Origin of the sequence: Streptomyces sp. sk2.1, assembly GCF_008120935.1 — a bacterium.
Classification (GTDB): domain Bacteria; phylum Actinomycetota; class Actinomycetes; order Streptomycetales; family Streptomycetaceae; genus Streptomyces.
Window position 1 is genome coordinate 166158 of sequence record NZ_RDBO01000020.1, and the last position, 55982, is coordinate 222139.

The 55982-nt window shown below is 71.0% G+C and carries 51 protein-coding genes and 5 tRNA genes (1 of these 56 only partly in view); 14 read left to right on the forward strand and 42 right to left on the reverse strand.

Annotated features, from left to right (window positions below):
- Window positions 1–156, forward strand: partial view of a DsbA family protein gene (locus EAO76_RS04135; RefSeq protein ID WP_148833435.1) — the end only. The gene continues 360 nt to the left of window position 1, outside the view; the window shows 156 of its 516 coding nt (coding positions 361–516); its start codon lies off the left edge, out of view; its stop codon occupies window positions 154–156.
- 23 nt (window positions 157–179) lie between these two features.
- Here EAO76_RS04135 and EAO76_RS04140 read toward each other — a convergent pair whose 3' ends face one another.
- From EAO76_RS04140 to EAO76_RS04150, 3 genes are all read right to left on the reverse strand, one after another.
- Window positions 180–1016, reverse strand: a complete 837-nt coding sequence (locus EAO76_RS04140) for a GNAT family N-acetyltransferase (RefSeq protein WP_148833436.1) — start codon at window positions 1014–1016, stop codon at window positions 180–182.
- Window positions 1017–1080: 64 nt separating this feature from the next.
- Window positions 1081–1902 carry an aminotransferase class IV gene (locus tag EAO76_RS04145; protein ID WP_148833438.1) on the reverse strand — a complete coding sequence of 274 codons (822 nt, stop codon included), beginning with the start codon at window positions 1900–1902 and terminating at the stop codon, window positions 1081–1083.
- Entirely contained in the window at window positions 1902–2936 is a 1035-nt protein-coding gene (locus EAO76_RS04150; protein WP_148835562.1) for a chorismate-binding protein, read from the reverse strand. The genes EAO76_RS04145 and EAO76_RS04150 overlap by 1 nt, the downstream gene beginning before the upstream one ends.
- A 326-nt stretch (window positions 2937–3262) precedes the next feature.
- Here EAO76_RS04150 and EAO76_RS04155 point away from each other — a divergent pair.
- The 5 genes from EAO76_RS04155 (at window position 3263) to EAO76_RS04175 (ending at window position 3709) form a co-directional block, all read left to right on the forward strand.
- Window positions 3263–3335, forward strand: a tRNA-Gly gene (locus EAO76_RS04155).
- Window positions 3336–3373: 38 nt separating this feature from the next.
- Window positions 3374–3447, forward strand: a tRNA-Cys gene (locus EAO76_RS04160).
- 1 nt (window position 3448) lies between these two features.
- Window positions 3449–3520, forward strand: a tRNA-Val gene (locus EAO76_RS04165).
- Between the two features lie 19 nt (window positions 3521–3539).
- Window positions 3540–3611: transfer RNA gene (locus EAO76_RS04170), tRNA-Val, on the forward strand.
- A 23-nt stretch (window positions 3612–3634) separates the two neighbouring features.
- Window positions 3635–3709: transfer RNA gene (locus tag EAO76_RS04175), tRNA-Val, on the forward strand.
- A 126-nt stretch (window positions 3710–3835) separates the two neighbouring features.
- Here EAO76_RS04175 and EAO76_RS04180 read toward each other — a convergent pair.
- From EAO76_RS04180 to EAO76_RS04190, 3 genes are all read right to left on the reverse strand, one after another.
- On the reverse strand, window positions 3836–4108 hold the full coding sequence (locus EAO76_RS04180) for a zf-TFIIB domain-containing protein (protein ID WP_148833440.1): 273 nt from the start codon (window positions 4106–4108) through the stop codon (window positions 3836–3838).
- Between the two features lie 69 nt (window positions 4109–4177).
- Window positions 4178–4873: an aminoglycoside phosphotransferase family protein gene (locus EAO76_RS04185; protein ID WP_148833442.1), complete on the reverse strand. Its 696-nt coding sequence runs from the start codon at window positions 4871–4873 to the stop codon at window positions 4178–4180.
- A gap of 253 nt (window positions 4874–5126) precedes the next feature.
- Window positions 5127–5336: a hypothetical protein gene (locus EAO76_RS04190; RefSeq protein WP_148833444.1), complete on the reverse strand. Its 210-nt coding sequence runs from the start codon at window positions 5334–5336 to the stop codon at window positions 5127–5129.
- Between the two features lie 801 nt (window positions 5337–6137).
- Here EAO76_RS04190 and EAO76_RS04195 point away from each other — a divergent pair.
- Window positions 6138–7505: a serine/threonine protein kinase gene (locus EAO76_RS04195; RefSeq protein WP_148833447.1), complete on the forward strand. Its 1368-nt coding sequence runs from the start codon at window positions 6138–6140 to the stop codon at window positions 7503–7505.
- 210 nt (window positions 7506–7715) lie between these two features.
- Here EAO76_RS04195 and EAO76_RS04200 read toward each other — a convergent pair whose 3' ends face one another.
- The 11 genes from EAO76_RS04200 to EAO76_RS04250 form a co-directional block, all read right to left on the reverse strand.
- Complete coding sequence (locus tag EAO76_RS04200) at window positions 7716–9167, reverse strand: cytosine permease (RefSeq protein WP_148833449.1); 1452 nt, start codon at window positions 9165–9167, stop codon at window positions 7716–7718.
- Window positions 9168–9457: 290 nt separating this feature from the next.
- Complete coding sequence (locus EAO76_RS04205; RefSeq protein ID WP_148835563.1) at window positions 9458–10054, reverse strand: ankyrin repeat domain-containing protein; 597 nt, start codon at window positions 10052–10054, stop codon at window positions 9458–9460.
- A 237-nt stretch (window positions 10055–10291) separates the two neighbouring features.
- Window positions 10292–10849 carry a heme-binding protein gene (locus EAO76_RS04210; protein WP_148833452.1) on the reverse strand — a complete coding sequence of 186 codons (558 nt, stop codon included), beginning with the start codon at window positions 10847–10849 and terminating at the stop codon, window positions 10292–10294.
- Window positions 10850–11209: 360 nt separating this feature from the next.
- On the reverse strand, window positions 11210–12109 hold the full coding sequence (locus tag EAO76_RS04215) for an RNA methyltransferase (RefSeq protein WP_148833455.1): 900 nt from the start codon (window positions 12107–12109) through the stop codon (window positions 11210–11212).
- A gap of 99 nt (window positions 12110–12208) precedes the next feature.
- Complete coding sequence (cobA, locus tag EAO76_RS04220; protein ID WP_148833457.1) at window positions 12209–13471, reverse strand: uroporphyrinogen-III C-methyltransferase; 1263 nt, start codon at window positions 13469–13471, stop codon at window positions 12209–12211.
- 171 nt (window positions 13472–13642) lie between these two features.
- Complete coding sequence (cobT, locus tag EAO76_RS04225) at window positions 13643–17401, reverse strand: nicotinate-nucleotide--dimethylbenzimidazole phosphoribosyltransferase (RefSeq protein WP_148833458.1); 3759 nt, start codon at window positions 17399–17401, stop codon at window positions 13643–13645.
- 332 nt (window positions 17402–17733) lie between these two features.
- Window positions 17734–18972, reverse strand: coding sequence for a precorrin-6y C5,15-methyltransferase (decarboxylating) subunit CbiE (gene cbiE, locus EAO76_RS04230; protein ID WP_148833460.1), 1239 nt, complete (start codon window positions 18970–18972; stop codon window positions 17734–17736).
- A gap of 104 nt (window positions 18973–19076) precedes the next feature.
- Entirely contained in the window at window positions 19077–19763 is a 687-nt protein-coding gene (locus tag EAO76_RS04235; RefSeq protein WP_148833462.1) for a GNAT family N-acetyltransferase, read from the reverse strand.
- A 102-nt stretch (window positions 19764–19865) separates the two neighbouring features.
- Complete coding sequence (locus EAO76_RS04240; protein ID WP_148833464.1) at window positions 19866–20732, reverse strand: MetQ/NlpA family ABC transporter substrate-binding protein; 867 nt, start codon at window positions 20730–20732, stop codon at window positions 19866–19868.
- Between the two features lie 73 nt (window positions 20733–20805).
- A complete protein-coding gene (locus tag EAO76_RS04245; RefSeq protein WP_148833466.1) occupies window positions 20806–21477 on the reverse strand; it encodes a methionine ABC transporter permease in 672 nt (223 codons plus the stop codon).
- Window positions 21474–22535, reverse strand: a complete 1062-nt coding sequence (locus tag EAO76_RS04250) for a methionine ABC transporter ATP-binding protein (RefSeq protein WP_148833468.1) — start codon at window positions 22533–22535, stop codon at window positions 21474–21476. Before EAO76_RS04250 ends, EAO76_RS04245 begins: the two co-directional genes overlap by 4 nt.
- A 613-nt stretch (window positions 22536–23148) precedes the next feature.
- Between EAO76_RS04250 and EAO76_RS04255 the strand changes: the two genes are divergently transcribed.
- Together EAO76_RS04255 and EAO76_RS04260 are read left to right on the forward strand one after the other, a co-directional pair.
- Window positions 23149–23508 (forward strand): hypothetical protein, encoded by a 360-nt coding sequence (locus EAO76_RS04255; RefSeq protein ID WP_148833470.1) that lies wholly within the window; start codon window positions 23149–23151, stop codon window positions 23506–23508.
- A gap of 2 nt (window positions 23509–23510) precedes the next feature.
- Window positions 23511–23948 carry a hypothetical protein gene (locus EAO76_RS04260; protein ID WP_148833472.1) on the forward strand — a complete coding sequence of 146 codons (438 nt, stop codon included), beginning with the start codon at window positions 23511–23513 and terminating at the stop codon, window positions 23946–23948.
- A gap of 196 nt (window positions 23949–24144) precedes the next feature.
- On the opposite strand, the gene EAO76_RS04265 is transcribed toward EAO76_RS04260, so the two are convergent.
- From EAO76_RS04265 to EAO76_RS04275, 3 genes are all read right to left on the reverse strand, one after another.
- Window positions 24145–24648: a GNAT family N-acetyltransferase gene (locus EAO76_RS04265; protein WP_148833474.1), complete on the reverse strand. Its 504-nt coding sequence runs from the start codon at window positions 24646–24648 to the stop codon at window positions 24145–24147.
- 36 nt (window positions 24649–24684) lie between these two features.
- Window positions 24685–25251, reverse strand: a complete 567-nt coding sequence (locus tag EAO76_RS04270) for a sigma-70 family RNA polymerase sigma factor (RefSeq protein ID WP_148833476.1) — start codon at window positions 25249–25251, stop codon at window positions 24685–24687.
- Between the two features lie 115 nt (window positions 25252–25366).
- The gene (locus tag EAO76_RS04275; protein ID WP_148833478.1) at window positions 25367–26545 is read right to left on the reverse strand and encodes a glycerophosphodiester phosphodiesterase; all 1179 of its coding nucleotides are present in this window, start codon (window positions 26543–26545) and stop codon (window positions 25367–25369) included.
- A gap of 234 nt (window positions 26546–26779) precedes the next feature.
- Between EAO76_RS04275 and EAO76_RS04280 the strand changes: the two genes are divergently transcribed.
- Window positions 26780–27451: a 1-acyl-sn-glycerol-3-phosphate acyltransferase gene (locus tag EAO76_RS04280; protein WP_148833480.1), complete on the forward strand. Its 672-nt coding sequence runs from the start codon at window positions 26780–26782 to the stop codon at window positions 27449–27451.
- A gap of 99 nt (window positions 27452–27550) precedes the next feature.
- Here the strand turns inward: EAO76_RS04280 and EAO76_RS04285 are convergent, their stop codons facing one another.
- Together EAO76_RS04285 and EAO76_RS04290 are read right to left on the reverse strand one after the other, a co-directional pair.
- The gene (locus EAO76_RS04285) at window positions 27551–29095 is read right to left on the reverse strand and encodes an MFS transporter (RefSeq protein WP_148833482.1); all 1545 of its coding nucleotides are present in this window, start codon (window positions 29093–29095) and stop codon (window positions 27551–27553) included.
- Window positions 29092–29643 (reverse strand): TetR/AcrR family transcriptional regulator, encoded by a 552-nt coding sequence (locus EAO76_RS04290; protein WP_148833484.1) that lies wholly within the window; start codon window positions 29641–29643, stop codon window positions 29092–29094. Before EAO76_RS04290 ends, EAO76_RS04285 begins: the two co-directional genes overlap by 4 nt.
- A 100-nt stretch (window positions 29644–29743) precedes the next feature.
- Here EAO76_RS04290 and EAO76_RS04295 point away from each other — a divergent pair, with 100 nt between their 5' ends.
- Window positions 29744–30268, forward strand: a complete 525-nt coding sequence (locus tag EAO76_RS04295) for a hypothetical protein (RefSeq protein ID WP_148835564.1) — start codon at window positions 29744–29746, stop codon at window positions 30266–30268.
- A gap of 51 nt (window positions 30269–30319) precedes the next feature.
- Here the strand turns inward: EAO76_RS04295 and EAO76_RS04300 are convergent, their stop codons facing one another.
- The 4 genes from EAO76_RS04300 to EAO76_RS04315 form a co-directional block, all read right to left on the reverse strand.
- Complete coding sequence (locus tag EAO76_RS04300; protein WP_148833485.1) at window positions 30320–31192, reverse strand: sigma-70 family RNA polymerase sigma factor; 873 nt, start codon at window positions 31190–31192, stop codon at window positions 30320–30322.
- Between the two features lie 172 nt (window positions 31193–31364).
- On the reverse strand, window positions 31365–32336 hold the full coding sequence (locus tag EAO76_RS04305; RefSeq protein ID WP_148833487.1) for an aldo/keto reductase: 972 nt from the start codon (window positions 32334–32336) through the stop codon (window positions 31365–31367).
- A gap of 116 nt (window positions 32337–32452) precedes the next feature.
- Window positions 32453–33886 (reverse strand): argininosuccinate lyase, encoded by a 1434-nt coding sequence (gene argH, locus EAO76_RS04310; protein WP_148833489.1) that lies wholly within the window; start codon window positions 33884–33886, stop codon window positions 32453–32455.
- Window positions 33887–33974: 88 nt separating this feature from the next.
- The gene (locus EAO76_RS04315; RefSeq protein ID WP_148833491.1) at window positions 33975–35168 is read right to left on the reverse strand and encodes an argininosuccinate synthase; all 1194 of its coding nucleotides are present in this window, start codon (window positions 35166–35168) and stop codon (window positions 33975–33977) included.
- Window positions 35169–35353: 185 nt separating this feature from the next.
- On the opposite strand from EAO76_RS04315, the gene EAO76_RS04320 reads away from it, so the two are divergent.
- Window positions 35354–35953: a pyridoxamine 5'-phosphate oxidase family protein gene (locus EAO76_RS04320; protein WP_148833493.1), complete on the forward strand. Its 600-nt coding sequence runs from the start codon at window positions 35354–35356 to the stop codon at window positions 35951–35953.
- A 56-nt stretch (window positions 35954–36009) separates the two neighbouring features.
- The gene (locus tag EAO76_RS04325) at window positions 36010–36711 is read left to right on the forward strand and encodes a L,D-transpeptidase (RefSeq protein ID WP_148833495.1); all 702 of its coding nucleotides are present in this window, start codon (window positions 36010–36012) and stop codon (window positions 36709–36711) included.
- 41 nt (window positions 36712–36752) lie between these two features.
- On the opposite strand, the gene EAO76_RS04330 is transcribed toward EAO76_RS04325, so the two are convergent.
- From EAO76_RS04330 to EAO76_RS04375, 10 genes are all read right to left on the reverse strand, one after another.
- Window positions 36753–37289, reverse strand: a complete 537-nt coding sequence (locus EAO76_RS04330) for an arginine repressor (RefSeq protein WP_148833497.1) — start codon at window positions 37287–37289, stop codon at window positions 36753–36755.
- Window positions 37290–37299: 10 nt separating this feature from the next.
- Complete coding sequence (locus tag EAO76_RS04335; RefSeq protein ID WP_148833498.1) at window positions 37300–38496, reverse strand: acetylornithine transaminase; 1197 nt, start codon at window positions 38494–38496, stop codon at window positions 37300–37302.
- On the reverse strand, window positions 38493–39404 hold the full coding sequence (gene argB, locus EAO76_RS04340) for an acetylglutamate kinase (RefSeq protein ID WP_148833500.1): 912 nt from the start codon (window positions 39402–39404) through the stop codon (window positions 38493–38495). Before argB ends, EAO76_RS04335 begins: the two co-directional genes overlap by 4 nt.
- A complete protein-coding gene (gene argJ / locus EAO76_RS04345) occupies window positions 39401–40555 on the reverse strand; it encodes a bifunctional glutamate N-acetyltransferase/amino-acid acetyltransferase ArgJ (protein ID WP_148833502.1) in 1155 nt (384 codons plus the stop codon). Before argJ ends, argB begins: the two co-directional genes overlap by 4 nt.
- Window positions 40552–41580: an N-acetyl-gamma-glutamyl-phosphate reductase gene (gene argC / locus EAO76_RS04350; RefSeq protein WP_148833504.1), complete on the reverse strand. Its 1029-nt coding sequence runs from the start codon at window positions 41578–41580 to the stop codon at window positions 40552–40554. Before argC ends, argJ begins: the two co-directional genes overlap by 4 nt.
- Before the next feature lie 289 nt (window positions 41581–41869).
- A complete protein-coding gene (locus EAO76_RS04355) occupies window positions 41870–42838 on the reverse strand; it encodes an S-4TM family putative pore-forming effector (protein ID WP_148833506.1) in 969 nt (322 codons plus the stop codon).
- Window positions 42835–43701, reverse strand: coding sequence for a CBASS oligonucleotide cyclase (locus tag EAO76_RS04360; RefSeq protein ID WP_148833508.1), 867 nt, complete (start codon window positions 43699–43701; stop codon window positions 42835–42837). Before EAO76_RS04360 ends, EAO76_RS04355 begins: the two co-directional genes overlap by 4 nt.
- 24 nt (window positions 43702–43725) lie before the next feature.
- Window positions 43726–44229, reverse strand: coding sequence for a hypothetical protein (locus EAO76_RS04365; RefSeq protein ID WP_148833510.1), 504 nt, complete (start codon window positions 44227–44229; stop codon window positions 43726–43728).
- Complete coding sequence (locus tag EAO76_RS04370; RefSeq protein WP_230396674.1) at window positions 44226–44672, reverse strand: hypothetical protein; 447 nt, start codon at window positions 44670–44672, stop codon at window positions 44226–44228. Before EAO76_RS04370 ends, EAO76_RS04365 begins: the two co-directional genes overlap by 4 nt.
- Window positions 44673–44691: 19 nt before the next feature.
- Window positions 44692–45597 carry an AAA family ATPase gene (locus EAO76_RS04375; RefSeq protein ID WP_148833515.1) on the reverse strand — a complete coding sequence of 302 codons (906 nt, stop codon included), beginning with the start codon at window positions 45595–45597 and terminating at the stop codon, window positions 44692–44694.
- Between the two features lie 245 nt (window positions 45598–45842).
- On the opposite strand from EAO76_RS04375, the gene EAO76_RS04380 reads away from it, so the two are divergent.
- Window positions 45843–46958: an XRE family transcriptional regulator gene (locus EAO76_RS04380; RefSeq protein WP_148833517.1), complete on the forward strand. Its 1116-nt coding sequence runs from the start codon at window positions 45843–45845 to the stop codon at window positions 46956–46958.
- Between the two features lie 14 nt (window positions 46959–46972).
- On the opposite strand, the gene EAO76_RS04385 is transcribed toward EAO76_RS04380, so the two are convergent.
- The 6 genes from EAO76_RS04385 to EAO76_RS04410 all read right to left on the reverse strand — a co-directional run bounded on the left by EAO76_RS04385 (window position 46973) and on the right by EAO76_RS04410 (window position 55575).
- Complete coding sequence (locus tag EAO76_RS04385; protein ID WP_148833519.1) at window positions 46973–47860, reverse strand: hypothetical protein; 888 nt, start codon at window positions 47858–47860, stop codon at window positions 46973–46975.
- A gap of 8 nt (window positions 47861–47868) precedes the next feature.
- The gene (locus tag EAO76_RS04390) at window positions 47869–49263 is read right to left on the reverse strand and encodes an AAA family ATPase (protein WP_155060092.1); all 1395 of its coding nucleotides are present in this window, start codon (window positions 49261–49263) and stop codon (window positions 47869–47871) included.
- A gap of 150 nt (window positions 49264–49413) precedes the next feature.
- Window positions 49414–51315, reverse strand: coding sequence for a TniQ family protein (locus tag EAO76_RS04395; protein ID WP_148833523.1), 1902 nt, complete (start codon window positions 51313–51315; stop codon window positions 49414–49416).
- Window positions 51316–51329: 14 nt separating this feature from the next.
- Window positions 51330–52613 (reverse strand): TniB family NTP-binding protein, encoded by a 1284-nt coding sequence (locus tag EAO76_RS04400; RefSeq protein WP_148833525.1) that lies wholly within the window; start codon window positions 52611–52613, stop codon window positions 51330–51332.
- Window positions 52610–54898, reverse strand: coding sequence for a transposase (locus EAO76_RS04405; RefSeq protein ID WP_148833527.1), 2289 nt, complete (start codon window positions 54896–54898; stop codon window positions 52610–52612). Before EAO76_RS04405 ends, EAO76_RS04400 begins: the two co-directional genes overlap by 4 nt.
- Window positions 54898–55575, reverse strand: a complete 678-nt coding sequence (locus tag EAO76_RS04410) for a TnsA-like heteromeric transposase endonuclease subunit (protein ID WP_262375273.1) — start codon at window positions 55573–55575, stop codon at window positions 54898–54900. The genes EAO76_RS04405 and EAO76_RS04410 overlap by 1 nt, the downstream gene beginning before the upstream one ends.
- Window positions 55576–55982 lie beyond the last annotated feature (407 nt).

A 55982-nucleotide genomic window follows, 5' to 3' on the forward strand; every position in this document is an offset into this window, starting at 1 on the left:
GTCGACGCCGACCAGGCCGAGGGCAAGGCGATCGGGGTCACCGGCACCCCGACGTACGTGATCGGCGACGAGCGGCTGGACGGCGGCAGGAGCCAGGACGGGCTGCGGGAGCGCATCGTGGAGATCGCCGACCGGCTGCTCGCCGAACGGGGCTGAGCGGACGGGGCCGGACGGACGGGTCAGAGGTCCTTGGCCAGGTTGTACCGGGCCGTCCGGTAGCCGAGCGACTCGTACAGCCGCAGGGCGGGCGTGTTGGAGGCGAACACGTGCAGCCCGAGCAGGCGGAGGCCCGCGTCCAGGACGAGGCGCTCCGCCTGCAGCATCAGGGTGCGTCCGTGGCCGCGGCCCCGGTGCTCCTCGGCCACCTCGACGTCGAAGACGAATCCGGCGCCCACGCCCTCGATCTCCTCGCGCACCGACACCCACACGTGGCCGACGACCGCGTCCCGGTCCACCAGCACGTGGAGGAGCATGCCCTCGGTGTCCCGGCCGTCCGGCAGATTGCGCTCGTGGTCGGACACGGACTTGCGCATGGCCTGCTCGGCCGGCACGCCCCGGTCGGTCCAGGACTTCGCGTACTCCTCGACGCTGGTGCTCAGCCAGGTGTCGAACTCCTCGGCGGACATCGGCCTGGCGACGACCCCGTCCGGAAGCGCGGGGGCCTCGGGGCCGAGTTCCTTGAGCATGTTGCGGCTGCGCTCGGTGTAGCCGAGCGCGGCCGCCAGGCCCCGGGCGGCCTCGTCGTCCGCCGGCGCCTCCAGGCGGACCTGGGCGCAGCCCCAGCCGCGCAGCACCTCCTCGGCGGCGAGCGCGGCTATGGTGCCGCGCCCGCGCCGCCGGTCCGGTTCGTCGATGCGCAGGGAGCGCAGCACGCCGGCCCCCGCACCGAACGCCGCGTCGGTGCCGACCTCGACGGAGCCGACGGGCCGTCCGTTGTCGCACACGTCGTACGCACGGGTCTTCGCGCCGTCGGCGCCTTGCTGGATCGGCCCGGTCGGCCGGAGGGTGGTGGTCATCAGTGCTGTTCTATCCACCCGGCCCCGCCGCGTCACCCGGTTTTACGGATTCGGGGTGCCGGTCCTACGGGTCGAGGTCGTTCCCGGCCCGCTCCTCGAAGATCCGCATGGCCTTCGCGGTCACCGGCCCGGGGCCGCCGGGCAGCTCCCGGTCGTCCACCCGGTGGACGGCCTGCACATCGCGCAGCGTGGAGGTCAGGAAGATCTCCTCGGCCCGTTCCAGGACGTCGAACGGCAGCTCGGTCTCCTGTGCGCCCGTCCATTCCACGGCCAGCGCGCGGGTGATCCCGGCGAGGCAGCCGGAGGCGACGGGCGGGGTGTGCAGCTGTCCGTCGAGCACGACGAAGACGTTGGAGCCGGTGCCTTCGCAGAGCTGTCCGACCGTGTTGGCGAAGAGCGCCTCCGACGCGCCGTGCTCGTGGGCGCGGGCGAGGGCGACGACGTTCTCGGCGTACGAGGTCGTCTTGAGCCCGACGAGCGCACCGCGTTCGTTGCGCGTCCAGGGGACGGTGATCACGGCGGTGGTGTCGGGGCGGCGGGCGGCCCCGCCGAGGGCGATGACGAGCCCGGGGCCCGCGTCGCCGCGGTCGGAGCCGAGCGGGGAGAGTCCGCCGGTGTAGGTGATGCGCAGCCGGCCGAGCGGCATCGGGTTGGCGTCGATGACGGCGGCGCAGCCCCGGCGTATCTCGTCCGGGTCGGGCTCGGGGAGGCCGAGGCCGCGGGCCGACCGGGCCAGCCGGTCGAGATGGCGGGTGAGGGCGAAGGGCCTGCCGTCGGTGGTCCTGATCGTCTCGAAGACGCCGTCCCCCACGGTGAGCCCGTGGTCGAGCACGGACACCCTGGCGTCGTCGGCGTCCCGCAGGCCGCCGTTCACCCACATCCTCATCATGCGGTCCTTCCTGTTGTTCCGTGTTCGCCCGACGCCACCGCGAGCAGTCGGGACGCCTTGAGTTCGGTCTCGTCCCATTCGCGTTCGGGATCCGAGCCCCAGGTGATGCCGGCCCCGGTGCCGAAGCGGAGCACCGGCACCGTTCCGGTCCGGTCGATCCAGAAGGTGCGTATGCCGACGGCGAGCGAGGCGGTGCGGCGGTCGGCGTCGACCCAGCCGATGCCTCCGCAATAGGGCCCGCGCGGCGCGGTCTCCAGTTCCCGGATGATCCGCAGGGCGCTGGACTTGGGCGCCCCGGTGACCGATCCGGGCGGGAACGCGGCGTCGAGGAGTTCGGGCCAGCCGACGCCCTCGGCGAGTTCGCCGCGCACGGTGGAGACGAGGTGGACCAGGCCGGGGTGCTTCTCGACCACGCAGAGGTCGGGGACGGTGACCGAGCCGGTGGCGCAGACCCGGCCGAGGTCGTTGCGGACCAGGTCGACGATCATCACGTTCTCGGCGTGGTCCTTCTCCAGCAGGTCGCCCTCGGTCCGGCCGGTGCCCTTGATCGGCCCCGACTCGACGGTCCGGCCGTCCCGCCGGAGGAAGAGCTCGGGGGACGCGGTGGCGATCTCGACGCCGTGCGCGGGCAGCCGGATCGTTCCTGCGTACGGGGCCGGGTTGCCCCGGGCCAGCAGCGCGGTCAGCGCGTCCACGTCCGCGGCGGCCGGGTCGGGCAGGGGCGCGGTCATCACCCGGCAGAGGTTGGCCTGGTAGACCTCGCCCGTCGCGATGTGTTCACGGATCCGTCGTACGCCCGTGGTGTACATGGCCCGGTCCAGGGACGAGGTCCAGTCGTCGACCGCGGGGCCGCGCCAGGCGCCGGGCACCGGGGCGGGCACCGGCCGCCTGCGTACGGAACCGAAGCGCGCGCAGACGAGGCGGCCCTCGAAATCGGCGGAGACGGCCCAGAACCCGGTTGATTCGAGGGCCGCGGGATCACTGGTCACATCCCGCAGGTCGGTCGCGAGGAGGCCGTCGAAGCGGGCCATTGGAGCAAGGTCGTGCACGCGGTCGAGTCTAGGGTCTTCCGTCCGGGTCGGGTCGGGCCGGTGAGCGGGGTCCGGACCCGCGACCGCACCCCGGCCGGACCCTCCCCCACCGGGGCCACCTGGGCTTTCGGTCGGTGCCCCGGGCCCGCGCGTCAGGGGGCTCCGTGGGGCGGGGTTTGCCGGGAGGGACGCCCGGGGGACGTGCGGCGACCCGCACCGGGGCGGGTGCACCTCAGCACGCTGCGCAAACGCGTTTTTGTACTGGCCGGGGAATCCGCTAGAGTTCAACACGTCGCCGGGACGCGCAAGCGGACCGGGAAAGACAAGCGGACGTAGCTCAGTTGGTAGAGCGCAACCTTGCCAAGGTTGAGGTCGCCAGTTCGAACCTGGTCGTCCGCTCGCAGAAAAGTGGGGGATCTTCCCGAACCCTCACTCCGGGTGGAGTGGCCGAGAGGCGAGGCAACGGCCTGCAAAGCCGTCTACACGGGTTCAAATCCCGTCTCCACCTCCAAGGACGATTAGCTCAGCGGGAGAGCGCTTCCCTGACACGGAAGAGGTCACTGGTTCAATCCCAGTATCGTCCACTGATCCGCAAGGATCCCCGCGCGATTAGCTCAGCGGGAGAGCGCTTCCCTGACACGGAAGAGGTCACTGGTTCAATCCCAGTATCGCGCACGCAGTACACGCAGGTTCACCCTGCGCGATTAGCTCAGCGGGAGAGCGCTTCCCTGACACGGAAGAGGTCACTGGTTCAATCCCAGTATCGCGCACCATCGAGAGCCCCGGTCGTCATCGACGACCGGGGCTTCTTCGTTCCCGCCGGGCGCGGTGGACGCCCGTGGGTCCGGACGGGAGACGTCCGGACCCACGTGGTCAGGCGCTCGGTGCGGCCGTCCGGTTCAGGACGAGAAAAGCATGCGGCCGAAGCTCTTGTGCCGGTAGTGGCCGCCGTGGTGCTGCGGCGCGCCCCAGGCGGGCGCAGGGGCGGCGGGGTACGCCTGCGGGGCCGGCGGCGCGGGCGGGGCCTGCTGCGCCCACTGCGCCTCGATGCGGGTGAGGGTCTCCAGCTCGCCGTAGTCGAGGAAGATTCCCCGGCAGCCGCTGCACTGCTCGATCTGGATGCCGTTGCGGTTGTACGTGTGCATCTGCGCGTGGCACTTGGGACACTGCATGGTTTCGGCTCACTCCTCGTTCTGGGACCGCCGTCGCCGGAAGGGATGTCCGCCGACGGTCGGTTCAGCCTACGACGACTGCCCGGCGGCCAACTCCGGCAGGAGGGAGGCGATTCGGGCGCAGGCGTCGAGCATCGTCCGCTCCACCTCGTCCGGAGCCCGTCCCTCCGCCGCGGACTTGGCGATCGCCAGCGCGGCGGACTGGACGGTCAGGGCGCGGGCCGGGACGTCCAGTTCGGGCCAGGGGTCGCCCTCGGCGCGTACGGCGGGGCCGCCAGCGGCCCGGTAGGCGCCCAGGAAACGGGACCAGACCTCGGGGGGCAGGAGGCCGGCCGCGTACCAGGCGGCGGGGCGGGCGAGGTCCCAGGCGGGGTCGCCGAGGCCGAGGTCGTCGACGTCGATGAGCAGCCAGGGCCCGTGCGCGTGATGCTGGGGCGCTGAGCGGCGCCCGGGGTCCGGAAGAGCGGTCCGGACCGGGACATCCGGCCCGGGGGCTTCGGGGTTCCGGGCGGGGCGGGGGTGCAGCGGTGCGAGCAGGATGCCGGCGAACCGGGGATCGTCCGCGAGGGCGAGGCGGGTGAGCAGACCGGGGGCGTCCGTGCCGGGGGCGTGGGCCTTGGCGACGACGGTCCCGCTGCGGACCACGGTGCCGTCCGCGCGGTCCGCGAGCACCGTCGGGGACGGGCAGGCGCAGGGGGTCTCGGGGCGCGGGTGCGCGGCCCGGTGGGCGAGGTCGCCCAGCGCGCGTATGACTGCGGTGGTCACGGTCTCCCCCGGTGGCGAGCGGATGCACGGGCGGTCCGGTCCGTGCCGGGCCCGTCGACGAGCGTACGCGCGCCGGAGGGCGCCCCGGACGCATGGGGGTGGGCGCTCCGTCGTGAACGGTTCCGGAAAACGCGATGTCCGGTCAGCTCCCCAGCTGACCGGACAAACGCTGCCGTCCGCCGCACCCCCGTCCCCACGGGGCTGTTGGCCGGATGTCCCGGTCCGGACCGCTCTTCCGGACCCCGGGCGCCGCTCAGCGCCCCAGCATCACGCCCACGGACGACGCCTGTGTGACCACCGCGTCCCAGCCGCCGAAGACGACCACGAGCAGGGCCGCCAGGGGAAGAACCATCGCCGTCGCCACCAGGGGGTGGCGCGTGCCGGACGACGGACGGGCGCCGAACGCAGTGTGGAACCTGCGCCCCCGCGTACGGATCATGGTCCGCGTTGCCGTGTCCGCCATGGTTCCTCTCCCGACTCGATATGGAGCGGCGGGCGTGTGACCTCGGGGGACGAGTGTTGCGCCCGCCGCTTGACCTCAACAGTAGGGACGCGGGGGACGGACGACGTCATGCCCGCGTACCTAATGCCGGGCCTCCCGGAGGATGAGCCACCGGTGGGCGATGTACTCCCCTGGGTGGAGAACGGGTGCGCGCCCTTGGGGACATCCCTGAGGGGTTGTCGGGTACTCCTCACGCGCGACCTCCGATGTATCAAGGTGTCCGACGGGCGCCTGAATGACTGGGCAAGAGGCTTTGACCAGGGAAAAAGTGGCGGAGGTCGCGGAACCGTCCGGGCGGGTGGCGGACTGCGGGGTCGGGCATTCACCCGATTTCTGGTGCCGTTGTCGTACCTCCGTCGGACATGGTCCGGATCCGGGGCACGGGACGTCGTCCGCGGGCCGCCGGACCCGCCCGTCACGGCCCGGCGGAACCGTCCGTGACCGTGACTTCACTCACCCTCCCTCTTCCCCGTCGGCCCGGCGACGCGACCGGCCGGGCCGGCGGCGGTCCGCGCACGCCCGCGCCGGCCCGGGTCGCACCATATGGTTTTCGGCCATGTGGCTCCAACGGCCTTTCGGGGCAACCGCTTTGGGAGCGGGGGCCGATGCGGCGCGGGCCGGCTCCCGGCCCACGGCCCGTCACGGCCCGTGCCGCGTACCGACAATCGATCGTCCGGCGAGGGCGCGGCCTCTGAGCGCCCCGGGCGCCGGGTACGTAAGCTGTGCCTCGTCAGGCGGACCAGGCAGCGGGGATGGGCAGACATGGCGATGATGCGGCTCCGGCGCGAGGACCCGCGTGTCGTCGGCTCGTTCAGGCTGCACCGGCGGCTCGGGGCGGGCGGCATGGGTGTCGTCTACCTGGGTTCGGACCGGCGCGGTCAGCGGGTGGCGCTGAAGGTGATCCGCCCCGATCTGGCGGAGGACCAGGAGTTCCGCTCGCGGTTCGCGCGCGAGGTGTCCGCGGCCCGGCGGATCCGCGGTGGTTGCACGGCGCGGCTGGTGGCCGCCGATCTGGAGGCGGACCGCCCGTGGTTCGCCACCCAGTACGTCCCGGGGCCCTCGCTGCACGACAAGGTGGCCGAGGAAGGCCCGTTGTCGGCGGTCGAGGTGGCCTCGATCGGGGCCGCGCTCTCCGAGGGTCTGGTGGCGGTGCACGAGGCCGGTGTGGTGCACCGTGACCTGAAGCCGTCGAACATCCTCCTCTCCCCCAAGGGTCCCCGGATCATCGACTTCGGGATCGCCTGGGCGACCGGGGCCTCCACGCTCACCCATGTCGGCACGGCGGTGGGTTCGCCGGGATTCCTCGCCCCCGAGCAGGTGCGCGGCGCGGCGGTGACGCCCGCGACCGACGTGTTCTCGCTCGGTGCCACGCTGGCGTACGCGGCGATGGCCGACTCTCCCTTCGGGCACGGCAGTTCCGAGGTGATGCTGTACCGCGTGGTGCACGAGGAGCCGCAGCTGCACGATGTGCACGACGCGCTGGCGCCGCTGGTGAGTGCCTGTCTGGCGAAGGACCCCGAGGAGCGGCCGAGCACGCTCCAACTCTCCATGCGGCTCAAGGAGATCGCGGCGCGGGAGGCGCAGGGGCTGCGCGCGGGCCGGCCGCCCGCGCAGCGCTCGACGCAGGATCCGGACCGGCCGACCGGCCGTCTCGACGGCCCGTACACCGAGCAGCAGACCAGGCGCGCGGCGCCTCCCGGGCCCCGTCGGCAGAAGCTTCCGCAGGACAGCAGGCAGGGCCCGTCGTCCAGGGCGGGGGGTGCGCGCACCGGTGGTTCGCGTACCGATGGTTCTCGTACCGGCGGTTCGCGCACCGGTGGTTCTCGCACCGGCGGCTCGCGTCCGCAGCAGCCGCGCAGCACCACCCGGTCCGGCCGGCGTCCGCAGGGCGCGAACGGGACGAACGGCCGGCCGACGAACGGCAGGCCGGGGACGCGGCCCGGGAACCGGACGACCTCGGCGGGTCTGCGGCCCGCCAATCCGCGGCTGCTGCGGCAGCGGCTCGTCGTCTTCGTCGTGGTGACGCTGCTGGTGGCGCTGGGCATCGCGGCGGCCCAGGGCTGCCAGGGACCGGCCCGCGGGCTGGGGGCCGACCGGGGCCACGAGCAGACGCAGGGTCGGAGCCGGTAGGTCCGGGGGGGGCGGCCGGGGCGGCGGAGCACCGGTGGACGATCGCGCGTGACGGCGGGAGGACCGGGTCCGGGCATCACCGGCCGCCTCCCGGCGTCCGGTGCGGAAGGCCCCGTGCCGCAGGAACGGGACCGGCACGGGAGCCTTTCGTGGATCGGTACGGCACGTGGGGGCCGGCTCCCGTGCGCGTGGAGCCGGCCGGGGCGCGGGTCAGCCGCGCGGGATGCTCCCGAGGACGCGGGTCGCCGCCCAGTAGACGGCGGAAGCCGTGATCATGCCGGCGAAGACCGCCGCGTCGACACCCCACAGGGCCTTCGCGGCCGGGCCGGTCCAGAAGCTGGTGGTCACCCACATCGTGGCGGCGATGCCGCCGACGACGAGCGCCAGGACGCCCGCCCAGTGGACGCCGCCGCGGTACCAGAACGGGCCGCCGCGCCGCGCCTCCAGGAGGACGGCGCCGTCGTAGCGGTTGCGTCGCAGGACCAGGTCGGTCACGGCCACCGCCATGGCCGGACCGGTCACCACGACCACGAGCTGGAGCATGGTGTTGACGCTGGTCAGGAAGTCGAAGACGAGGATCGCGTACAGCGTCATCGCCGTGCCGAGGACACCGATGACCAGGACCGCCGGGATGCGGGCGAGGCGGACGCCGACCGACTGGATGGACAGGCCGGCGCTGTAGGCCGTCATGCCGTTGTTCGTCATCGTGTTGACGACGACCGCGATGACGAAGACGGGGACGAACCAGCCCGGCAGGATGGTCTCCAGCGCGGCCTGCGGGTCGCTCATGTCGAGGCCGGTCGCCGCGAACGCGCCGACGGCGGTGAAGACGACGCTCGGCAGGTACGCGCCGAGAGCCGTCCACCCGGCGACGGCGACCGGGCTGCTGTCGCGGGGCAGGTAGCGGGCGAGGTCGGGGCTGTTGCTGTACGAGAGCGGGGCGGAGGCGACGATCGTGAAGCCCGCGCCGAGCGTCGCGACGAGCGCGGCGCCCCGCAGCGGCTCGGCCGGGGCGTAGGACCAGTCGGTCCCGGCGAGCACGTACCCCGTGACCACGACGAACACGACGGTCAGGAGGACGCTGAGCGCGGCGTAGAGGCGCACGATCAGGGCGTATCCGAAGATCGCTATCAGCAGCGTCCCCCCGGCGATGAGACAGATGACGACCGCGTCGACGGCCCGGCTGTCCGGCAGCCCCATCCGGCCCGCCAGTCCGATGCCCGCGACCGAGGCCGCCGACCAGTTCAGGGCGAGGTAGGCCGCGGCGAGGAGCCAGCCGGTCAGGACGAGCACGACCTTGTTGCCCACGACGCCGTACATCGCGCGCGAGATGACCGATCCGCTCGTACCGGCGACCGGACCGCTCGCCGCCAGGACGCCCGTGCAGATCCACAGCAGGTTCCCGGTGAGGATCACGCCGATGGCCTGCGGGAGCGTGAGCCCCATGAGGATCAGCGTGGCTCCGACGACGAAGCTCAGATAACTCACGTTCGGCGCCGCCCAGACCGCGAACAGCCGGCGCGGGCGCCCGCCGCGTTCGTCCGCGGGCACCAGGTCGATGCCCCGGGTCTCCAACTGCCCCGCGCGTTCGGGGCCGTGGCTGTCGGAGGGCCCCGGGGAGGAGTTCGAGGACCGTACGGAAGGGGTGGAGTTCGTCGCCATCGAGACCTCTCGGATCCACGGACCGCGATGCCACTATTGAGCGCCCGGCCAATTACCTATTGGTCGCACATCCAATAGCGTGTTCCGTGCGACCGTCAAGACCCTGACCGGCACGGATCCGGAACGGACGGAGAGGGCGGCGCATCAGCAAATTCGCACCTTGCCGCGCGTCCGCTTCCGGCCCCGCCCTGCGCGGGGGCCCGGCATGCCCGGGCGCGGCGCCCGGACCGGGAGCTCCGCGGCCCGGGGTGTGTACGGGGCCGGCCCGCACCGGACTCGGCGGGCGCGTCTCAGCGCACGGCTCGCAGCAGGCCCGCGATGTACGTGAATCCGCGCCGTTGCGCGTGTTCGAGGGCCGTGACGCCGTCGCCGTCCGGGAGGCCGGCGGTGGCGCCCGCCGTGATGAGCAGTTCCACGACCTCCTCGTGCGCGGGGCCGCCGTCGCCCAGGATCACCGCCTCCAGCAGGGCGGTCCAGCCGAGGTGGTTGACGTGGTCGACGTCGATGTCGGTCTCGCGCAGCAGGGCCCGTACGTAGCCGACGTGGCCGCGTTCGCAGGCGGGAATCAGGGCGGTGCCACCGAAACGGTTGCACGACGACGGGTCGGGGCCGGCCGGGAGCAGGGTGCGCATCATCGCCACGCTGCCGGTCACCCCGGTCACCAGCCAGGCGCTGTCCTCGCGGTCGTCCCGGGCGTCGGGGTCGGCTCCCGCGGCGACGAGCACCTCGGCCGCGGCCACGTGGTCGCCCGCGGCGGCGAGCAGGAGCGGGGTGCGGCGGTGGCGATCCCGCACCTCCGCCTCGGCACCGGCGGCGAGCGCGGCCCGCACCCCCGCGGTGTCACCCGCGCCCGCCGCCGCCAGCAGGGCGTGTCCGGCGGGAGTCATGGGAGTGCTCCTCGGGCTGCTCGCACCGCGCAGCACGGCCGACATCGTCCTCATCCGCGTACGCACCGCGATGCCGATGCCCGCCCTGAGGCCGGCCCGGACGCGGACGGGGTCGAGGAACCGACGGCGCACGGTACGGACGGTGCCGTGCGCCGACCGGAACCGGGAGGACGCGTCGCCCCCGCCCGCGGCGTCGCCGTCGTCGAAGGGCGGCATCACGCGACCTCCGCTCCTGTCCTACTCGTTCAGGGCCGCGGCGCCGGCCCGGGCGAACTTCTCGTCCAGGTCGCCGGACGGGGCGCCGGCGACGCCGATGCCCGCGATCGGGGCGCCCTTCGCGGTGACGGGGGCGCCGCCGCCGAGGAAGAGGGTGCCCGGGATGTCCTTCAGCGTCGGGGCGTTCTCCAGGCGCTTGGCCAGTTCGGAGGTGGGGGCGTTCCAGGAGACGGCGGTGTAGGCCTTCTTCACGGCCGACTCGTAGGACTGCGGGCCGGCGCCGTCGCCGCGCAGGGTGACGACGGTGTTGCCGTTGCGGTCGACGACGGCGACCGAGACGCGCTGGTTCTCCTTCTCCGCGGCGTCCAGCGTCGCCCGCGCCGCCTTCGTCGCGGCCTCGACCGTCAGGTGGGTGGACCGGACCAGGTTCTCGCCCGCCGCCTCCGCCCGGGGGGCGGTGGTCCCGGCCGAGCCCGCGTTGGCCGTCACCACGGCGAAGGTCCCGAGCGCGACGGCGCCGGCCACCGTGCCGCCGATGACGGTGCGCATGCGCTTCGAGGTCTTCCTCGCGTGCTTCATTCCGGTCACTCCTGTGATGGATGGGGGTCGCGGCCCCGTCCGCCCGGGGAATCCGGCTTCCGGGCCCGCCGGCTCCTGCCGTCCCGCTCGGATCAAGAGTGCGGCCGCACGCCCGCCCGTCCCGTCGACGTACCGGCTGCATGTGACGAGCGGGAAAGCCGACCCGGGGGTCATCCGATCGGTTGACCCCGGACGCCCCTGGACCTCCCGGCCTTCGGGCTTCCCCGACCTCCCGGCTCCATCGGCCCGGAAGGATGTGCGGACGCGCGGACCCGCCCCGCCGACTTCCGCCCGTACGTTCCGCGGGGGCGGGACGTACGGGCGGCTCGGGCGGGAMGGGCGGGCGCGGCACGCCCGGGGTCAGGCCGTTCGCGGCCTGGTGGCGTAGAAGGCCACGGCCGAGGCGGCCGCCACGTTGAGGGAGTCGACACCGGCGTCCATCGGGATGCGGACGTGCTCGTCGACCGCGGCGAGGGTGCCGGGGGTGAGTCCGGCGCCCTCCGTACCGAAGACCAGCGCGAGCTTCTCGTCGTCGCGCGCGGCGAGTTCGTCGAGGGTGATCGCCCGTTCGCTCAGGCAGAGGGCGGCGAGCGTGAACCCCGCGGAACGCAGGATGCCGATGTCCTTCGGCCAGGACTCCAGGCGGGTCCACGGCACCTGGAAGACGCCCCCCATCGAGACCTTCACGGACCTCCGGTAGAAGGGGTCGGCGCAGCGCGGGGTGAGCAGGACCGCGTCGATGCCGAGGGCGGCGGCGTTCCTGAAGGCGGCGCCCAGGTTGGCGTGGTCGACGATGTCCTCGAAGACGGCGACGCGCCGGACCGGGCGCTCCCCCGGACCCTGGAGCGGCACCGCCGCGGGGCCGGCACGGTCGCCGGCCGCCGTCTCCGCGTCCGCCGTGCCGAAGGCCGTCGTCAGCAGCTCGTCCGCCGTCGGCAGCGGCCTGCGCTGCATCGAGGCGAGGGCACCGCGGTGGACGTGGTAGCCGGTGACGCGCTCGGCCAGTTCGGGGCTGACCGCGTACACCGGGGCGGGGACCTCGTCGATGACGTCCCGCATCAGGTCGATCCACTTCGCCGAGAGCAGCATGGACCGCATCTCGTACCCGGCGTGCCTGGCGCGTCTGATCACCTTCTCGCCCTCGGCGATGAAGAGCCCCTCGGCGGGCTCCCGTCTGCGCCGGAGCTCGACGTCGGTCAGCCCGGTGTAGTCGTGCAGACGGGGGTCGTCGGGGTCGTCGATGGTGATGAGGTCGGCCACGGGTTCGATACTGCCTTGTCCGGTGTGTGGTGCCAACGGATCGGAAGAAGTTCCGTTACCGCCGGTTACTCGATGGGGTCCGCGAGATGTCCGCGCCGGTCATTCGGCGGGGAGCGGCGCGGTGTCCGCGCCGACCGCGACGACCTCGCCGATGACGATGACCGCCGGGGGGCGCACCTCCTCGGCCGCGGCCCGTTCGGCGACGGTCTCCAGGGTGGCGTCCACCCGGCGCTGGGCGGCGGTGGTGCCCTCCTGGACCAGGGCGACCGGTGTGCCGGGGGCCTTGCCGTGGGCGATGAGGGCGCGGGCGATGGCGCCGATCTTGTCGACGGCCATCAGGAGCACCAGGGTGCCACGCAGTTTGGCGAGGGCCTCCCAGTCGACCAGCGAGCGTTCGTCGTCGGGGGCGACGTGGCCGCTCACGACGGTGAACTCGTGGGCCACCCCTCGGTGGGTGACGGGGATTCCGGCCGCGCCGGGCACGGAGATCGAGCTGGAGATGCCGGGGACGACGGTGCAGGCGATGCCCTCGGCGGCGAGCGCCTGGGCCTCCTCCATGCCGCGGCCGAAGACGAACGGGTCGCCGCCCTTGAGCCGGACGACGGCCTTGCCCGCCTTGGCGTGGTCGATGAGCGCCTGGTTGATGGCCTCCTGGGCCATGTAGCGGCCGTACGGGATCTTCGCGGCGTCGATCACCTCGACGTGCGGCGGCAGTTCGTCGAGCAGGTCGCGCGGGCCGAGCCGGTCGGCGATGACGACGTCGGCCCCGGCGAGGAGGCGGCGGCCGCGGACCGTGATCAGGTCGGGGTCCCCGGGGCCGCCGCCGACCAGGGCCACGCCGGGGGCCCTGGTGCGGTGGTGGGGCGCGGCGAGGGTGCCGTCGCGCAGGCCCTCGACGATGGCGTCGCGGACGGCGGCGCAGTGGCGCGGGTCGCGGTCGTGGGTGCCCGCGGTGAGGACGGCGACGGTGACGCCCTCGCCCCGGCCGGTGGCCGGGGTCCAGGCGGTGGCAGCGTCGGCGTCGTCGCTGCGGACGCACCAGATCCGGTTGCGTTCGGCCTCGGCCGACGCGGCGTCGTTCGCCGCGAGGTCGTCGGACGCGACGAGGACGTACCAGGCGCCGGCCAGATCCCCGTCGGCGTACCCGCGACGCTCCCAGCGGATCTCGCCGGCGTCGGCCATCGCCTCGACGGACGGGGTCGCGGACGGGGACACGAGGACGATGTCGGCGCCCGCCGCGATGAGCGCGGGGAGGCGGCGCTGAGCGACCTGGCCGCCGCCGATCACGACGACGCGGCGGCCGCCGAGCCGCAGTCCGACGGGGTACGCGGGGTGATCGGTGCGCTCTGCGTGCTCGGCCATGGCGGTGCGGACTCCTCGTGCAGGGGACTGAATGCGGAGGCCGCTGCGGCGGTGGAGCGGCTGTGACGTGCGGGTTCGCGGGGCGGGTCAACGATACGCGGTGGGGTGGCCGCGACGCGTCGGGGAGCGGACGGGCCGTTCTTCGGCCCGTCCGCTCCCCCGGCCCCGGGGCTACTTCTCCGTGACGCCCGCCGCGTCGAAGGTCGCCACCTCGTGCATCGCCCGCGCCGCGCTCTGCACGATCGGCAGTGCCAGCAGCGCGCCCGTGCCCTCGCCGAGGCGGAGGTCGAGGTCGACCAGCGGGCGCAGCCCCAGCTTGTTGAGGGCGGCGACGTGGCCGGGCTCGGCGCTGCGGTGGCCCGCGATGCAGGCGGCCAGGGCCTCGGGGGCGATCGCGCGGGCGACCAGGGCCGCGGCACCCGCGCTGACGCCGTCGAGGATGACGGGGGTGCGCAGCGAGGCGCCGCCCAGCAGGAAGCCGGCCATCGCCGCGTGTTCGAGGCCACCGACCGCGGCCAGGACACCGATCGGGTCGGCCGGGTCCGGCTGGTGGAACTCCAGGGCCCGGCGGACCACGTCGACCTTGCGGGCGTGCATCTCGTCGTTGATGCCGGTGCCGCGACCGGTCACCTCGGCCGGGTCCATGCCCGTGTACACGCAGATCAGCGCGGCCGACGCCGTGGTGTTGGCGATGCCCATCTCACCGGTGAGCAGGCCCTTGTTGCCCGCCGCGACCAGGTCGCGGGCGGTCTCGATGCCGACCTCGATCGCCGCGAGCACCTCTTCGCGGGTCAGCGCGGGGCCGGTGGTGAAGTCGGCCGTCCCGGCCCGGACCTTGCGGGGCAGGAGGCCGGGCGTCGCGGGCAGTTCCGCGGCCACGCCGACGTCGATCACGCACACCTCGGCGCCGACCTGGGACGCGAACGCGTTGCAGACCGCGCCGCCGCCGAGGAAGTTGGCGACCATCTGGCCGGTGACCTCCTGCGGCCAGGCGGTGACGCCCTGGGCGTGCACGCCGTGGTCGCCCGCGAAGATCGCGACGGCCGCGGGCTCCGGGATCGGCGGCGGGCACACCCGGGAGAGCCCGGCCAGCTGCGCGGAGATGATCTCCAGCATGCCGAGGGCACCGGCGGGCTTGGTCATCCGCTTCTGGCGTTCCCACGCCTCGCCGAGCGCCTTGGCGTCCAGCGGACGGATGTTGGCGATGGTCTCCTGGAGCAGGTCGTGCGGCTCCTCGCCGGGCAGGGCGCGCCGCCCGTACGTCTCCTCGTGGACGACCCAGGACAGCGGGCGGCGCTTGGACCAGCCCGCCTGCATCAGCTCGGGCTCCTCGGGGAACTCGTCGACGTAGCCGACGCACAGGTAGGCGACGACTTCGAGGTGCTCGGGCAGGCCCAGGGCGCGGACCATCTCACGCTCGTCGAAGAAGCTGACCCAGCCGACGCCGAGGCCCTCGGCACGGGCGGCGAGCCAGAGGTTCTCGACGGCGAGCGCGGAGGAGTACGGGGCCATCTGCGGCTGGGTGTGCCGGCCGAGGGTGTGCCGGCCGCCCCGGGTGGGGTCGGCGGTGACGACGATGTTCACCGGGGTGTCGAGGATGGCCTCGATCTTCAGTTCCTTGAACTGCTTGGCCCGGCCCTTGGGCAGCGACTTGGCGTAGGCGTCGCGCTGGCGCTGCGCCAGTTCGTGCATGGCGCGGCGGGTCTCCGCGGAGCGGATGACGACGAAGTCCCAGGGCTGCGAGTGGCCGACGCTGGGTGCCGTGTGCGCGGCTTCGAGGACGCGGAGCAGGACCTCGTGCGGGATGGGGTCGTTGCGGAAGCCGTTGCGGATGTCGCGCCGCTCGCGCATGACGCGGAGCACCGCCTCGCGCTCGGCGTCGTCGTAGCCGGGGGCCGGCGGACCGGCGGGGACCGGGGCCTCGCCGGACTCGGACGCCTCCGCCCCGGGGGCTTCGGCCGCGGGGGTCTCCGCCTCGGGGGTCTCCGCCGCGGGGACCTGGGGCGCTCCGGCAGCCGGGGGCTCCTCCACGACCGGGGCCGCGGCGACCGGTACTTCGACGGTCCGCTCCTCGGGGGCTCCGGCCGTCTCCGGGGCCCCGGCCGGCTCGGGGGCTTCCGCCGCGAGGGGCTCGGTGCCGGGGGCCGGGGCCGCCTCGGGCGTCTCCCGCGGCCGGTCCACGGACTGCGCGAAGACGATCTCGTCGTGCTCGGTCACCGTGTCCTGCAGGGGCGCGGCTGCCACCGGCTCCACGAGGGGGGCGGCCTCCACCACGTCCGCGGGGGTGGTCGGGTCCGGGGTCTCGATGACCTCCGGGCCCGCCTCGGCCTCCGGTCCGGGCGCGTCCGGGCCCGGTGCCCCGGCGTCCGCGACGGGGCCGGGAACCTGCGCGGGCACCTCGGCGGGCGCGGCACTGTGGACGCCCTCGGCGGCCCGGACCGCTTCGGCGCCCTCCACGGGCACGATGGCCCCGGCGGGTGCGGCGGACTCCCCGGCGTCACCGGCCGGCACCGCTCCGGCGTCCGGCCGAGGGTCCTGGGCGGGCTCCACCGCGATCGCCCCGTGCTCGGGCCCGGCCGCGGAGTCGGCCTCCGCGCCCCCCGCCCCGACGGTCTGCTCGGCGAGCTGTACCGGGATCTGCTCAGCGTCCTGCTGCGCCGGGACCTGCTCCGCGACGGGTGTCGGGGCCAGGTGCGGGGTCGTAGGGACCGAACCCTCCACGGGCACGAACTGCCCCATGGGAACGGCTTCCTGGGCCCCCTGGACCTCCCGGACCTCCTGGGTCTCCTGCGTCTCCGGAGTCCCCTGGGCCTCCTGAGGCACGGCGGTCTCGACGGACACGGCGCCTTCGACAGGCACTGCGGTCTCGACGGGCACCGCGGCATCCGCGGGCACCGCGGCCTCGACGAGGCCCTCGGCCGGAATCCCGGCGGGGGCCTCGACCGCCCCCGGCACCGGCTCGGCCACCGGAGCCGCCACGGCCTCCGGTGCCACGGCCGGAGCGGCCTGCACCGGCTGTGCCACCGCCACCGGCTCGGCGGCCGACTCCGCGGCCGGCTCGGCGCCCTGCTCCGGAACGACCGATTCTGCGGTCGCCTCCGCCGTCACCGGAACCGCCGCCGGCTGCGCCGCCCACGGGCTGCCGCCCTGCGGAAGGATCTCGCCGAGCTGCGGACCCGGCAGCACGGCCGCGTCGTCGTCCGGCGCGAAGTACTCGGGGCCGGCGGCCTGCGGCGCGGGGGCCTGGGCCTGGGTCTGGGCGGGTGCCTGGGGCTGGACCGGGGCCTGGGGCGCGCCCGCGGGCCCCCGGTCCGCGAGCGAACGGACCACGCCGCCGGTCGACGCCCCGCCGTACGACGGGCCGCCGTCGGCCACGGCCGGTCCGCGGTGCAGCGGCCGGCGCGTCGGGGTCTGGGACTGTGCCGCCTGGGCGGGAACCTGCGCGGGCGAGGGGATGCGCACACCGCTCAGGTCGACCGAACCGGAATCGCGGCCACCGGATTCATGCGTTCCCCGGCCGGTCACGGCCGGGGGCTCCGCCACCGCCTGCTGAGCGGCGGCGTACACGTCCGCGGCCGGTGCCTGCACGGGCTCCTGGACCTGGACCTGCACGGGCCCCTGCGGCTGGGCGGGGGTCTCGGCGGTCGGCTGGGCATAGGACTGGGCCGCGGCCTGCGCCGGGTGAACGCCCTGTCCGGGCACCGGTGCCCGGACGGCGACGGGCTCGGGGTACTGGCCGGGGGCCGGTACGGTCTGCGGGTCGCTCCAGGCGCCCTGCGGGCTCGGCATCAGCAGGAGGTCGTCGTCCTCGGGAACGTGCTCGGAGGGGGCGAGGTAGGTGTAGGCGTCCGGGGCGGCGATGCCCGGCTGCTCCACCGTGCCCGCGTTCTCCGGCAGTCCCTCGACCGGGATCTGGCCGGTGTCACTCATGCGTACCCCTCGCCCATCGTCAGTGCTCCTTCGGCCCTTCGTCCGGAACGTCCGAACACGGCGCCCCGGTGCTCGTCAACAAGAACGAGCGGGCTCGCCGCGCGGCACGAAACGGTCGTGGACATACTGCATTCTCACGTCCGTTCGCCGCCGCGGCAGCCCATTTCGCCACGGCCCGCTGTGGACTGCGCCACGTTGCGCATCCCCCGGTTCCGCCGTACCACAGCGGGGACCAAAACAGTCCCCTTTTCCGGACATTGACGAGCGAAACGACGAACGTCCGACCGCGGTACAACGATCGGCCAGCCTACCTCCCGCCGCACGCGGCCGGGTCAGGGGGCGAGGTCGGAACGCGTCGCGGAGAGCAGGAACACGACCGAACGTTCACGCTCCGACCATGCGGCCGTGTCGAGTTCGACGGACTGGAGGAGCGAACACCGGACGGCGTATCCGTTCCCGGTGAGCGCGGCGCCGAGCGCCTCGGCCTCGTCGCGCGTCGACGCGTGGGTCACGATGCGTTCCGGCCGGCGCTCGGTGACGGCGGTGACGACGGGGACCCCGCCGCCGCCGATCCGGACGACGTCGGGTTCCGGCAGCCGTTCCAGCACGTGCGGCGCGCGGCCCTCGACGACCTGGATCTGGACCCCGAGGGCCCGTGCCGCCGCCGCGGTGCGGGCGCAGGCGGCCGGGTCGCTGTCGACCGCCAGGACCGCCGCGCCGAAGCGGGCCGCCTCCGCGGCCAGGGCCCCGCCGCCGGAGCCGATGTCCCACAGGAGGTCGCCGGTGCGGGGGCCGAGGCGGGCCAGTTGGGCGGCGCGCAGCCCCGGGGACTCGCCTTCGCCGCCCGCCGCCCCGCCGCCCGCGGCGTCGTCCGGGTACGCCTCCGGGGGCAGTGCCCAGCCGCGTACTCCGCGGGGGCAGATGGGGTGGCCGCCCGCGATCCATCCGCCGGCGGCCTGCGGTTCGGGGCCGCCGCCGATGACGATGACGACGTTGGGGTCGCGCCAGACGTGGTCGGCGGCCTTGTCGGAGGTGACGACGGTGACCTGTTCACGGTCGGTGCCGAGTTCCTCGCAGATGACGAAGGTGCGGTGGACTCCTTCGAGGAGCAGGGCCAGTTCGGCGGGGCCCGCCCCGGGCGAGGTGAGGACGGCGACCTTGTGGTGGGCGCGGCAGACGTTGACGGCGCGGCGCAGGGTGCGGGGGTGGGCGACGACGATCCGGGCGTCCTCCCACGGCATTCCCGCGCGGGCGAACGCGGCGGCGACGGAGGAGACCGCGGGGACCACTTCCACCTCCAGGCCGTGCTCGGGCGCGCGGAGGTTGCGTACGACTCCGAAGAAGCCGGGGTCCCCGTCGGCGAGGACCACGGCGCTGCCGCGGTGTCCGGCGATCCGGCGGGCGGCCAGGTCGATGGAGCCCAGGCGGATGCGCTCGGCCTGCGCCGGCACTTCGGGCAGTGCGAGGTGGTGGGCGGCTCCGGCGACGAGCGTGGCGGCCGAGAGGGCGGCCGTGGCCGCTCCGGTCAGTGGTGAGCCGTCCCAGCCGATCACGGTGACCCGATCGGCCATGTGTCGTCAGTCTCCTGGAGTCGTCGCAGGTGGGGATGTTCGTGAAGGGGCAGGGCGAGGGTACCCGGTCCATGCCCACGGAGCGTCAGGACCCCTCCGGGAGGTCAGTTCCAGTCGCTGTAGGCACCGTAGCCGCCCGCGTCGGCGAGCTGCTCGGCGACGCCTTCGAGGTCCTCGGGGAGCAGGCCCCAGACGATCAGGTCGGTCCGGATGTCGGTCCAGCCGCCGTCCGTGCCGTTCTCGGTCCGGGTGCGCGCTATGCGGGCGTTGCGCAGGACGCCCTCGCTGATGCAGCCGAGCTTCTGGGCGACCTGCTGGGCGGCGGTGTTGTCGGCCGCGGTGCGCAGCTCGATGCGTTCGAAGCCCCGGTCGTCGAAGAGCCACTGGGCCAGTGCCAGCACGGACTCGGTGGCATAGCCCTCGCCGCGCGCCCAGGGGGCGGTGATGTACGAGACCTCGGTGGCGCGGGTGCGCCAGTCGGTGTTGCCCAGCCGGACGGAGCCGACGAGCCGCTGGGTGAGGAACTCGGTGACGGCGAGGACGATGCCGTCACCGCTGGTGCGCCGGGCGGGGGCGATCCTGCGGACCCAGCGCTCGGCGTCGATCCGGGTGTAGGGGTGGGGGGCGTCGGTCCAGGCGGTGACGAGTTCGTCGTTCATCATCTCGATGTACGCGGGGACGTCCACCATGTCGAAGGGACGCATCACCAACCTGTCCGTGCTGATGGAGATGTCCGGAAAGGTGGAAGTCATGCGCAGCTCCATGCCGAAGGCCGTGTGAATGCACAGCATGCAGCATCGGGGCACCGGCGCGCATGGTCGGGTCCGGCACGGCGGAGCCCCGCGCCCCCTGACGGGGTGCGCGGGGCTCTTCGGACAAATGCCGTGCGGGGGTCAGGACTTGGTCGCGGTGCCGAAGGCCGGGACGATCGAGCCCTGGTAGGTGTCCTCGATGAACTTCTTGACCTCGTCGGAGTGCAGGAGCTTCACGAGCTTCTGGACGCGGACGTCCTTCTCGTTGCCCTCCTTCACGGCGACGATGTTGGCGTAGGGGTTGCCGTCGGCCTTCTCCAGGACCAGGGAGTCCTTGCCGGGCTTGAGGTCGGCCTCGATCGCGTAGTTGCCGTTGATGACGGCCGCGTCGACGTCGTTCAGGGCGCGGGGGACGGTGGCGGCCTCCAGCTCCTTGAACTCCAGGCCCTTCTTGTCGGTGATGTCGCTCAGCTTGGCGCTGGTGCCGACGCCGTCCTTGAGGGTGATGAGGCCGTTCTCGGCGAGCAGCTGGAGGGCGCGGCCCTCGTTGGTGGTGTCGTTGGGGACGGCGATGGTCTGGCCGGCCTTGATGTCCTTGAGGCCCTCGGCCTTCTTGGAGTACAGGCCGAGGGGCTCCAGGTGGACGGCGCCGACGGAGACGAGGTGGGTGTTCTTCTTCTTGTTGAAGTCGTCGAGGTACGGCTGGTGCTGGAAGAAGTTGGCGTCGACCTGGCCGGTCTCGGTGGCGGTGTTCGGCAGGACGTAGTCCGTGAACTCCTTGACCTCCAGCTTGAGGCCCTCCTTCGCCGCCAGGTTCTTCGCGACGAACTCCAGGATGTCGGCGTGCGGCGTGGGGGACGCGGCGACGACGAGCGCCTTGGAGGTGTCGGCCCCGGCGCCGGTGTCGCTCTTGGCGGACGGGTCGGAGTCCGTTCCGCAGGCGCTGAGGCCGAGGGCGAGGGCGGCGGTGGCGGCGGCAGCCGCGGTGATCTTGATGTTCTTGCGCACGAAAAGTGCCTCTTTCCGGTGGTGAGGGTGGTGCGCCCGGACAAGGAGTGCGGGCTTGTGAGGAGAGGAAGTCTCAGGTGGCGGTGCGGCCCCGGCGGGCCAGCAGGCGTACGGCCACGTCGCCGATCAGCTGGACCGCGGTCACGATGACGACGAGCAGCGCGACGGTGATGAGCATGAACTGGTTGTCGAAGCGCTGGAATCCGTAGGTGACGGCCTTGGATCCGAGTCCTTCGCCGCCGACGGCCCCGGCCATCGCGGAGTAGCCGATGAGCACGATGACGGTGGTGGTGACGCCGGAGACGAGCGAGGGCAGCGCCTGCGGCAGCAGGACCTTGCGGACGATCGTCGGGATGGATCCGCCCATCGACTGGACGGCCTCGACGAGTCCGTGGTCGACCTCGCGGACGGACGTCTCGACGAGCCGGGCGAAGAACGGGATGGCGCCGACGGCGAGCGGGACGATCATCGCGGTCGGGCCGATGAAGGTGCCGACGATCCAGGTGGTGAAGGGGATCAGGGCGATCAGCAGGATGATGAACGGCAGCGAGCGGCCGACGTTCACGATCGCTCCGACGACCTTGTTCACGGGGGTGTTCTGGAGCAGTCCGCCCCTGTCGGTGAGAACCAGCAGGACGCCGAGCGGGAGCCCGACCAGGATGGTGACGACCGTGGACCAGAGCACCATGTAGAGGGTGTCGACGGTCCCCTGGGTGAGCAGTGGCTGCATTTCGGACCAGGTCACTTGGCCACCTCCTCGGTGAGCGGGGCGGGGGTCTGTACGGGGATGGCGGTGGCCGCGTCCTCCACGACCTCGGCCTGGAGGCCCTGCTCCCGCAGGAAACCGATCGGGACGACGTTCTCCTCGAAGCGGCCGGGCAGCTCGATGCGCATCCGGCCGATCTGGTTGCCGCCGACCGTGTCCATCGCGGCGCCCAGGATCGAGATGTCGATGTTGTACGTGCGGGAGAGCTGGGAGATCACCGGCTGGGTGGCGGCCTCGCCGCGGAAGGTGACGTCGACGACCGTGCGGTCGGGGCCGGAGGCCGTACCGCCGACCGGGAACAGCTCGTGGGCCAGTTCGGAGCCGGGGGTGGCGAGCAGGTCGCCGACGGTTCCGGATTCGACGACGCGTCCCTTCCGCATCAGTGCGGCGGAGTCGCAGATCGTCTTGACGACGTCCATCTCGTGCGTGATGAGCAGGACGGTCAGGCCCAGCTGCTGGTTGAGGTCGCGCAGCAGTTGGAGGATGGAGCGGGTGGTCTCGGGGTCGAGGGCGGAGGTCGCCTCGTCGGAGAGCAGCACCTCGGGGTCCCCGGCGAGCGCGCGGGCGATGCCGACGCGCTGCTTCTGGCCGCCGGAGAGCTGGCCCGGGTATGCCTTGGCCTTGTCGGCGAGGCCGACCAGGCCGAGGAGTTCGAGGGCCTTGCGGGAGCGGTCCCGGCCGGGGACGCCGAGGATCTCCAGCGGGAGTTCGACGTTGCCCTGGACGGTGCGGGAGGCCAGCAGGTTGAAGTGCTGGAAGACCATGCCGATGCGGCTGCGCGCCTCGCGCAGTTCCCGGCCGGCCCGCCGGCCGCGCCCGGCGAGGGCGGTGAGGTCCCGGCCGGCCACGGTCACGGTGCCGGAGGTGGGGCGTTCCAGGAGGTTGACGCAGCGGATCAGGGAGGACTTGCCGGCGCCGCTCTGTCCGATGACGCCGTACACCTCGCCCTCGCGGACATGCAGGTCGACGCCGTCGAGGGCGGTGACCTCCCGGCCGCGCGACTGGTAGACCTTCGTGAGGCCCGTGGTGGTGATCACAGGGGGTTTCCGTCACTGTCGAGTGCGCGGCGCGGTGTCCGCCGGGCACGGGGCATTCGTCTGAATGGGACTGTCGGGACGCTTCGATCGGACGTTCCGAGCGGAGTTCTCGGAGCGGGCCGGCGCGGCAGGGGCCGGGCGGTGGCGTCGAGGCAGGCTCGTTCCGCCGGGTGCGGACGGCGCGGGCTCGGTCTCGCTTCGGGGCGCGAGGATCGGGCGGGGGCCCTCAGAAGGTGCGCATTCGACACATACAACGAGCACCGGGCGTCGTGATCGCCTCGGTCGCAAGGATGCGGCTGCTCGTCGTGGTCATGGCCCAAGTAAAACAGACGTAACGGTCCTCGCGACCCGATTGTCCGGATGGCGGACAGTCGTGGACACTGGTCCGGACCGGTCCGGTTGCCGCCCCGGATTCCCAGCACCAAGACTGTGACCTGCGAAAACATGCCCCGAACGGGGGTGCGGGCCGCTTCCGTTACCGGACCGGAACGGCCTCGGGTTGTGGTCAAGGCCACGGCCGGCCCCGGTTCCGCGCCCGGACCGCCCCGTCCGGTCCGCGGCCCGGGCGGGGGCGCACGCGGGGAGCGGCACGGCCCGTAATACCCTCGGGCTCATGCTTGTCGCCCTGACGGTCGCGGTCTCCGTGACCGCGCTCGCCCTCGCCGCCTGGTGCGGTTTCGCCGCCTACCGGGACCAGCCGACCAAGGACTGGCACTTCATCGGGATGGCCGTGGTCTCCCTGCTGGCGCTGGCCCAGCTGGTGGTGGGCATCGTGCAGCTGTCCCGGGGCGAGCGGCCCGAGCAGGGCATGACGATCTTCATCGCGTATCTGATCGGGGCGTTCTTCGCGGTGCCCGCCGCGGGTTTCCTGTCGCTGACCGAGCGGACCCGGTGGGGTTCGGTGACGGTGGCGGCGGGTGCGGTCGTGCTGGCCGTCCTCGAAGTACGGCTCCACGACATCTGGGGAAACTGACCGTGACCGACACCGACCGCTCCCCCTCGGCGGCCACCGGCGAGAAGCAGCCCTTCGACCTCGGCACGGGCCCCGGCCGGGTCCTGGTCTGGTTCTACGGGGTGTTCACCGTCGCGGCGGCCTCCCGCGCGATCGTCCAGATGATCCTGGAATTCGACCGGGCGCCGCTCTCCTACGTGCTGTCGGCCGCCTCCGCGCTCGTGTACGGGTTCATCACGTACTCGCTGGTGCGCGGGGGCGAGCGGGCCCGCAGGACGGCACTGGTCTGCTGCGCCGCCGAACTGCTGGGGGTGCTGGTCGTCGGGACCTGGACGATGGTGGAGCCCTCGGCGTTCGCGGACGACACCGTCTGGTCGGACTTCGGCATGGGCTACCTGTTCATCCCGGTGATCCTGCCGGTCACCGGGATGATGTGGCTGCGCCGGTCCAGGGCCGCCTGACGGGTCGTCCCGTGCGCGGGAGCGTACGGCCCGGTCCACCGGACTCCGTCCGGCCGGGCGTCGTGCGCGGGGGCGGGCGGCCGATCGCCCCGCCCCCGTACTCATACCGGGAACGTGCGACCGGCCGGTTCCGCTCGCGGCCGGTCGCGGGTTCCGCTTCCGGCCGGTCCCACACGCGGGCGGCCTTCGGCCGGTGCTACGCGCTGGCGACGTACGCGGGCGCGGTGGCGTCCTTCTCCAGCAGGATCATCAGGACGCCGTCCCCGCCGGTCTCGTTGCCCACGGGGGTGTATCCCGCCCGCCGGTAGAGCCGCAGGTTGCCCTCGCTGCGGTGTCCGGTGTGGAGCCGGAAACGGGTCGCCGACCGCTCGGCGGCCAGGCCCGACTCGGCCGCCTTGAGCAGCCGGGCGCCGAGGCCGTGCCCCTGGAGCCGCGGGTGGACGCAGAGCCTGCCGATCTCCCCGACCCCGTCCCCTTCGAGGGTTCCCCGGACCGAACCGACGATCTCGTCGCCGAGGCGTGCCACGAACACCAGGTTCGTGGCGATCTCGGTGCGCATCGAGTCGAGGGTCTGGGTGAGCGGGTCGATCCGGTAGTTCCCGTACAGCTCCGCCTCGCTCTGGAAGCTGAGGTACTGGAGTTTCAAGATCTGTTCGGCGTCCTGCTCCGTCGCCGCCGAGATGATCACGCTCGTGCCCATCCGCGCATGCCTCCGCCCACCTGATCCACCGGTTGTCTATCGCTCCTTTCCCCACGGTTCAGGAGCTGCAACCTCCGCCGCGAGCATTCTGCGCAGACATCCAAGGCATCGGGAACGGACGGGGCCCAAACTCCCCTGTGACATACCCAACTTTCCTGCGATTTCCCGGTAGGTGGGGTCGCTCGGCGCCAGCATCGCCGACAGCAGCCGGGCGCATCGGGCGGGCAGCCGGTCCACCGCCGCGCGCAGTGCCCGGCGTTCGTCGGCGCCGACGGCCATCCGTTCGGGGCAGCCGGCCGGATCCGCGGCGGCCTCGTCGCGGTAGGGGCGTTCGAACCGGGCGGTGCGGCGGGCCCTGCGGGCCTCGGCCCGTACGCAGTCGCGCACCCAGCGGGCCGAGTCCGCCGGTGGCCCCTCCCCCGCGAGCCGTTCCAGCAGCCGCAGCCAGACGGACTGTTCGAGGTCGGCGGGTTCGATCGCCGGACCCGTCGCCGAGGCGGCCGCCTCGGCCATGGCCTCGGCGCTCACCAGCGGGTACAGGGCCCGGACGACCGCCGGGGCGCCGGGGGCGGCCGCCGCGGGAACATGATCGAGAAGCGTCATGCCCCGGCCGACGCCCGTACGGCGGCGGCCGGTTGCCGTGACGGGCGGTCACCACCCGACCGGGGCACGCCCGGCCGGGTGCTGACGCCGGTGTCGTGGAGGGCCCGGCGGGGGCTCAGCGTCCGGCGAAGTCCGCCGCGGCGAGCAGGGCCGTGTCCGGGTTGTCGGAGAAGATCCCGTCGATGCCCGTCCCGAAGTACGTCCGCAGCGCGCCGAACGCGTCGCCGTAGGCGGCCGGGTCCGTGCCGCGCCGGAAGTCGGCGGGCAGGAAGGTGTTCTCGTTGCGCATGGTGTAGGGGTGCAGGACCAGGCCCTGCGCGTGCGCGTCCTTCACCAGCGAGGTCGGCTCGGTGAGCCGGCCCGAGGCGTCCTTGGGGATGATCAGGTCCAGGGTGGGGCCGATGCCCTGGGCGAAGGAGGCCATCCACTTCAGGCCCTCGGGCTTCACCAGGTCCGCGACGGTGCGCGGGTCCCCGGAGGTCACGAAGTCCCAGGGGCGCTCGCCGGCGCCCGAGAGCAGCACCACGCGCGGGGTCGAGACGAGCCGGGCCAGCCGCTGAATGCTGCCGGGCTCGAAGGACTGGAGGATGAGCGGCGAGTGCGCGCGGTGGCGGTTGTGGCGGCGCAGCAGCTTGGCGAGCGGCTCCTCGAGGCCGAGGCCGAGGCCGCGGAAGTAGGTGGAGTGCTTGGTCTCGACGTACAGCCAGACGGGCTCGCCCCGCCTGCGGCCCTCGCGGTCGGCCCAGCGCAGCACCTCCTCGAAGGTGGGGACCTCCCAGCGGCCGTCGTAGAGGGTGTTCTCCTGACGGGTGCCGGGGATGCGCTCCTTGGCCCGCAGCGTCTTCAGCTCGGCGAGGGTGAAGTCCTCGGTGAACCAGCCGGTGAGCGGGACGCCGTCGACCTTCTTCGTCGTCCTGCGGCTCGCGAACTCCGGGTGCTCGGAGACGTCGGTGGTGGCGGTGATGTCGTTCTCGTGGCGGCAGACGAGGTGGCCGTCCTTGGTCGGCACCAGGTCCTGCTCGATGACGTGCGCGCCCATGTCGAGGGCCAGCTGGTAGGAGCCGAGCGTGTGCTCCGGCCGGTAGCCGCTGGCGCCGCGGTGCCCGATGACGGTGGGGACCGGCAGGTCGAGGCGGAAGCCGTGCCCGCCGTGCCGCCCGGAGGCGCTCGCCACGGGGTTGTCGGCGGCGTCGGCCGGGCCGCCGGCCAGCCCGAGGGCGGCCGTGCCCAGTACGGCGGCGCCCGCTCCCAGCATGGTTCTGCGGGCGGGACCGGTCTGCGCGCGCTCTGTCATGAATGCTCCTCGCGTGTGATGTCTGGCACCTGTCGGGCGCGGCCCGAGCGTAAGCAGCAGTACGGTCGTGGAGGCAGCTCCTGGACGAACATGGCGGAAACTCGTGTCAACGCCCCGTGTCCGCCGGTTGAACCCGATGTGCGATCAGCGAGAAGCCGCGAGTATCGTCCTCACCTGCATGGACCGTCACGATCCCGCACCTCGGCCGGCCCGGCCACTACACCGGAGGAACCGTTGTCCCGACACGCACTCATCAAGGCAGTGCTCGGACCGATCTTGCGCCTGATGTTCCGCCCCCAGGTGGAGGGTGCCGAGAACATCCCCGGGGACGGTCCGGTGATCCTGGCGGGCAACCATCTGACCTTCATCGACTCGATGATCATGCCGATCTGCTGCGACCGGCCGGTGTTCTACATCGGCAAGGACGAGTACGTGACGGGCAAGGGCCTCAAGGGCCGGGCGATGGCCTGGTTCTTCACCGGCTGCGGCATGATCCCGGTGGACCGGGACGGCGGACGCGGCGGTGTCGCGGCGCTGATGACGGGCCGTCGGGTGCTGGAGGAGGGCAAGGCGTTCGCCATCTACCCGGAGGGCACCCGCTCCCCGGACGGCCGGCTGTACCGGGGCCGTACGGGCATCGCCCGGCTGACGCTGATGACGGGCGCGCCGGTGGTGCCGTTCGCGATGATCGGCACGGACAAGCTGCAGCCCGGCGGGGCCGGTCTGCCCCGCCCCGGCAAGGTGACGGTCCGGTTCGGCGAGCCGATGGAGTTCTCCCGCTACGAGGGCATGGACCGCGACCGCTACGTGCTGCGGGCGGTGACCGACTCCGTGATGGCCGAGGTGATGCGGCTGTCCGGCCAGGAGTACGTCGACATGTACGCCACGAAGGCCAAGGCCGCGTGAGCCGGGGCGCGCCGCGCCGGTCATGACGTGGGAAGGGCCCGTACCACCGGTGGTACGGGCCCTTCCCGTTGTCCCCGCGCGCCGGTCCGGCGGGCGCGGTCACTGGTGGACGATGCCCTCCTCCAGCTTCTGGCCCCGCAGCAGGAACCAGGCGGCGACCGCCGTCGCCAGCAGGACCGCGGCGCCGACGCCCGCGGCGACCCTCAGTCCGTCCACGAACGCCTCCTGTGCCGCGGCGAGCAGTTCCTGCCCCTGCCGGGCGGGCAGCCCGTGGGTCGCCTCGACCGCGCCGCCCAGTGACTCGTGGGCGGCCGCGGCGTGGTCGGCCGGGACGCCCGCGGGCGATTCGAACTTCTGGTAGACGCCGGTGACGATGGAACCGAGCAGGGCGATGCCGAGGGCCGCGCCGAGTTCGTACGCCGTCTCCGAGACCGCTCCGGCGGAACCCGCCTGTTCCTTCGGGACGCTGGAGAGGATCACGTCGGAGGTGACGGTGAAGGCGAAGCCCGCGCCGAGGCCGACGACCAGGAGCACCGCGCCGATCAGCGGGTACGCGGTCTGCTGATGGATCAGGGTGACCGCGGCGAGCGCCAGGCCGACCGCCCCGAGACCGCCGGTCACCACCGAGCGCACCGAGAAGCGCCGGGCCGCCCTTCCGGCGAGCAGGCCCGCGACGACCGCGCCGATGGCCGCCGGGAGTTCGGCGAGACCGGCCTCCAGCGGCCTGCGTCCCTGCACCAGCTGGAGGAACTGGGAGAGGAAGAAGACCAGTCCGGACAGGCCGAGGATGGTCAGCAGGTCGGCCAGGACCGCGCCCGAGAAGCCCCGGTGGTGGAAGAGCCGCATGTCCAGCAACGGCGACTGGAGGGTGAGCTGCCTGCGCACGAACCAGCAGAGCGCGGCCAGGCCGCCGATGCCCGTGACGGCGATCTCCCAGCTCGGGCCGTGCGCCGCCAGTTCCTTGACGGCGTAGACGACGCCGATCATGCCGACGAAGGAGAGCGCGACGCTGCCCAGGTCCCAGGGGCCCGGGGCCGGGTTCTTCGACTCGGGGATCATCTTCGCGCCGACGATCACGAGGATCACCATGACGGGCAGGTTGATCAGGAAGACCGAGCCCCACCAGAAGTGCTCCAGCAGGAACCCGCCGACCACGGGTCCGACGGCCGCGCCCGCCGAGGCCATCGCTCCCCAGATGCCGATGGCCAGGCTGCGCTCGCGCGGGTCGTGGAAGAGGTTCCGGATCAGGGCGAGCGTGGACGGCATGAGGGTGGCGCCCGCGACACCGAGCAGCGCCCGCGCCAGGATCATCATCTCGGGGGTGTGCGCGTAGGCGTTGAGCACGGAGACCGCGCCGAACGCGGTCGCGCCGCACAGCAGCAGCTTCTTGCGCCCGATGCGGTCGCCGAGGCTGCCCATGGAGACGAGGAGGCCGGCGATGACGAAGGAGTAGACGTCACCGATCCACAGCAGCTGGGTGCCGGTCGGTTCGAGGTCCTCGGTGAGGAACGGGGTCGCCAGGCCGAGGACGGTGGCGTCGATCGCCACGAGCAACACGGCGAGGACGAGTACGGCCAGGGCGATCCACCGCCCGGGACGGTACAGCTCGTCCGAGGTCTTCGCCCGTTGTTCGATACGGCTCATTGCTCCACGCTCCGGCGTGCGCCGCCGAGCAGCAACTCGACGATCATGTACTGGAAGTCCTTGCTCGCGACCCGGCCCGTCTGGACCGTCCAGGCCCCGCTGGAGACCAGCCCGTAGAGGGCCTCGGTCAGCCAGGCGGGGGTGAGGTCGATCCGGAACTCGCCGCGTTCCTGGCCGCGCCGGAAGAAGGCGGCGACGCGGGCGTCGAGCCGGCTCCAGCCCTCGTTGACCTGTTCGCCCTCGAAGAGCTGGTTCTCGGTGACGAGGAAGGAGAGCAGTCCGGCGCCCGGTTCGACGGCCGCGATCAGCCGGCGCAGCGCCTCCTCCGAGGTCCCCTCGTCGAGCCCGGCGGCGTCCAGCGCCGCTTCGAACTCCTGGATGCCCAGCTCCTCCAGCGCCCTGACCAGCGCGTCCCGTCCGGCGAAGTGCCGGTGCAGGGTGGCGCGGCCGATGCCCGCGGCTCTGGCGACCTCGTCCATGGTGGCGGTCGATTTGCGGGTCAGCAGGGCGGCGGCGCTGCGCAGCACCTGCTCACGGTCGAGAGTCATGAGACAACCATAGACCATTTGAGACATCAATGTCTCACCGGAAAGGTGTCGCCCCCGGACACGGCACGGGAGGACCATGGCGTCCATGACGCATGTCGCCGTGAAGCCGCTCCTGCTGATCGACATCGACGGCCCGCTCAACCCCTACCTCGCGCTCGCACACCCCGGGGCCCCGGACGGATACGCGAGACACCCGATGCGGCCGACCGGGTGGGAACAGGGGCCGCCGCTGCCGGTCCTGCTCAACCCGGAGCACGGGCGGGCCCTGCGGATCCTGGCCGGCCGCTACGAACTGGTCTGGGCGACGACCTGGAAGGACGAGGCCAACCAGTGGGTCGGCCCCCGCCTCGGGCTGCCCCCGCTGCCGTACATCGACTGGCCGGCGATGCACGGCACCGCCCCCGCCGGTACGTACTGGAAGACGCAGTACGTCGTGGAGTACGCGGCCGGGCGGCCGTTCGCCTGGATCGACGACGAGATCACCCTGCGGGACCGGGAGTGGATCCTGGGGCACGGGGTCACCGAGGCGCTGCTGCGGTGGATCGATCCGGGGCTCGGGCTGCTGCCGGACGACTTCGCGGCGCTCGCCGCGTGGGCGGACGGCCGGGCCGGCGGCAGGGGGTGAGCCCCTCGGGCGGGGCCGGTCACCGGGGCCCGGTGACCGGCGTGCCGCGGCTCAGGCGTCGAGCACCACCAGGTCCAGGCCGGGAAGACCGGCCGGGTCGTCGATCGCGAGCATCTCGACGACCCTCCCCCGCTCGATGGTGAAGACCAGGACCGAGAACTTCCCGCCGTCGAGGGCCGAGAGGACCGCCGGCCGGTCGCCGACCACGGCCGGCTGCGACGACCGGGCGAACGGCGCGAACATCATCGCCCGGCGGGCCACCGCCTCGGCGCCCCGCACCAGGGACGGCGTACCGGTGACGGACCGCACCACCACGTCCGGGTCGAGCACGGCCACGAGGGCGTCGAGGTCGCCGTCGCGGGCGGCGGCCAGGAAGGCGTCGACCACCTCCCGCCTGCGGGAGAGGCCGGGGTCCGCGACCGGCTCCGCGCCCCGCACCCGGCGGCGCGCCCGGCTGGCGAGCTGCCGGGCCGCGGCCGGGGTGCGGTCCACGACCGGGGCGATCTCGTCGAAGGGCACGGCGAACATGTCGTGCAGCACGAAGGCGAGCCGCTCGGCGGGGTCGAGCGTCTCCAGCACGACGAGCATCGCGAGGCCGACCGAGTCGGCCAGCAGCGCCTGCTGCTCGGGGTCGGCCTCCGGCCGGTCGCCGGGGGTGCTCTCCTCGGGCGCCCCGGTGTCCAGGGGCGCCTCGGGCCGGGAGCGGCGGGAGCGGAGCATGTCCAGGCACACCCGCCCGACGACCGTGGTCAGCCAGCCGTCCAGGTTCTCGATCGCCCGGCCGTCGGAACGGCCGAGCCTGATCCACGCCTCCTGGACGGCGTCCTCCGCCTCGCCCGTCGAGCCGAGCATCCGCTGGGCCACGGCCCTCAGCCGGGGCCGGTTCGCCTCGAAGCGCTCCGCCAGGAACTCGTGTCCGTCCACGGTCGTGTTTCCTCCGTCGTGTTCCGTCACCGCGCCGACGTGCCGGGGTCCCCGGCACGTCGGCGGATCGTGGTCCGTCACCGTACTGACGGACCGGACCGCACGGATGTGACGGGCGCTCCCGGCCGGGCGGGAACTCCGGAACACGCCCCGGGGTCCGCGTCCCGGCCGGTCAGCTCCACGGCAGCCCGGCGCGGTGCCGCCAGTACGCCTCGGGCTCCTCCACCAGCGCGTCGAGCCGGGCGCGCAGTTCCTCGTCGAGGTCGACGACGGGCGCGTGCAGGTTCCCGGCGAGCTGGCCGACGGTCGCCGCGCCGGAGAGCACCACCCCGGCCCAGGGCTGGTGCAGCACGAACGCCAGGGCCACCGCGTCACTGCCGACACCGGCCCCGGCGGCGATCTCCTGGAGCACCGCGGGGGCCTCCGTACCGGCGAGCCGCCCGTTGGCCACGGCCTCCTTGACGATCACGGTGAGCCCGGCGGCGTGGGCCTCGGCGAGCGCGGCCCCGGCCGAGGTCTCCAGCGCGTTGTAGGTGGCCTGCACCGTGCGGAAGAGCGGTTCGCCGTCCACGGTGACGGCGAGGGCGGCCCGGATCGCGTCGGCCTGGGCGGGTCCGCTGGTGCTCAGGCCGACGCTGACCCCTTCGCCGGCGAGCGCGGCGAGCCCGGCGTGCAGTTCCCGGTCGGTCAGGGCCGGGCTGTCGGCGGTGACCGAGTGGATCTGGTAGAGGTCGAGGCGGTCGCCGAGCAGCGCGCCGGTCTCGGCCCGCTGGCGCAGGAACGTGGCGAGGCCGTGGTCCTTGACCTCGTGCTCCTCGGCCTCGACGCTCCAGCCGGCGGTGTAGGTGTAGCCCCATTTGCTGCCGACGACGACGTCGTCCGCCTCCGGGTGCGCCGTCAGCCAGTCGGCCAGGAACTCCTCCGACCGGCCGTAGGAGCGGGCCGCGTCGAAGTAGCGGACGCCCTGGGCGTAGGCGGCGTCGAGCAGTTCGTGGGTGCGTGCGCGCAACGCCTCGACGCCGCGGTCCGCGGGCAGGTCGCGGTCGCGGTGGAGGTTGATGTAGCCGGGCCTGCCGACCGCCGCCAGCCCGAGCCCGATGTGGGCGGTCGGAGTCGTCGCTGCGGCCAGCCTGGCGAAAGGCATCGTGGGCTCCTCGTCGGTCGGGTGCTCTCTCCCCCGTCAACGTAACCCAGCTCACGAGAGCCGGGGGCGGGGAGCGCGCGAACGCTCCCCGCCCCCGGTATCCGCCCCCGCGGCGGTCAGTTCCTCGCGGTGGCCCAGGCCTGCTGGGCCGCGAGGTCGGCCTTCACCTCGGTGAGCTGGACGGCCACGGCCGACGGGGCGGTGCCGCCGCGTCCGTTCCGGGAGGCCAGCGCACCTGCCACGTCGAGGACCGTGCGGACCTCGGGCGCGAGGTGTTCGGAGATCTTGGCGAACTGCTCGTCGGTCAGCTCGTCGAGCTCGATGCCGTGCTGCTCGCACTCCTTGACGCACTCACCGGCCACCTCGTGCGCGACCCGGAACGGCACGCCCTGCTTGACCAGCCATTCGGCGATGTCGGTGGCGAGCGAGAAGCCCGCCGGGGCCAGCTCCTCCATCCGCTCGCGGTTGACGGTGAGGGTGGCCATCATTCCGGTGAAGGCGGGCAGCAGGACCTCCAGCTGGTCGCAGGAGTCGAAGACCGGCTCCTTGTCCTCCTGGAGGTCGCGGTTGTACGCGAGCGGGAGGGCCTTCAGCGTGGCCATCAGGCCGGTCAGGTTCCCGATCAGTCGGCCGGACTTGCCCCGGGCCAGCTCCGCGATGTCCGGGTTCTTCTTCTGCGGCATGATCGAGGAGCCGGTGGAGAAGGCGTCGTGCAGGGTGACGAAGGAGAACTCCTTCGTGTTCCAGATGATGACCTCCTCCGCGATCCGGGAGAGGTTCACCCCGATCATCGCGGTGACGAAGGCGAACTCGGCGACGAAGTCGCGGGAGGCCGTTCCGTCGATGGAGTTGCCCACGGAGCCTCGTTCGAAGCCGAGGTCGGCGGCGACCGCCTCCGGGTCCAGGCCGAGCGACGATCCGGCCAGGGCGCCGGAGCCGTACGGGGAGACCGCGGTCCGCTCGTCCCACTGGCGCAGCCGCTCGGCGTCCCGGGACAGGGCCTGCGCGTGGGCCAGGACGTGGTGGGCGAAGAGCACCGGCTGGGCGTGCTGGAGGTGCGTGCGGCCGGGCATCGCGACATCGGGGTGCGCCTCGGCGAGGCCGACCAGGGCGCCCTGGAGCTCGGCGATCAGGCCGCCGATGATCCTGGCGTGGTCGCGCAGGTACATCCGGAAGAGCGTGGCGATCTGGTCGTTGCGGGACCGGCCCGCGCGCAGCTTGCCGCCGAGGTCCGGGCCGAGGCGCTCCAGCAGTCCGCGCTCCAGCGCGGTGTGCACGTCCTCGTCGGCGATGGTGCCGGTGAACGAGCCGTCGGCGACGTCCGCCTCCAGCTGGTCGAGACCGGCGAGCATGCGGGTCAGCTCGTCCTCGGTGAGCAGGCCCGCCTTGTTCAGGACGCGCGCGTGGGCGCGGGAGCCGGCGATGTCGTACGGCGCGAGCCGCCAGTCGAAGTGGACGGAGGCGGACAGCCTGGCCAGCGCCTCGGCCGGACCGTCGGCGAAGCGGGCGCCCCAGAGGCGTACGTCGCTGGTGCCGTTGCCGTTGCTCACTGCGTGCTCCTCGAAAGGACAAGGGGTGGATGTGCGACCGCCTCCCCGCACGGAGGGTTTGGGGAGGCGGTGACGTAACTACTGGGGATCAGGCCAGGTCACGCTTGGCGGCGATCTTCGTGGAGAGGCCGAAGATCTCGATGAAGCCCTGCGCCTTGGACTGGTCGAACGTGTCGCCCGAGTCGTAGGTGGCGAGGTTGAAGTCGTAGAGCGACTCCTCGGACTTGCGGCCGGTGACGACGGCGCGGCCCGCGTGCATGGTCATCCGGATGTCGCCGGTGACGTGCTGGTTGGCCTCGTTGATGAAGCCGTCCAGGGCGCGCTTGAGCGGCGAGAACCACAGGCCGTCGTAGACCAGCTCGCCCCAGCGCTGCTCGACCTGCCGCTTGTAGCGGGCCAGCTCGCGCTCGACGGTGACGTTCTCCAGCTCCTGGTGGGCGGTGATCAGCGCGATCGCGCCCGGGGCCTCGTACACCTCGCGGGACTTGATGCCGACGAGCCGGTCCTCGACCATGTCGATCCGGCCGATGCCCTGGGCGCCGGCCCGCTGGTTGAGCTGCTGGATGGCCTGGAGGACGGTGACGGGCTTGCCGTCGATGGCCACCGGCACGCCCTCCTTGAAGGAGATGACGACCTCGTCGGCCTCGCGCGGGGTGGCGGGGTTCTCGGTGTACTCGTAGATGTCCTCGATCGGCGCGTTCCAGATGTCCTCCAGGAAGCCCGTCTCGACGGCGCGCCCGAAGACGTTCTGGTCGATGGAGTACGGGGACTTCTTGGTGGTCGCGATCGGGAGGTTCTTCTCCTCGCAGAAGGCGATCGCCTTGTCCCGGGTCATCGCGTAGTCGCGGACCGGGGCGATGCACTTCAGGTCGGGGCCGAGCGCGGAGATGCCGGCCTCGAAGCGGACCTGGTCGTTGCCCTTGCCGGTGCAGCCGTGGGCGACGATGCCGGCGTTGTGCTTGTTGGCGGCGGCGACGAGGTGCTTGACGATGGTCGGCCGGGAGAGGGCCGAGACCAGCGGGTAGCGGTCCATGTAGAGGGCGTTGGCCTTGATCGCGGGGAGGCAGTACTCCTCGGCGAACTCGTCCTTGGCGTCCGCGACCTCGGCCTCGACGGCACCGCAGGCGAGCGCGCGCTTGCGGATGACGTCCAGGTCCTCGCCACCCTGGCCGACGTCCACGGCAACGGCGATGACCTCGGCGCCCGTCTCCTCGGCGATCCAGCCGATGGCGACGGAGGTGTCCAGGCCGCCCGAATAGGCGAGTACGACGCGCTCGGTCACGGGTTTCTCCTTACGGTGCAATCACTGATGGGTATAACTATGCAGTCCTCCGTATGTTTTGTCAAAGGCGCGGGCGGGTGGCGTGCCGACGGGCCGGGCGCCCGGTCCGCCGGTGCTCCCCCACCGGCGTCCCGGCTGTCGAAACACCCCTGTCCGCGGTGGAGTTGCCGACGACAATGGCCGGTATGGGAAAAACGTACGAGCGCATCGACGGACGGCTCAGGACCTTCATCGAGGAACAGCACGTCTTCTTCACGGCGACCGCGCCCCTGGACGGCGAGGGCACGGTCAACCTCTCCCCCAAGGGGGTCAGCGGCTCGTTCGCCGTCATCGACGAGCTGACCGTGGCCTACCTGGACTTCGCGGGCAGCAACGCCGAGACCGTCGCCCACCTCCGCGAGAACGGCCGCATCACGCTGATGTGGTGCGCCTTCCAGGGCCCGCCGAACATCGTGCGGGTGCACGGCCGCGGCGAGCCGGTCTTCCGGGACGACCCCCGGTTCGGCCCGCTGCTCGCCCACTTCCCGGACGTGGACCCCCGCCTCCACGGACTGCGCGCCGTCATCGTGGTGCGGGCCGAGCTGATCCGGGACACCTGCGGCTACGGGGTGCCCTTCATGTCGTACGACGAGGACCGGCCACTGCACGCCCAGCGCTTCGCCCGGGAGGACGACGCCTCGCTCGGCGCCTACTTCGAGAAGAAGGAGCACATAGCGACCAGCATCGACGGGCTGCCCGGACTGCCGCTCCCGCTGCCGGTCATGCCGCACGGGGAGAAGGATTGAGCCGTACGGAGCAGATCCGGGGGTGGGGGCCGGGCGGAGCGTCTAACGTCCGGGGCATGCGCAGATCCGTGGTGACCGTGTCGGTACTGCTCGCGCTGGCGGGCTCGGTCGCGGCCCGGCCCGCCCCGGCGCCGACCTCTCCGGGACGGCTGGCCGACACCGGCGGCGGCACCCAGCTGATCACGGCCGAGGCGCCGGACACGGGCTCCACCACGGGCACCGTCACCTGGTGGAACCTGCGCCGGGGCGTCTGGGTGAGGGCCGGCTCCGCACCGGCCCGCTTCGGCGCGAAGGGCCTGGCCGAGGGCGCCTCGCGCAAGCAGGGCACGAACACCACCCCCACCGGCCTGTACGACCTGCCGTACGCCTTCGGGACCGGGCCCGCACCGGCCGGCACCACCCACCCCTACCGGCGGATCAACGACCGGTCGTGGTGGTGCCAGGACAACGCGGCGCGGGACTACAACCGCTGGGTCGAGCCGCGCCCCGCGGACTGCCGGGCCGGCGAGGCGGAGCACCTGATCGCGTACCCGACGCAGTACGCCCGCGCGCTCGTCATCGGGTTCAACTACGAGCGGCCGGTGCGCGGGCGCGGCGCCGGGATCTTCCTGCACGTCGACGGGCGCGGCGCGACCGCCGGCTGCGTCTCCGTGCCGGCGTCCGCGATGGCCCGGATCCTCGACTGGGTGAACCCGGCCCGCCGTCCGCACATCGCGATCGGGACCCGGTCGGGTCCGACCGCGATCACGCGCTACTGACGGTCCGGGAGCCCCGGGCGGCCGACGGACCCGACCGGCTCTCAGCGCTCGTTCTGGGCCAGCCGCAGCAGGTGGTCGGCCAGTGCCTGGCCGCCCGCCGGGTCGCGGCTGATCAGCATCAGGGTGTCGTCGCCCGCGATGGTGCCGAGGATGTCGTGCAGTTCGGCCTGGTCGATGGCCGAGGCGAGGAACTGGGCCGCGCCCGGCGGGGTGCGCAGCACCACGAGGTTGGCCGAGGCCTCCGCCGAGATGAGCAGCTCGGCGGAGAGGCGCCGCATCCGCTCCTCCTTGGCGGAGCCGCCCAGCGGTGCCTGCGGGGTGCGGAAGCCGCCCTCGCTGGGAACCGCGTAGATCAGCTCGCCGCCGGTGTTGCGGATCTTCACCGCGCCCAGCTCGTCCAGGTCCCGGGAGAGCGTCGCCTGGGTGACGCTCAGCCCGTCGTCGGCGAGGAGCTTGGCCAGCTGGCTCTGCGAGCGCACCGGCTGCCGGTTCAGGATGTCCACGATCCGGCGGTGGCGCGCGGTGCGGGTCTGCGGCACGGCCGGTCCCCCGTGCTCGGTCTCCTGCGCCTCGGTCATCGTCGTCGCCTCATTCTCCGGATCGTCCGTCCCCTCTTGCCGCGTCGAGAACACCGGGCAGTGCCCGGAGGAACGCGTCCACCTCCGCGTCGCCGATGATCAGCGGCGGCATCAGCCGCAGGACATCGGGGGCGGGTGCGTTCACCAGGATTCCGGCTCCCTGAGCCGCCTGTTGCGCCTGGGGCGCAAGGGGCTCGGTGAGCACGATACCCAGCAGCAGCCCGGAGCCGCGGACATGGGAGACCAGCGGGTGGCCCAGACCCTCCACGGCCTCGCGGATCCTCTCGCCGAGCCGCTTCACCCGGTCCAGGGCGCCGTCGGCCGCCAGGGTGTCCAGGACGGCGAGTCCGGCGGCGCAGGCGACCGGGTTGCCGCCGAACGTCGTGCCGTGCTGCCCCGGCCCCAGCAGTTCGGCCGCCGGTCCGAACGCGACGGTCGCACCGATCGGCAGTCCGCCGCCGAGGCCCTTGGCGAGGGTGACGACGTCGGGTTCGACGCCCTGGTGGGCCTGGTGCTCGAACCAGTGGCCGCAGCGGCCGATGCCGGTCTGCACCTCGTCGAGCACGAGCAGGGTGCCGGTGGCCCGGGTGATCTCGCGGGCGGCCTCCAGGTAACCGGCGGGCGGCACGACCACCCCGTTCTCGCCCTGGATCGGCTCGATGATCACCAGCGCGGTGTCGGTGGTCACGGCCGCCCGGAGCGCCTCGACGTCGCCGTACGGGACGTGCGTGACGTCGCCGGGCAGCGGGAGGAAGGGGTCGCGCTTGGCGGGCTGGCCGGTCAGCGCGAGGGCGCCCATGGTCCGGCCGTGGAAGCCGCCTTCGGTGGCGACCATGTGCGTGCGCCCGGTCAGCCGGCCGATCTTGAAGGCGGCCTCGTTGGCCTCGGCGCCCGAGTTGGCGAAGTAGACCCGGCCGGTGCGGCCGAAGAGCTGGAGCAGCCGTTCGGCGAGCGCGACGGGCGGCTCGGCGACGAAGAGGTTGGAGACGTGGCCCAGCGAGGCGACCTGGGCGGAGACCGCCTCGACGACGGCGGGGTGGGCGTGGCCCAGCGCGTTCACCGCGATGCCGCCGACGAAGTCGAGGTACTCGGTGCCGTCGGCGTCCCACACCCTGGCCCCCTCGCCGCGCACCAGGGGCAGCCGGGGGGTGCCGTAGTTGTCCATCAGCGCGTCGTTCCAGCGCCGGACGAGCTCCTGGTTGCTCATGACTCCCCCTGCGCGGGCTGCGCGTCGGGCACGACCATCGTGCCGATTCCTTCGTCGGTGAAGATCTCCAGCAGGATCGAGTGCTGGACCCGGCCGTCGATGACGCGGGCGGTCTCGACGCCGTTGCGCACGGCGTGCAGGCAGCCCTGCATCTTCGGCACCATGCCGCTGGACAGCTCGGGCAGCAGCTTCTCCAGCTCGGTGGCGGTGAGGCGGCTGATCACGTCGTCGCTGTTGGGCCAGTCCTCGTAGAGGCCCTCGACGTCGGTGAGGACCATCAGCGTCTCGGCGTTCAGCGCGGCGGCGAGCGCGGCGGCCGCGGTGTCGGCGTTGACGTTGTAGACGTGGTCGTCGTCGGCGGAGCGCGCGATGGAGGAGACCACCGGGATCCGGCCGTCGTCCAGCAGCGCCTGGATCGCCCCGGTGTCGATGGCGGTGATCTCGCCGACCCGGCCGATGTCGACGAGCTCGCCGTCGATGGTCGGCCGGTGCTGGACGGCGGTGATCGTGCGGGCGTCCTCGCCGGTCATGCCGACGGCGAGCGGGCCGTGCTGGTTGAGCAGGCCGACGAGTTCGCGCTGGACCTGGCCGGCCAGCACCATCCGTACGACGTCCATCGCCTCGGGCGTGGTGACGCGCAGCCCCGCCTTGAACTCGCTGACCAGGCCCTGCTTGTCGAGCTGGGCGCTGATCTGCGGTCCGCCGCCGTGCACGACGACGGGCTTGAGGCCGGCCTGGCGCAGGAAGACGACGTCCTGGGCGAAGGCCGCCTTCAGCTCCTCGTCGACCATGGCGTTGCCGCCGAACTTGATGACGACGGTCTTGCCGTTGTGCCGGGTCAGCCAGGGCAGCGCCTCGATGAGGGTCTGCGCCTTCGGGAGTGCGGTGTGCTTCCGCGCCGTGCTCATGAGCTGTACGCGCTGTTCTCGTGGACGTAGTCCGCGGTGAGGTCGTTGGCCCAGATGACGGCCGATTCGGTGCCGGCGGCCAGGTCGGCGGTGATGGCGACCTCCCGGTAGCGCATGTCGACCAGGTCGCGGTCCTCGCCGACGCCGCCGTTCCTGCAGACCCAGACGCCGTTGATGGCGACGTTCAGCTGGTCGGGCTCGAAGGCGGCCTTCGTCGTGCCGATCGCGGAGAGCACCCGGCCCCAGTTGGGGTCCTCGCCGTGGATGGCGCACTTGAGGAGGTTGTTGCGGGCGATGGAGCGGCCCACCTCGACGGCGTCGTCCTCGGTCGCGGCGTTGACGACCTCGATCCGGATGTCCTTGGAGGCGCCCTCGGCGTCACCGATGAGCTGGCGGGCCAGGTCCGCGCAGACGGTCCGTACGGCCTCGGCGAACTCGCCCTGATCCGGGGTGATTCCGCTCGCCCCGGAGGCCAGCAGCAGCACCGTGTCGTTGGTCGACATGCAGCCGTCGGAGTCGACCCGGTCGAAGGTGGTGCGGGTGGCGGCGCGCAGCGCGGAGTCGAGTCCGGCGGCGTCGACGTCGGCGTCGGTGGTGAGGACGACCAGCATGGTCGCGAGGCCGGGGGCGAGCATGCCCGCGCCCTTGGCCATGCCGCCGACGGTCCAGCCCTCGCCGCCCGCGACGGCGGTCTTGTGGACGGTGTCGGTGGTCTTGATCGCGATGGCGGCCTTCTCGCCGCCGTGCTCGCTGAGGGCGGCCGCGGCCTGTTCGATGCCGGGCAGCAGCTTGTCCATCGGGAGCAGGGTGCCGATCAGACCGGTCGAGGCGACCGCGATCTCGCCGACGTTGTGGCCGGTGAGGACCTCGGCGGCCTTCTCGGCGGTGGCGTGGGTGTCCTGGAAGCCCTTCGGTCCGGTACAGGCGTTGGCGCCGCCGGAGTTGAGGACGACCGCGGTGACCTCACCGCCCTTCAGCACCTGCTCCGACCACAGGACGGGGGCGGCCTTGACGCGGTTGGAGGTGAAGACGCCCGCGGCGGCGCGGCGCGGACCGCGGTTGACGACGAGGGCCAGGTCCGGGTTGCCGTTCTGCTTGATTCCCGCGGCGATGCCCGCCGCGGAGAACCCCTGTGCTGCCGTGACGCTCACGGTGCGACTCCGATCGTGGAAAGACCCGTGTCCTCGGGAAGTCCGAGGGCGATGTTCATGCTCTGCAGGGCACCGCCCGCGGTGCCCTTGGCGAGGTTGTCGATGGCGCTGATGACGATGATCCGGTCCGCCGCCTCGTCGTGGGCGACCTGGATCTGTACGGCGTTGGAACCCTGGACGGACGCCGTCGCGGGCCACTGCCCCTCGGGGAGCAGGTCGACGAACGGCTCGTCGGCGAACGCCTTCTCGTACACGTCGCGGAGGGACCGGGCGCTCACGCCGGGCCTCGCCTTCGCGCTGCAGGTGGCGAGGATGCCGCGGGGCATCGGCGCCAGGGTCGGGGTGAAGGAGACCGTGACCCGTTCGCCGGCCGCCGCACTGAGGTTCTGGATCATCTCGGGGGTGTGCCGGTGGCCGCCGCCGACGCCGTACGGGGACATGTTGCCCATCACCTCGGAGCCGAGCAGGTGCGGCTTGGCCGCCTTGCCCGCCCCGGAGGTGCCGGACGCCGCGACGATCACGGCCTCGGGCTCGGCCAGCCGGGCCGCGTACGCCGGGAAGAGCGCGAGCGACACCGCGGTCGGGTAGCAGCCGGGCACCGCGATCCGCTTGGAACCGGCCAGTGCCGCGCGTCGGCCCGGGAGCTCGGGCAGTCCGTAGGGCCAGGTGCCAGCGTGCGGCGAACCGTAGAACTTCTCCCAGTCCGCGGCGTTCTCCAGCCGGAAGTCGGCGCCCATGTCCACGACGAGCACCTCGTCCCCGAGCTGCTCGGCGACGGCGGCGGACTGCCCGTGCGGCAGGGCGAGGAAGACCACGTCGTGCCCGGCGAGCACCTCGGGGGTGGTCGGCCGGAGCACCCGGTCGGCGAGCGGCCTCAGGTGCGGCTGGAGCGCGCCGAGCTTCTGTCCCGCGTTGGAGTTGGCGGTGAGTTCACCGATCTCGACCCCGGGGTGGACCAGCAGGAGACGGAGCAGCTCCCCGCCGGCGTATCCGCTCGCCCCTGCCACCGCTGCACGTACCACCATCGAAAGCCTCCTCGTCGATGGCATGACTATACGCATCTCCGCACTTTTATGCAAAGACTTGCGTATCCCCCACGAGGTCGCGGTTGTGACCGAGATTTTTAGGTGGCACATCTCCGTCTGAGCTGTGCAGGTCAGGCCGGCTTGGAGAATTCTTGTTGGCACACCTTGAGCGAGATAGTTGACACCTCAAGGGTGCGGATGCTTACTGTGCGTGAGCTCCGGGGTGAGACGGTCCCACGTTTAGGTGCGGCAGGTCGCTGGGCGGGTTTGGAGTAACCCGCCCAGCGACTTACGGGGGTGGGGGCGTGATTTGGGCGAGGCGGACGCGGTGGCCTTCTGCGGTGTCGCCGAAGTCGCGTTCGTCGTCGTCGCGGAAGCGTTTGTAGAACCACTCGGGTACTCGGGTGGTGTCCAGGCGGGTGCGGAGAACGCCGTCCTGCACATCCCGTGCAACGGTCCGAAGGCGGTGCCATTCGTCGTCGGGTACGGGGCCGGGGTATCCGTTGTGTAGCTCAGTATTGACGACCTTGGTGAGTCGGTCGCGCTCGTCGGCCACCTTGCGTTGGCCGGACCAGATCTCGTAAGCGATCTGGTAGGCCGCCAGAGACGGGACGAAGAAGCTAAGGAGAGTGTCGCCCAGAGTGGCGCCCGCGACCACCAAACCCGCGACGAAGCCGATAGTGGCCCACAGCATCGCAAGCGTGGCGATGAGGTGGCTGTAGCGGCGGCGGAGGCGGGCGTCCCAGGCAAGGTTCTGTTCCTGGGCGATGAAAATGTCGTAGGGGTGGTGGACGTCGTGGGTGGGGTCGTACCAACCGTCGGTGATGCGCTTATCCTTCGCGCCACCTCGGGGGAGCTTGCGCGCGAGACGGCGGACGTCGGGTTCGGGGATGGGATCGCCTGCAACGGTGGAACGCCACGGCAAGTGGAACAGGGTGACGTCGAACATCTCCTGGAGCAGGGCGCCCTGCCGGGCTGTGCTCCCGGCGAGGCCCTTGAGCAGGAACGCGGAGACGACGAACCAGAAGAACCCGACGATCGAGACGGCTGTCCGGCCGTGGCCGATCAGCGTGATCAGGACACCGGCGGCGGCGAGCAGAACGGCGGCGGTGACGCGCACGGCCTCGAGGAGCTGGCCGCGTTGGTGGCTTGCTGACGCGGCGCGCTGGAGGAGCAGCATGCCGTCGTCGAGCTGCCGCTCGTGGATGGCCCGGGATGGGATCCCGTGGACGCCGCCGGGGTCGGTGGAGAGGTTCATGGCCTGGTCATCCTGTTCCCGAACAGCTTCTTCCACTCGTCGTAGGCAGCGCGCTCCTGGCCCTCGTCCTCCAGGTCGACTGCCTGCTCTGCGATGGCGCGGGCCTGGGTGAGTGCGTTGGCCGCGGCGAGCTTCTGAGTCGCGTTCATGACGGCGTTGACGTCACCGCCCAGGCCGGCGGGGTCAGGCCACTCGTCGCCGATGCGTTCGGCGGCGGTGGCCAGGAACAGCACGATCTCGTCCTGGTAGCGCCCGATCGGCGGTTTCACTAGCGACTGGGCCATGACCTCCAGCAGGAAGGAGGGCGACACGGGCTCGCCGAGTTCGCGGTTGATGCCCTTGACCATCTTGACGAAGGGTACGTACTTGCCGTCGCAGTCGGCGTTCTTGGCGATGCTCAGCTCGTGGTGGCGCTTGGGGTTGGTCGCGATCCAGTCCCCTGCCGAGGGATTGGGGATGTAGTAGCCGCCCTCGTCTCGCTTGAAGGCGGGGACTACGTCGATCGACATGACCTCGTCGTCGGGGCCGTAGGGGATGACGACGGCCATGCCGTCGCGGGCGGCAGCGCTCCACTTCTGACGGAGCAGCGTCTCCAGGGCGTTGATCACTTGGATGGGCGCCTGATTGAGGAAGCCGGCCTGGGAGCCGTCGGCGTCGAGGACCACGAAGATGTCGATGTCCTTGAGCTTCTTCGTCTTGGTGTCGCGCCGGTAGCTGCCGGTGAGGAAGTCGTCGGCGAGGTCCCAGTGCGACCGGACGAAATCGCGGATGGCCTCGTGCCGTGCCTTCGCCAGGTTCTGCTCGGTCTGGGTGATCTCCAGGTTGTGCTTGAGCTTGGTGAAGGCGTCGTCGATGTATCCCATAGCGGTGTGTCCCTGCTCATGGTCTCAGGTGTGGTAATACCGCATGCCGGTCGAGGCGTGCGGGGCGGAGCCGAGGGTGCCGAAGGTGATGCCGCGCAGGCCGTCGGTGCTCGCCCGATGGCCGGGGCCCCAACCTGGTTGCGGGGTGCGGGGCCTGTTGAAGGTGCAGAACAGCCGGTAGGTGGTGCCCGCGGGCACCCGGTCGAACTTGGCCCGGAACCGGGCGGCTCGAGCACGAGAGGCGGTGAACTCGGCGTTGCCGTCGCCGGAAGTGGTGTAGGACACCGGGAACTCGATCACCGGTGCCACGGTGCCCGAGGGCTGGTGGCACTCGAGGACGACCGTGTCGAGGGAGGCCTCCTCGATCCACGCCTTGATCGCGTTCTCGTTCTGCACCCAGTCGCGATGCAGCCGGTCCATGTTGATACCCAGGTCGGCGAGGATGTCGGTGATGGTACCGAGGATGACGTCGGTCAGGTGCGTGGCGGTGTGGGTCCGGGTGTAGGTGTAGGTGTAGGTGGAGGTCATCGCTGAGTGACCGCCCGTCGCAGAGCCTCACGGTCGATCAGCAGACCGGAGTGGGCAGCCTTCGTCTCCGGGTCGGGCGGGACAGCGTCGGACAACCGGGCGTGACCGTCGGCGGCTGCCTTCACCTGCTCCTGGAGCGGGGCCGGGGACGGCAGGTGGATCGTGAAATCGTCGGCGCCCGCCGCGCCGGGGACGGGGTTGAGGTTCTCCTCCAACGTCAGCGCCGCCGTGCCGGACACCGTCGTGATCTCGCAGTGCACCTTGCCGGCCACCAGGATGATCGGGTGCTGCTGCAGGTGCCCTGCCGCGATCAGCATCCGCCCGACTGCCTCGGCGGCCGACATCGCCTGCACCGCCTCGTCGCGGGACAGTGCGGAGGACTGCGCCACGGTGTCCGCCACGAGGTCCGAGATCACCGCCCAGGTTCCGCTGGCGCTGCGCACGGGAGAAGCCGCCACCTGCCTAGTACGCCGCACGGGACACCTCCGGCTCACCCGTCTCCGCGACGGCGTTGCGCACCGCGGCGGCCAGGTCGTCTTCGGTGAGACTGCCGGGGTCCAGCACCGTGTCCAGCCGCTGAGCCAGGGCTTCAAAGACCACCTTGCGCGTACGGCGGCCGTCCAGCCCGCGAGCCGCCTCGGCGACGCGCTCCATCGCCGAGGAGCGCGCCAGCTCACCCAACGCCGGGTACTTGTCGGCCAGCGTCACCAGCGTGGAGGCCAGGATCTTCCGCAGTGCCTCCGGCTCGGGAAGCGGGACGAGGATGGCGGCGTCGGAGCGGGAGAGGAACGCCTCGTCCAGGGCGGTGGTGAAGTTGCTGGTCGCGACGAAGAACAGGTGCGGGTGCTCGGCGGCGTTGAGATCCAAGGCGGTGAGCACCGCGTCGGTGGCGCGGTGGACGTCGGCCGGGTTGGCGGCCAGCGATGCCGCCGAGCGGGCGACTGCCATCGACTCGACCTCGTCGAGGATCACCACGGTCGGCACGCCATCCGACGCGAGACCCGGTACGTACTCGCCGAGCAGCTCGCTGACCCGCTGCTGCGACTGCCCGTGCTCGGCGCTCATCAGCCCGTGCGGGTTGATCTCGATCCGCCGGACCGCGCCTCCGGCGACGTAGCGGGCGACCTGTGCTGGCAGACCCCGCGCCAGGGTCGTCTTGCCGGTGCCGGGAGGGCCGTAGAGCGTGCACAAGCCGTGCAACGCCGTCACCGCAAACGGCAGGTCAGGCCGCACGAGCAGCGACAGCACAGTCTGGTTGCGCAAGCGCTCCTTGATCTCCTCCGGCACCACGATGGCGTCCCACAACGAGGCATCCGCCGAGTCGGCGGTGATCACCTCGTCCGACAGCACGCACTCCTGAACCCGCATCCCCTCAACTCCGTCCCCCCACGCATGGTGGGTCACCTCAGATCCGAACATCATCTTCTCTGGTTTCGGTAGAGTACATGACGTGGCAGAGATGCAACTCGACACACTTCACTCGGGCGTGTTCGGTTGGAGCCGAGCGATTTGACCGACCGGTAACCAAGGTGTGCCTAAGATGCGGGCGGAGCATTCAAGATCGAGAATCGTCCGCTGATCGGCGGACGCCGACTGGCCGGGAGGCGAGCGACGTGAACGACCTGCGACTGGACCCTGGTGACATCGCAGCCCTGTTCGATCGCGCCCGGCTGCGAATGGCGCGCGAACTCCGGGGGCTTACCCAGGTGCAACTGGCCAGGGAAGTGGGCTCCGTCACCGCAGCCTCGATTAGCCAGTTCGAAAACGGACACACCAAGCCCGCTACATCGACGCTTCGCCGGCTTGCGGTCGCTTTGCGGGTACCGCTGTCGTTCTTCGCCGCGCCAGCCCGCCCCCCTGCTCAGGATCAGGTCAACGGGTTCTTTCGCAGCCTTCGATCGACCTCCCCTCGAGATCGCCAACAAGCGCTTGCGTACGTGCACCTCGCACGAGAACTCGCGCTTGAGCTCGAAAAATACGTCGCGCTTCCCGACCTCAATCTGCCGCGCATTCCAATCAACGAAGAGCATCCTCTTCAATCCGCCGACATTGAACAAGCGGCAGCACAGATCCGTGATCACTGGAATGTCCCACGCGGTCCCGTACGAAACGTCGTGCGCCTGATGGAAATGAACGGCGTTGTCGTCGTTCGCTTCCGTGTCAGCATTGAAAAAGTTGATGCATTCTGTGTCGACTTCCCTGACAGGCCTATTGTCGCTCTCGGGGCCGACAAGGGACTGCGTGACCGCTCCCGCTTCGATGCGGCCCATGAGCTAGGGCACCTGGTCTTGCATGGCCTCACCGGGGATATCGGCCACAAGGTCACTGAGAGTCAGGCCCACGAGTTTGCTGCTGCGTTCCTCATGCCAGCTAACGACATCAGATCCGAACTTCCGGAACATCTCGATTGGCCCGCATTTCTTCGCTTGAAAGCGAAGTGGCACGTTTCTCTAGCAGCTCTCCTGGTTAGGGCAAAAACGCTCGGTGTTATGAGTGAACACACCTATGCGCAGGCGTGGAAAGCCTTGTCCGTCCGGGGGTGGAGGAAAGTTGAGCCAGGCCCTCTTGGGAATCCAGAAGTTCCCGTACTCTTGCAACGAGCACTAGAACTCATGGAGACAACCGGGGTCTCCTTCGCTGATTTCATCAATCGTTCCGGACTTCCGGAAGCCGACATTCGAACCCTGCTCAGTCGGGATATCAGCGAACGACCCCGTGTGGAATTCTGACCTGCCCCGCTCGGTTACTCGGTATGCGAGTTTTGGGAGGAGGTGAGGGCATCCTTCCAGACGGCTGCCCCTTCACTGTCGGCCCAACGCATGCAGCCACGGTAGATGCTCGTCTGCTCGAACGCGTCACGGCTAAGCGCGGCTCTGGCGGAGCGTTCGATGACATCGTGTCCCACTTTGGCTGCCCACCGCCGTTTCGCGACGAGTGAGAATGCCTTGGCCAGGTCGTGGCCAGAGCAGTACTGCTCCCTCTCCGTGACGCGTGCGAGTTCTGCCTGCAGAAGGGCGAGCAGCCCAGGATGGTCTTCGGGCTCCTTTCCTGCGCGTTTGCAGGCGAGCGTGATCAATGCGGTGAGGTCGATGCTGCCGACGTTGTTCCTTGCCACCTCGGTCAACGGGAAGTCCCGCAAATTCAGCGCGAGCCCGTCACGCTGAGACATGAAGCGCAGGAGCCCGACTGGGAGCGCCAGGTGGACACAGGCGGCATTGATGTCCTCCTGGGTGCAGCCGTCGGCGCCGTGCCGAAAACTCAGGTCAGTGCAGAAGCTGGCCGCGAGTGCTTCGTATACGTGCGGGGCGAAGAAGATGCAAGCGTCCAAGTCGTAGAAGTCGGTGTAGATCACTGCGTGGTGGTCCATACCGTTGTCCAACAGCCCTACCCAGTCGCGGTCAAGGATGGCATAGACGGCTGCGAGTTGGTCGCTGTCGTGGACCCTCGCGATGGCTCCTTGGGCTCTTTGCTTGCCTAGCGCGGGAACTGTGGTGAAATTTTCGGCGTTTATGAAGCGGTCCAAGACTGCGCAGTCCGCAGAGCCTTCGACGAGTATGAAGGCGCGTGAGTCATTGGCCCGGAGCATGATCAGTTCAGCGTATAGGTCGTTTGCATCGAGGTCGTCGAACACCTTGTCTGCTACTCCGCGTCCGGGCCGAGCACGACCATGCGATCCGCCCACTTTCCGGCAATCTGAGGGGAATGAGTGGCGACGATAGTCCGGAACCTCACCAGGGACGCGATCTTGCGGAGGTCCGTGATGAATCCCTTTTGCCAGGACACATGAAGGGAGATCTCCGGTTCATCGATTAGGACGAGAGCGCCCAAAGGCACATTGAACAGGAGGTCGTAGACCAGCACCAGTTCATGCTGCTCTCCGGAAGACAGGGAAGCTAGTTCGAGTTCCTGCCCGTCGTCGTCGCTGACCAGTCGGAAGCCGCGTTCGCGGTCGATCTCGAGGTGTTTGAACAGGAACCGGCTGTTGACGATTTCACGCAGTCGAGAAACTCGATCGAGGGTGTCCTGGAACGTCGCCAGTTTTGCTTCGGTGTCACGGAGATAGGTCCACAGCACCGCGCGCTGCCAGTCCTCCATGCGCTCGGGGATCTCGATCACGCTGGAACGTTCGTCATCGTCAACCAGCGAGATGTCACCGAGCTGGCGTCGCAGCTCGTTCTGGGCGTCGTAGCGTTCCCGAATCGCCTGCTCGCTCACGTCGACAGCGGGGTTCTCCAGAAGGCGCTGTGGGTAGGTTCGGTCCAGCTCCTGCGAAGTCCGTGAGTTCTCCGCCAGTTCTTTCGCCAGTCTGCGGGCCAGGTCCTGAGCGAACTCCTCGACTTTCATCAGTGTGGGACGCTGCCTCCGTCCTGGCCGATCCTCTGGCACCGACAGGCCAAGCAGCCGGTGGGTGTCGATGGAATGGACCACGATGCCCGTCAGGTACTCACGCATCTCTGCCGGCATGAGCTCGCTCAGCAGGTCCCTGAGCGCATCAGGGGGCTCGTCCCCCCACTGTGCCAGGAGGTCCAGGAGAGCGACCTCGTCGGTAGCGTGCATTAGCTGGTTTCGTAGCAACCTTTGGTTACGGGACAGCAGTTCAGCGCTGCCCGTTTCGAGGCGCATGAACGCGCGCCGGGCCTCCGCTCGCCCTACGGGGAGCTTGGGCGACCACGTGATGCGAACGGGGCCAGGTCCTTCGAGGAGGAAGGACAAGGATGCCGGAGCGGTCCGGGTTTCGTCGTCTGGAGAGGCTTGGTCCTCTTCGTGCATGCTCTCCGGCTCGGGCTTTTCGATAGAGAGCTGCGAGCCGTCGCTGAAGCACATCTGAAGAGTCTGAAACGGCACGCGTGCGATCTTGCCGAAGTCCACCGGCCACGACACCGCGCTGATGAGGTCGAGGAGCATTGTCTTGCCCACACCATTGGGCCCGTGGACGATCACGAACTCGTCGGTAGCCGGGAAGTTGACCGTATGCGTGAACCTGCCGAGCAGGCCAGTGACCTTCACTTGGGTGAGCGCACGAGCGCTGTCCATCAGTTGTCCATCCGGTGTCTCGTTCCCATTGCGGGCGAAGTGATCGTATCTCTGCTCCGTACCCCATGTTGGAGATCGCCGCCATCTGCGATGCGGTGATGACGGTGGGCGGGGCTGCATACGGTGCTGTACGGGCTCTCGGGAGCAGAGCTACGGACATGGATGTCTACTGTGCGTTCGCGTCGGGACGTTGGGTGATCCGTTGACCTCATCCGCGAGGGTGGCCGTGGGCCCAGCACCGGCGTCGATTTCCCGTGCGAGTTGCTGTGCGTACTTGGCGAGGACGTAGCGTAGGTCCGCGTAGTGACGCAGTGGATCGGGGCGGGAGAACTGGAACCATGCGGTGTTCCGCCGCGCGGCCCACTGTTGCTGGATTTCGGTGGGTTGTGCGGCTTCGAGTGGGCGGGGAGCGAAGAGGTGCTCGCCTCGCGTGACCAGCGTCCAGATGAATACCGAGGCGTCCTGGCGCTTGCGGTCGTCGGTCCGGGTGCGGGTCTGGGTGCGAACGGACGGGAGTTCTTTGACCAGCGCTTCCCAGGAGTCGATGCTGAGCACCCACTCGTGGAGTGCTTGCCGTCTGTGCCAGTAGTCAACTGGTGGTTGACGTCGTGATTGCAGTTCTGAGGCGAGAGCACGAAGGGCTTTGTCGACCTCAAGAGGGTTGCATCGCGTCCATGCTGAGCGCCGGGTCTCGCGTCCGGTGAGTAGGTGTGTCTGGACTGGCGTGATCCCGAGGAACTCGGCGGCGTCATCGTAGGTTCCGCCCATGGTCCACTGGACGAGCCGGACGGCGGCGGCCCTGCGCACGGACTTGACTTCCGAGCCCGCGCAGCTGGCCAGGTAGCGCTGATACCAGTCGGGTTCCAGGAACGCCGGGATGTGCTCGGGCTGGTAGCCGCTGCGGAGTGGTCCTCGTGTGCCTCCGCGGCCGCCGCTGACCCGGGGGAACGTCCGAGTGACGGGTTCAGCGACCTGGCGGAGTCGCTCGGAGCAGCCGCTCTTGTGTCTGTCGTAGAGAACGGCCCATGGTGTTCGGCTTGAAGGGCTGCCGAAGGCAGCACGCGTGAGATTCGAGATGACGTCGGGCAGGTCGTCTCTCGTAAGCAGGCGGTCTGCGGCCATGAGTAAAGCTCCGCAGGTAATGGGGTCACGCGGCGGCGTGTCGCGGACTTGTTGGTTGTGCCTCCCGCCCGGACTGGCGTGCATTGTCTGCGAGTTGGAGTCGATTCGCTCAGCGGTGTTGGTATCGAGGAGGTCCAGGCTGTGAGGCCATGCCGTGTTGATCAGCGCAGTGGCCAGCCGGAGATCGGTGAAGTACTCGGACGCGTCCGTGGCTCGAGTGGGTGAATCCAGGCGGCCCCGGAGGGACTTCTGGAAGCGGAGGATGTCGGCAGTCGGTTGTGGCCGGTCGCGCCCAGAGTCGGTGAGGTGGTCGAGTCTGCCGGCGCAGGCGAAAGACTTCCTCCTCGGCGTCTGCGCGTTGACCGTCCACCGGCATTGCGCTGGATGCAGCGTGTGGTCGTTGGCCCGTTGGATGAGAGGTCCTTGCGCGTCGTGCGGCTGACCGCAGTGCGGGCATTCGGCCTCCAGATAAGTCTGATGCTCGGTGCAGGCGAAGACGATGGGCAGGTGCCAGAGCTTGAGCCAGGGCCCGCTGTGCCGCTGCTGAACATCAGTGCCGTCGCCCGCCAGGCAGGAAGGGCAGAAGCGGGGCGAGCCGACGTAGAGCCATGCGTCTGGCCTCATCAAGCGTCCTGGGGCGGACAGGGACCGGGCGATCGGCGGGTAGCGGTCACGCCACTGCGCCAGCGTCAGCGCGGAGACTTCCCTGGCCGTCTGTCCCGTGAGCCGGGCGAATGCGTCGATCTGAGGACTGGGAAGGTCCAGCAGCAGACTGCCGGGGAAGTGATTTGAGTTGGCGCCGTCCTTGATCCAGTCCGCCGCGCGAATCAGGTGGAGAGGCGAGAGGCCGAGACGGTGCCCAAGTCGCAGCATGTAGCTGACCAGGGACTCTCCGGACAGGGATTCGAGGCTCCGGGGCAGTGGATGCATCGTGGCTTCACCCGTCAGGCGCCTGCGCGGGCAGCCGGGCCGGCGTCATCGAAGACAGTGTTCCGGGGGCGCTTCGCCGGCTTGGGGGTCTTGTCAGCGGTCGGAGGGTCGGCCGGGATCACGGGCTCGTCCGGTGCCTGTTCGGGCGCATCCCGTCGGAGCACGATCTCGTCCAGCAGGCTCTCGTCGATCAGTTCCTTCCCGGACTCCATGGCCTCTTGAGCACCATCTTCGAGCAGGCGTCCCAGCAAGCCGATGACACCGCCGGTGCGACGCATCAGGTACTCCGGCATGGCGCCGGCAGTGAGCATGCCCGCCTTCGCGTTGAAAAGCCGCAGGTGCTGCTCGATTCCCTCCAGATGATCCACGAAGCCCTGGATCTGCTCCGGGGTGGTGTAGCGGAAGCGGTCGATCTCGATGAGCTCGAAGCGGTGCTCGGTCTGGGTGATCTCCAAGCCGTGGATGCGGGTCGACTCCAGCGGCGGCATTTCCCACTGCCGGGTCTTCTTGTTCCACGTGGCCTCGCGAAGCAGCCCAGTGCCGGGGATGTTGACGCCGGTCAGGATCAGGGTGACGTCCAGGCTCATGAAGGCCCGCATCAGGTCGAGGACGTCCTGATCGTCGGCTCTGTGCATCCGCAGCCGGCTGATGTCGTCCAGGATCAGCGCTTTGACGCCGTGGTCATGGAGGGAGTCGGCGACCTGCCGTACCAGTTCCGGCAGCGTGGCCGACTTGCGGGTCTGGGCGCGGAAGAAGGCCAGGATCGATGCGCAAAGGCTCTTCGGGGTCGCGGTCACCGGGGTCGAGACATAGACGACTGGCGCATGAAGGTCCCGAGTACCCGGAACAGCCCCAGGGTTGAGGTGGCTGTGCAGTTCCAGCCACTGGTCTTCGAAGACGGCTCCGGCTGAGATGACAGACGCGGTTTTGCCGTAGTTGCCCCAGCCGCTGATCATGACGCCGGCGCGGGTCGGGTCGTTCTTCTTCCTCGTGTTGCCGCTCAACCGGCGCCGGATCAGCCTGCCGACCTTGTCGTGCATGGGGGTGTCCTGCAGTGGGAGGTTCGCGTTCGTCAGCTCTCGGTAAAGGTCGTAGTCGTACTGGCGGCTCTCGGGAAGCATTGACCACTGCTTCGGCGAGATGACGGAGGCAGGGACGAGGAGATCGCAGTGGGTGCGGTAGTGCTGCCAGCCGGCGTAGGTGTCGAGGGACGGGCAGCTGCCCAGGATCAACTCGGCGATCCTGGCTCGTGAAGGCAGGCCCTCCACCGAATCGTCGTGAGAGAGAGCTTGGGTCACGTGTCGTCCTCCCGGACCGTTGTGGCGGCTTCCGAGCCGTCGGGAGGCGGAAGCCGGAACATGCGGCGCCGGTTCAGGGCTGCGTGCAGGGTTGCCGGAGCGACGGGCCTGGTGCCGGCGAGTGCTTCTTCGCGTCGTCGGCGCCGGTCGGCGTCGACGACGTGGTCGATGGTGCGGGCGTGCTCGGCCCAGGCCACGGGCATCTCCACCGGGACCTGCTCGTTTGCGGGTGCCGGTGCGGCGGGGCGGTCGGCCGCAGCGGCCTGTGCTCGGGTGATCTCGCGGGCCTGGGCGACGCGCCGCTTCTTCCCGGCCCTCTTCTTGGCCTGGCTGGGCCACTGGTCAACGGGGGTGACCGAGCTGAGGATCCCGAGCAGGTGCTCCAGGAGCTCACTCTCCGAGTGGATCCTGATGTTGTTCGCCTTCACGTGGGCCAGCAGGGCACCTGCGGTCTTGTCCGAGAAGGCGGGGATCTCGCCGTCGGGCGGCAGTCCTCGCCAGCGCAGGATGTGCCAGGTCTCATGGTCGGCGTCGTCCTGGAGGAACACCTGCCGGCGGTCCCTTCGGTCGCTGCGGACCACCCATTGGCGCGCGTGTTTGCCGCCTCGGGCGGAGGGCTGCTGGAAACGCGGCTCGTCGAGGACCGGGTCGTGATACCAAAGCCCGAGGATCTTCACTCCCCGGCGCGGATGGATCTTCACGTGGTGCTTGCGCAGGACCTTGTAGTAGAAGCTCGGCTCGGGGAAGTCCAGGTCGAAGCCGCCCTGTTCCATCGCCGCGGCGAACAGCGTGTTGGGGCTGTGATCTTCGCCCGGTGCCCAACTCGGGGCATATTCGCCGAGTTTGCGGTTCTGCCAGATCTGGACGATCCAGGTCGCGATGATGTGCTCGGCCTGCGCGAGCGTGAGGCTCGCATCGCGTTCCGGGTCGGTCCCGCGGTCCGCGACGTCACCGCCGGTGAAACCCAGCAGGTGCTCGAAGAGCATGGTCTGGACGGTGAGGAACTGGCGCTCGACCGCGAACTTGTCGGCCTGGCGCAGGACACGGGCAGGAAGGATCCGGCAGCCGATCTCCCGCTCGGCCTCCACCAGGTCGTGGTTCTTGTAGGGGCCGCCGTGGTCGGTGGTGACCGTCTCCGGGGCGAAAAACGGCAGGGCGGCGACCCGGTGCCCGGTGAACTCGGCGATCACGTCGGCCGGAGCCCCGGCGTAGGGCCACTCCGTGTCCTCGCCCCACCCGTCCCGCATCGGAAGCGGTAGCATCACGTCCCGCAGCAGCATCGCGACATCGACCGAGGTGTCGGACTGCAGCGTCAGCCGGAAGGCCGGCAGCCCGTGCGTGTAGAGATCGAGCGCGAGGGTGAGCGTCGCGGTGACCGCATCACCGAAGACGGTCTCGCGCAGCTTCACCGGCATCGGCGTCGAGTCCAGCACCAGAACCTGGCCCGGCCGATGGACCACCACCCGGCCGGAGACCCCGGCCTCCGCGGCGGCCTCAGCCGTTCGCCCGTAACGAGGCCGGGCTCCGCCGGGCCTGAACCACTCCTCCCAGACCGTCGCGAACGTCCAGCGGGAAGGGATTCTCTCGGTCGGGAAGGCCGGGAACCGCTCGCGCATGTACTGGTGCATCAACCGGTGCCTGGCAGCCAGGCTCAGGCCGGCGCGTTCGCGGCACTCGGCTTTGACCGCGAAGATCGCCTCCCGGACCTCCTCGGTGATGCTGCGGTGCCCGCTGCGTCGCCGTGTCCAGCGCCCGTCCGCACAGGCCAGCAGGAGACTGTCGCCTGACAGGCCCGACAGACGCATCAGTGTCCGGTAGCTGAGGTGCTGCAGGCCGAGCCGGACCGCCTCCGGACGGAACAACGCCTCCATCTCCGCAGCCTTCGAGCGGCGGCGCTCGGTCAGCGTCGTGCGGTCCGGGTCGTAGGCAGGCCGGGGCTCACCCGGCAGGGCCCGAGCCGGGTGGCCCTCCCGGAACCCCGTCTCGGCTTCCAGCACATGCGCAGCCCGCAGCCGGGCCCGCTCCAGCTGGTCCTTTGTCAGGTCAGCCAGGGTCCTCGGCTGCTGGGCGACTGGCGACGGGGGCCCCGACGCTTCGGCCTTCGGCAGAAGCCGCAGGTCGGGATGGTTGATGAGCCAGCGGAACGAGCGGGTCTCCGTGCGGCCGTCGTCGTCCGTGAGGACGAGCCGGCCGTACTGACCGTGGACGGCTTCGATCGTCCACTCGATGCCGTTGAGCGCGACCCGCCTGCCCGGTGCGATCTGCAAGAAGCCCCTGGCTGCCATCACACCGCCCAGATCAGCGAGCTGTCCCGCAAAGGACTGCCCAGGTCAACGCCGAGCTCGCGGTGCCAGAGCAGCCGGACGATGTTCGCCCGGCCAACGGCAGGCACGCTGGTCGAGTCCGCCAGCTCGCAGAACGTCATCATCCGTCCCGGCTGCCCGCCGATAGCGGTGAGCAGTTGGTCCCGCATGCCGAGCAGGTCCCTCGCCGGCCGCCTGCGCGAGGAAAGATGATCAAGGACGCTCCAGACATGCGGGCGCCAGCCCGCGATCACCGAGTACCGCCAGCCGCAGGCGGCCGCCACTTCCCTGGCCGCCGCGAACTTCAGCGCGTCTTCTTCCTTGATTAGCTCCATCGGCCGGACGTCCAGCAGCCACATCCCGCCGTCGATCACCGCCAGGAAGTCCGGGATATGCCATGCCTGTCCGCCCGTATGCTCGAAGTCCAGCCGGAACGGCTGCGACAGCACCTCCGATGCCTTCAAGAAGTCCAGCGCGACGAGCAAGCGCAGTTCCTCCAGCGACTCGAAGCCGTGCATCCTGCCTGTTGAGGCCATCACCTCCAGGCCAGGGCGATGCCGCTGTTTCGCCCGCCAGGTGAACCCCCGCATCGGCCGTGATGACAGCACCGGCACGTGTGCCATGTCGCGGATCGGCCAGCAGACTTCGCCGGTACCCACTCGCCATGACGAACTCCACCGACGAGGCCAGTCGTTATCGAGCCGTAGCCGATCCCGCTGGGTGACATCTCCCTCATACTCCATGGCCAACTGGTCAAGGTGACTTGACTCCGACGGGATCACTGCCCTCGTTGCGTCGCCCATCTATCCACGGCAGCACCCTCTGCTCAGCGGTGGCGACCTTTCTTCGAAAATGACCACAATTTGGCGTGGAGAGTCGAATGTTTGCGAACCAATGTGCTCACTTTCTTCGCTTGTCCGATCGCGAAATGACATAGAGCGGCGCCAGGGAGTGCCCTGCAGCCATCGCAAAGGGCCTTGATCCAGGTGCCGTGTTGGTCGCCGTGGAAGCGGGCGCGTCCGGGCTCACCACAGGCTTCGCAGGTCTTCCCCGCTTCGAGTTCCGC

What these genes read in the sequence shown, in the direction of transcription:
- EAO76_RS04285 (WP_148833482.1), bottom strand. Translation starts at nt 29,095, where the DNA reads ATGAGCCGTATCGAACAACGGGCGAAGACCTCGGACGAGCTGTACCGT.
- EAO76_RS04405 (WP_148833527.1), bottom strand. Translation starts at nt 54,898, where the DNA reads ATGGCAGCCAGGGGCTTCTTGCAGATCGCACCGGGCAGGCGGGTCGCG.
- EAO76_RS04355 (WP_148833506.1), bottom strand. Translation starts at nt 42,838, where the DNA reads ATGAACCTCTCCACCGACCCCGGCGGCGTCCACGGGATCCCATCCCGG.
- EAO76_RS04235 (WP_148833462.1), bottom strand. Translation starts at nt 19,763, where the DNA reads ATGCTGTGCATTCACACGGCCTTCGGCATGGAGCTGCGCATGACTTCC.
- EAO76_RS04255 (WP_148833470.1), top strand. Translation starts at nt 23,149, where the DNA reads ATGCTTGTCGCCCTGACGGTCGCGGTCTCCGTGACCGCGCTCGCCCTC.
- EAO76_RS04360 (WP_148833508.1), bottom strand. Translation starts at nt 43,701, where the DNA reads ATGGGATACATCGACGACGCCTTCACCAAGCTCAAGCACAACCTGGAG.
- EAO76_RS04275 (WP_148833478.1), bottom strand. Translation starts at nt 26,545, where the DNA reads ATGACAGAGCGCGCGCAGACCGGTCCCGCCCGCAGAACCATGCTGGGA.
- EAO76_RS04325 (WP_148833495.1), top strand. Translation starts at nt 36,010, where the DNA reads ATGCGCAGATCCGTGGTGACCGTGTCGGTACTGCTCGCGCTGGCGGGC.
- EAO76_RS04390 (WP_155060092.1), bottom strand. Translation starts at nt 49,263, where the DNA reads ATGGACAGCGCTCGTGCGCTCACCCAAGTGAAGGTCACTGGCCTGCTC.
- EAO76_RS04265 (WP_148833474.1), bottom strand. Translation starts at nt 24,648, where the DNA reads ATGGGCACGAGCGTGATCATCTCGGCGGCGACGGAGCAGGACGCCGAA.
- EAO76_RS04375 (WP_148833515.1), bottom strand. Translation starts at nt 45,597, where the DNA reads ATGCGGGTTCAGGAGTGCGTGCTGTCGGACGAGGTGATCACCGCCGAC.
- EAO76_RS04145 (WP_148833438.1), bottom strand. Translation starts at nt 1,902, where the DNA reads ATGAGGATGTGGGTGAACGGCGGCCTGCGGGACGCCGACGACGCCAGG.
- EAO76_RS04200 (WP_148833449.1), bottom strand. Translation starts at nt 9,167, where the DNA reads ATGGCGACGAACTCCACCCCTTCCGTACGGTCCTCGAACTCCTCCCCG.
- argB (WP_148833500.1), bottom strand. Translation starts at nt 39,404, where the DNA reads ATGAGCACGGCGCGGAAGCACACCGCACTCCCGAAGGCGCAGACCCTC.
- EAO76_RS04290 (WP_148833484.1), bottom strand. Translation starts at nt 29,643, where the DNA reads ATGACTCTCGACCGTGAGCAGGTGCTGCGCAGCGCCGCCGCCCTGCTG.
- EAO76_RS04305 (WP_148833487.1), bottom strand. Translation starts at nt 32,336, where the DNA reads ATGCCTTTCGCCAGGCTGGCCGCAGCGACGACTCCGACCGCCCACATC.
- EAO76_RS04190 (WP_148833444.1), bottom strand. Translation starts at nt 5,336, where the DNA reads ATGGCGGACACGGCAACGCGGACCATGATCCGTACGCGGGGGCGCAGG.
- cobT (WP_148833458.1), bottom strand. Translation starts at nt 17,401, where the DNA reads ATGAGTGACACCGGCCAGATCCCGGTCGAGGGACTGCCGGAGAACGCG.
- EAO76_RS04180 (WP_148833440.1), bottom strand. Translation starts at nt 4,108, where the DNA reads ATGCAGTGTCCCAAGTGCCACGCGCAGATGCACACGTACAACCGCAAC.
- EAO76_RS04140 (WP_148833436.1), bottom strand. Translation starts at nt 1,016, where the DNA reads ATGACCACCACCCTCCGGCCGACCGGGCCGATCCAGCAAGGCGCCGAC.
- EAO76_RS04365 (WP_148833510.1), bottom strand. Translation starts at nt 44,229, where the DNA reads ATGACCTCCACCTACACCTACACCTACACCCGGACCCACACCGCCACG.
- EAO76_RS04335 (WP_148833498.1), bottom strand. Translation starts at nt 38,496, where the DNA reads ATGAGCAACCAGGAGCTCGTCCGGCGCTGGAACGACGCGCTGATGGAC.
- EAO76_RS04205 (WP_148835563.1), bottom strand. Translation starts at nt 10,054, where the DNA reads ATGACTCCCGCCGGACACGCCCTGCTGGCGGCGGCGGGCGCGGGTGAC.
- EAO76_RS04270 (WP_148833476.1), bottom strand. Translation starts at nt 25,251, where the DNA reads ATGACGCTTCTCGATCATGTTCCCGCGGCGGCCGCCCCCGGCGCCCCG.
- EAO76_RS04330 (WP_148833497.1), bottom strand. Translation starts at nt 37,289, where the DNA reads ATGACCGAGGCGCAGGAGACCGAGCACGGGGGACCGGCCGTGCCGCAG.
- EAO76_RS04195 (WP_148833447.1), top strand. Translation starts at nt 6,138, where the DNA reads ATGGCGATGATGCGGCTCCGGCGCGAGGACCCGCGTGTCGTCGGCTCG.
- cobA (WP_148833457.1), bottom strand. Translation starts at nt 13,471, where the DNA reads ATGGCCGAGCACGCAGAGCGCACCGATCACCCCGCGTACCCCGTCGGA.
- argC (WP_148833504.1), bottom strand. Translation starts at nt 41,580, where the DNA reads ATGGTGGTACGTGCAGCGGTGGCAGGGGCGAGCGGATACGCCGGCGGG.
- cbiE (WP_148833460.1), bottom strand. Translation starts at nt 18,972, where the DNA reads ATGGCCGATCGGGTCACCGTGATCGGCTGGGACGGCTCACCACTGACC.
- EAO76_RS04150 (WP_148835562.1), bottom strand. Translation starts at nt 2,936, where the DNA reads ATGGCCCGCTTCGACGGCCTCCTCGCGACCGACCTGCGGGATGTGACC.
- EAO76_RS04320 (WP_148833493.1), top strand. Translation starts at nt 35,354, where the DNA reads ATGGGAAAAACGTACGAGCGCATCGACGGACGGCTCAGGACCTTCATC.
- EAO76_RS04395 (WP_148833523.1), bottom strand. Translation starts at nt 51,315, where the DNA reads ATGCATCCACTGCCCCGGAGCCTCGAATCCCTGTCCGGAGAGTCCCTG.
- EAO76_RS04210 (WP_148833452.1), bottom strand. Translation starts at nt 10,849, where the DNA reads ATGAAGCACGCGAGGAAGACCTCGAAGCGCATGCGCACCGTCATCGGC.